This window comes from Pseudomonas peradeniyensis (assembly GCF_014268935.2).
GTDB classification, from domain to species: domain Bacteria; phylum Pseudomonadota; class Gammaproteobacteria; order Pseudomonadales; family Pseudomonadaceae; genus Aquipseudomonas; species Aquipseudomonas peradeniyensis.
In genome coordinates this window covers 457,169-511,496 of record NZ_JABWRJ020000005.1, presented here as the reverse complement: position 1 = coordinate 511,496, position 54,328 = coordinate 457,169, and the positions used below count along the sequence as shown (strand labels likewise).

At 64.7% G+C, this 54,328-nt stretch carries 55 protein-coding genes and 1 pseudogene (2 of these 56 cut by a window edge); 16 read left to right on the top strand and 40 right to left on the bottom strand.

Features of this window, described 5'->3' with window-relative positions:
* Nucleotides 1-909, bottom strand: partial view of an APC family permease gene (locus tag HU751_RS26465; protein ID WP_186733925.1) — the 5' portion only. Its footprint begins 408 nt before the window's first position; the window shows 909 of its 1,317 coding nt (coding positions 1-909); its start codon is at nt 907-909; the stop codon falls past the left edge of the window.
* A 281-nt stretch (nt 910-1,190) separates the two neighbouring features.
* Nucleotides 1,191-2,003, bottom strand: coding sequence for a LuxR C-terminal-related transcriptional regulator (locus HU751_RS26460; protein ID WP_186733924.1), 813 nt, complete (start codon nt 2,001-2,003; stop codon nt 1,191-1,193).
* A gap of 123 nt (nt 2,004-2,126) precedes the next feature.
* On the opposite strand from HU751_RS26460, the gene HU751_RS26455 reads away from it, so the two are divergent.
* The 3 genes from HU751_RS26455 (at nt 2,127) to HU751_RS26445 (ending at nt 4,102) form a co-directional block, all read left to right on the top strand.
* The gene (locus HU751_RS26455; RefSeq protein ID WP_186733923.1) at nt 2,127-2,942 is read left to right on the top strand and encodes a carbon-nitrogen hydrolase family protein; all 816 of its coding nucleotides are present in this window, start codon (nt 2,127-2,129) and stop codon (nt 2,940-2,942) included.
* Nucleotides 2,943-3,066: 124 nt separating this feature from the next.
* Entirely contained in the window at nt 3,067-3,726 is a 660-nt protein-coding gene (locus HU751_RS26450) for a hypothetical protein (RefSeq protein WP_186733922.1), read from the top strand.
* A complete protein-coding gene (locus HU751_RS26445; RefSeq protein WP_186733921.1) occupies nt 3,716-4,102 on the top strand; it encodes a hypothetical protein in 387 nt (128 codons plus the stop codon). Before HU751_RS26450 ends, HU751_RS26445 begins: the two co-directional genes overlap by 11 nt.
* Before the next feature lie 13 nt (nt 4,103-4,115).
* Here the strand turns inward: HU751_RS26445 and HU751_RS26440 are convergent, their stop codons facing one another.
* The 3 genes from HU751_RS26440 to HU751_RS26430 all read right to left on the bottom strand — a co-directional run bounded on the left by HU751_RS26440 (nt 4,116) and on the right by HU751_RS26430 (nt 6,940).
* Nucleotides 4,116-4,658, bottom strand: coding sequence for a hypothetical protein (locus HU751_RS26440; protein ID WP_186733920.1), 543 nt, complete (start codon nt 4,656-4,658; stop codon nt 4,116-4,118).
* Between the two features lie 118 nt (nt 4,659-4,776).
* The gene (locus HU751_RS26435; protein WP_186733919.1) at nt 4,777-5,649 is read right to left on the bottom strand and encodes a contractile injection system protein, VgrG/Pvc8 family; all 873 of its coding nucleotides are present in this window, start codon (nt 5,647-5,649) and stop codon (nt 4,777-4,779) included.
* A gap of 187 nt (nt 5,650-5,836) precedes the next feature.
* On the bottom strand, nt 5,837-6,940 hold the full coding sequence (locus tag HU751_RS26430) for a polyamine ABC transporter substrate-binding protein (protein WP_186733918.1): 1,104 nt from the start codon (nt 6,938-6,940) through the stop codon (nt 5,837-5,839).
* Nucleotides 6,941-7,078: 138 nt separating this feature from the next.
* On the opposite strand from HU751_RS26430, the gene HU751_RS26425 reads away from it, so the two are divergent.
* A complete protein-coding gene (locus tag HU751_RS26425; protein ID WP_186714921.1) occupies nt 7,079-7,870 on the top strand; it encodes a helix-turn-helix transcriptional regulator in 792 nt (263 codons plus the stop codon).
* A 2-nt stretch (nt 7,871-7,872) separates the two neighbouring features.
* On the opposite strand, the gene HU751_RS26420 is transcribed toward HU751_RS26425, so the two are convergent.
* The 3 genes from HU751_RS26420 to HU751_RS26410 are packed head-to-tail and all read right to left on the bottom strand — an operon-like array spanning nt 7,873 to nt 9,169.
* On the bottom strand, nt 7,873-8,328 hold the full coding sequence (locus tag HU751_RS26420) for a hypothetical protein (RefSeq protein WP_186733917.1): 456 nt from the start codon (nt 8,326-8,328) through the stop codon (nt 7,873-7,875).
* Between the two features lie 41 nt (nt 8,329-8,369).
* Nucleotides 8,370-8,858, bottom strand: a complete 489-nt coding sequence (locus HU751_RS26415; RefSeq protein WP_186733916.1) for an MAPEG family protein — start codon at nt 8,856-8,858, stop codon at nt 8,370-8,372.
* Nucleotides 8,855-9,169 carry a DUF2834 domain-containing protein gene (locus HU751_RS26410; RefSeq protein ID WP_186733915.1) on the bottom strand — a complete coding sequence of 105 codons (315 nt, stop codon included), beginning with the start codon at nt 9,167-9,169 and terminating at the stop codon, nt 8,855-8,857. The genes HU751_RS26415 and HU751_RS26410 overlap by 4 nt, the downstream gene beginning before the upstream one ends.
* Before the next feature lie 112 nt (nt 9,170-9,281).
* Between HU751_RS26410 and HU751_RS26405 the strand changes: the two genes are divergently transcribed.
* A complete protein-coding gene (locus tag HU751_RS26405) occupies nt 9,282-10,106 on the top strand; it encodes a helix-turn-helix domain-containing protein (RefSeq protein ID WP_225933419.1) in 825 nt (274 codons plus the stop codon).
* A 45-nt stretch (nt 10,107-10,151) separates the two neighbouring features.
* On the opposite strand, the gene HU751_RS26400 is transcribed toward HU751_RS26405, so the two are convergent.
* Entirely contained in the window at nt 10,152-11,504 is a 1,353-nt protein-coding gene (locus tag HU751_RS26400) for a spinster family MFS transporter (protein WP_186733913.1), read from the bottom strand.
* Between the two features lie 321 nt (nt 11,505-11,825).
* On the opposite strand from HU751_RS26400, the gene HU751_RS26395 reads away from it, so the two are divergent.
* Both HU751_RS26395 and HU751_RS26390 read left to right on the top strand, forming a co-directional pair.
* Nucleotides 11,826-12,020, top strand: a complete 195-nt coding sequence (locus HU751_RS26395) for a hypothetical protein (protein ID WP_186733912.1) — start codon at nt 11,826-11,828, stop codon at nt 12,018-12,020.
* Nucleotides 12,017-12,349, top strand: a complete 333-nt coding sequence (locus HU751_RS26390; protein WP_186733911.1) for a low molecular weight protein tyrosine phosphatase family protein — start codon at nt 12,017-12,019, stop codon at nt 12,347-12,349. Before HU751_RS26395 ends, HU751_RS26390 begins: the two co-directional genes overlap by 4 nt.
* Before the next feature lie 7 nt (nt 12,350-12,356).
* Here HU751_RS26390 and HU751_RS26385 read toward each other — a convergent pair whose 3' ends face one another.
* The 3 genes from HU751_RS26385 to HU751_RS26375 all read right to left on the bottom strand — a co-directional run bounded on the left by HU751_RS26385 (nt 12,357) and on the right by HU751_RS26375 (nt 14,923).
* A complete protein-coding gene (locus HU751_RS26385) occupies nt 12,357-13,580 on the bottom strand; it encodes an amidohydrolase family protein (RefSeq protein ID WP_186733910.1) in 1,224 nt (407 codons plus the stop codon).
* A 184-nt stretch (nt 13,581-13,764) separates the two neighbouring features.
* The gene (gene cynS, locus HU751_RS26380; protein WP_110738727.1) at nt 13,765-14,235 is read right to left on the bottom strand and encodes a cyanase; all 471 of its coding nucleotides are present in this window, start codon (nt 14,233-14,235) and stop codon (nt 13,765-13,767) included.
* A gap of 28 nt (nt 14,236-14,263) precedes the next feature.
* The gene (locus HU751_RS26375; protein ID WP_186733909.1) at nt 14,264-14,923 is read right to left on the bottom strand and encodes a carbonic anhydrase; all 660 of its coding nucleotides are present in this window, start codon (nt 14,921-14,923) and stop codon (nt 14,264-14,266) included.
* A gap of 110 nt (nt 14,924-15,033) precedes the next feature.
* On the opposite strand from HU751_RS26375, the gene cynR reads away from it, so the two are divergent.
* Nucleotides 15,034-15,924 carry a transcriptional regulator CynR gene (gene cynR / locus HU751_RS26370; protein WP_186733908.1) on the top strand — a complete coding sequence of 297 codons (891 nt, stop codon included), beginning with the start codon at nt 15,034-15,036 and terminating at the stop codon, nt 15,922-15,924.
* Nucleotides 15,925-15,927: 3 nt separating this feature from the next.
* Here the strand turns inward: cynR and HU751_RS26365 are convergent, their stop codons facing one another.
* Nucleotides 15,928-16,266, bottom strand: coding sequence for a hypothetical protein (locus tag HU751_RS26365; protein ID WP_186733907.1), 339 nt, complete (start codon nt 16,264-16,266; stop codon nt 15,928-15,930).
* Between the two features lie 80 nt (nt 16,267-16,346).
* Nucleotides 16,347-17,261: a LysR family transcriptional regulator gene (locus HU751_RS26360; protein ID WP_186733906.1), complete on the bottom strand. Its 915-nt coding sequence runs from the start codon at nt 17,259-17,261 to the stop codon at nt 16,347-16,349.
* A 195-nt stretch (nt 17,262-17,456) separates the two neighbouring features.
* Here HU751_RS26360 and lysA point away from each other — a divergent pair, with 195 nt between their 5' ends.
* Nucleotides 17,457-18,686: a diaminopimelate decarboxylase gene (gene lysA / locus HU751_RS26355; protein ID WP_186733905.1), complete on the top strand. Its 1,230-nt coding sequence runs from the start codon at nt 17,457-17,459 to the stop codon at nt 18,684-18,686.
* A gap of 87 nt (nt 18,687-18,773) precedes the next feature.
* On the opposite strand, the gene HU751_RS26350 is transcribed toward lysA, so the two are convergent.
* The 14 genes from HU751_RS26350 to HU751_RS26285 all read right to left on the bottom strand — a co-directional run bounded on the left by HU751_RS26350 (nt 18,774) and on the right by HU751_RS26285 (nt 32,883).
* Nucleotides 18,774-19,469 (bottom strand): response regulator, encoded by a 696-nt coding sequence (locus tag HU751_RS26350; RefSeq protein ID WP_050704943.1) that lies wholly within the window; start codon nt 19,467-19,469, stop codon nt 18,774-18,776.
* The gene (locus HU751_RS26345) at nt 19,466-22,120 is read right to left on the bottom strand and encodes a DUF4118 domain-containing protein (RefSeq protein ID WP_186733904.1); all 2,655 of its coding nucleotides are present in this window, start codon (nt 22,118-22,120) and stop codon (nt 19,466-19,468) included. Before HU751_RS26345 ends, HU751_RS26350 begins: the two co-directional genes overlap by 4 nt.
* 154 nt (nt 22,121-22,274) lie before the next feature.
* A complete protein-coding gene (gene kdpC, locus HU751_RS26340) occupies nt 22,275-22,838 on the bottom strand; it encodes a potassium-transporting ATPase subunit KdpC (protein WP_186733903.1) in 564 nt (187 codons plus the stop codon).
* 12 nt (nt 22,839-22,850) lie between these two features.
* Complete coding sequence (gene kdpB, locus HU751_RS26335) at nt 22,851-24,905, bottom strand: potassium-transporting ATPase subunit KdpB (protein ID WP_186733902.1); 2,055 nt, start codon at nt 24,903-24,905, stop codon at nt 22,851-22,853.
* 10 nt (nt 24,906-24,915) lie between these two features.
* Entirely contained in the window at nt 24,916-26,610 is a 1,695-nt protein-coding gene (kdpA, locus tag HU751_RS26330; RefSeq protein ID WP_186733901.1) for a potassium-transporting ATPase subunit KdpA, read from the bottom strand.
* 9 nt (nt 26,611-26,619) lie between these two features.
* Complete coding sequence (kdpF, locus tag HU751_RS26325) at nt 26,620-26,709, bottom strand: K(+)-transporting ATPase subunit F (RefSeq protein WP_011534724.1); 90 nt, start codon at nt 26,707-26,709, stop codon at nt 26,620-26,622.
* 183 nt (nt 26,710-26,892) lie between these two features.
* On the bottom strand, nt 26,893-27,945 hold the full coding sequence (locus HU751_RS26320) for an AI-2E family transporter (protein ID WP_186733900.1): 1,053 nt from the start codon (nt 27,943-27,945) through the stop codon (nt 26,893-26,895).
* Between the two features lie 12 nt (nt 27,946-27,957).
* Complete coding sequence (locus HU751_RS26315) at nt 27,958-28,752, bottom strand: DUF4892 domain-containing protein (protein WP_186596590.1); 795 nt, start codon at nt 28,750-28,752, stop codon at nt 27,958-27,960.
* A gap of 102 nt (nt 28,753-28,854) precedes the next feature.
* Nucleotides 28,855-29,709, bottom strand: a complete 855-nt coding sequence (locus HU751_RS26310; RefSeq protein ID WP_186733899.1) for an alpha/beta hydrolase — start codon at nt 29,707-29,709, stop codon at nt 28,855-28,857.
* Nucleotides 29,706-30,494, bottom strand: coding sequence for an alpha/beta fold hydrolase (locus tag HU751_RS26305; protein ID WP_186733898.1), 789 nt, complete (start codon nt 30,492-30,494; stop codon nt 29,706-29,708). Before HU751_RS26305 ends, HU751_RS26310 begins: the two co-directional genes overlap by 4 nt.
* Before the next feature lie 89 nt (nt 30,495-30,583).
* Nucleotides 30,584-30,940 (bottom strand): hypothetical protein, encoded by a 357-nt coding sequence (locus HU751_RS26300; RefSeq protein ID WP_186715656.1) that lies wholly within the window; start codon nt 30,938-30,940, stop codon nt 30,584-30,586.
* Between the two features lie 103 nt (nt 30,941-31,043).
* Nucleotides 31,044-31,502: a phosphohistidine phosphatase SixA gene (gene sixA, locus HU751_RS26295; RefSeq protein ID WP_186733897.1), complete on the bottom strand. Its 459-nt coding sequence runs from the start codon at nt 31,500-31,502 to the stop codon at nt 31,044-31,046.
* Complete coding sequence (locus HU751_RS26290) at nt 31,499-31,846, bottom strand: DUF4389 domain-containing protein (RefSeq protein WP_186733896.1); 348 nt, start codon at nt 31,844-31,846, stop codon at nt 31,499-31,501. The genes sixA and HU751_RS26290 overlap by 4 nt, the downstream gene beginning before the upstream one ends.
* Nucleotides 31,847-31,857: 11 nt before the next feature.
* Nucleotides 31,858-32,883 carry an NAD(P)H-dependent glycerol-3-phosphate dehydrogenase gene (locus tag HU751_RS26285; protein WP_186733895.1) on the bottom strand — a complete coding sequence of 342 codons (1,026 nt, stop codon included), beginning with the start codon at nt 32,881-32,883 and terminating at the stop codon, nt 31,858-31,860.
* 192 nt (nt 32,884-33,075) lie between these two features.
* Between HU751_RS26285 and HU751_RS26280 the strand changes: the two genes are divergently transcribed.
* The 5 genes from HU751_RS26280 (at nt 33,076) to fabB (ending at nt 39,992) form a co-directional block, all read left to right on the top strand.
* Entirely contained in the window at nt 33,076-35,223 is a 2,148-nt protein-coding gene (locus HU751_RS26280) for a TonB-dependent receptor plug domain-containing protein (protein ID WP_177330854.1), read from the top strand.
* Nucleotides 35,223-36,113, top strand: a complete 891-nt coding sequence (locus tag HU751_RS26275) for an ABC transporter substrate-binding protein (protein WP_186733894.1) — start codon at nt 35,223-35,225, stop codon at nt 36,111-36,113. The genes HU751_RS26280 and HU751_RS26275 overlap by 1 nt, the downstream gene beginning before the upstream one ends.
* Nucleotides 36,110-38,038 carry a response regulator gene (locus HU751_RS26270; protein ID WP_186733893.1) on the top strand — a complete coding sequence of 643 codons (1,929 nt, stop codon included), beginning with the start codon at nt 36,110-36,112 and terminating at the stop codon, nt 38,036-38,038. The genes HU751_RS26275 and HU751_RS26270 overlap by 4 nt, the downstream gene beginning before the upstream one ends.
* A 206-nt stretch (nt 38,039-38,244) precedes the next feature.
* Nucleotides 38,245-38,760, top strand: a complete 516-nt coding sequence (fabA, locus tag HU751_RS26265; protein ID WP_186733892.1) for a 3-hydroxyacyl-[acyl-carrier-protein] dehydratase FabA — start codon at nt 38,245-38,247, stop codon at nt 38,758-38,760.
* A gap of 11 nt (nt 38,761-38,771) precedes the next feature.
* A complete protein-coding gene (gene fabB, locus HU751_RS26260) occupies nt 38,772-39,992 on the top strand; it encodes a beta-ketoacyl-ACP synthase I (protein WP_028690472.1) in 1,221 nt (406 codons plus the stop codon).
* A 71-nt stretch (nt 39,993-40,063) separates the two neighbouring features.
* On the opposite strand, the gene HU751_RS27405 is transcribed toward fabB, so the two are convergent.
* From HU751_RS27405 to HU751_RS26250, 3 genes and pseudogenes are all read right to left on the bottom strand, one after another.
* Nucleotides 40,064-40,804 (bottom strand): methyl-accepting chemotaxis protein, encoded by a 741-nt coding sequence (locus tag HU751_RS27405; RefSeq protein WP_437181065.1) that lies wholly within the window; start codon nt 40,802-40,804, stop codon nt 40,064-40,066.
* Between the two features lie 114 nt (nt 40,805-40,918).
* Nucleotides 40,919-41,689 (bottom strand): annotated as a pseudogene (locus tag HU751_RS27400) (MCP four helix bundle domain-containing protein); the annotation flags it as partial.
* 114 nt (nt 41,690-41,803) lie between these two features.
* Nucleotides 41,804-42,811, bottom strand: a complete 1,008-nt coding sequence (locus HU751_RS26250; protein ID WP_186733890.1) for an amidohydrolase family protein — start codon at nt 42,809-42,811, stop codon at nt 41,804-41,806.
* 109 nt (nt 42,812-42,920) lie between these two features.
* Between HU751_RS26250 and HU751_RS26245 the strand changes: the two genes are divergently transcribed.
* Nucleotides 42,921-43,784, top strand: a complete 864-nt coding sequence (locus tag HU751_RS26245) for a pirin family protein (RefSeq protein WP_186733889.1) — start codon at nt 42,921-42,923, stop codon at nt 43,782-43,784.
* A gap of 113 nt (nt 43,785-43,897) precedes the next feature.
* On the opposite strand, the gene HU751_RS26240 is transcribed toward HU751_RS26245, so the two are convergent.
* The 4 genes from HU751_RS26240 to HU751_RS26225 all read right to left on the bottom strand — a co-directional run bounded on the left by HU751_RS26240 (nt 43,898) and on the right by HU751_RS26225 (nt 47,712).
* Nucleotides 43,898-44,623, bottom strand: coding sequence for a dienelactone hydrolase family protein (locus tag HU751_RS26240; protein WP_186734733.1), 726 nt, complete (start codon nt 44,621-44,623; stop codon nt 43,898-43,900).
* 158 nt (nt 44,624-44,781) lie between these two features.
* A complete protein-coding gene (gene htpG, locus HU751_RS26235; RefSeq protein ID WP_186734734.1) occupies nt 44,782-46,686 on the bottom strand; it encodes a molecular chaperone HtpG in 1,905 nt (634 codons plus the stop codon).
* Between the two features lie 94 nt (nt 46,687-46,780).
* Nucleotides 46,781-47,239, bottom strand: coding sequence for a PaaI family thioesterase (locus HU751_RS26230; protein ID WP_050706515.1), 459 nt, complete (start codon nt 47,237-47,239; stop codon nt 46,781-46,783).
* Complete coding sequence (locus tag HU751_RS26225; protein WP_186734735.1) at nt 47,236-47,712, bottom strand: PaaI family thioesterase; 477 nt, start codon at nt 47,710-47,712, stop codon at nt 47,236-47,238. The genes HU751_RS26230 and HU751_RS26225 overlap by 4 nt, the downstream gene beginning before the upstream one ends.
* Before the next feature lie 136 nt (nt 47,713-47,848).
* Here HU751_RS26225 and HU751_RS26220 point away from each other — a divergent pair, with 136 nt between their 5' ends.
* Nucleotides 47,849-48,124, top strand: a complete 276-nt coding sequence (locus HU751_RS26220; protein WP_050706517.1) for a hypothetical protein — start codon at nt 47,849-47,851, stop codon at nt 48,122-48,124.
* A gap of 66 nt (nt 48,125-48,190) precedes the next feature.
* Here the strand turns inward: HU751_RS26220 and HU751_RS26215 are convergent, their stop codons facing one another.
* The 5 genes from HU751_RS26215 to lpdA all read right to left on the bottom strand — a co-directional run.
* Nucleotides 48,191-48,940, bottom strand: a complete 750-nt coding sequence (locus tag HU751_RS26215) for a DUF599 domain-containing protein (protein WP_186734736.1) — start codon at nt 48,938-48,940, stop codon at nt 48,191-48,193.
* A 207-nt stretch (nt 48,941-49,147) separates the two neighbouring features.
* On the bottom strand, nt 49,148-50,461 hold the full coding sequence (gene brnQ / locus HU751_RS26210; RefSeq protein ID WP_050706519.1) for a branched-chain amino acid transport system II carrier protein: 1,314 nt from the start codon (nt 50,459-50,461) through the stop codon (nt 49,148-49,150).
* A 385-nt stretch (nt 50,462-50,846) separates the two neighbouring features.
* On the bottom strand, nt 50,847-51,731 hold the full coding sequence (gene sucD / locus HU751_RS26205) for a succinate--CoA ligase subunit alpha (protein WP_004376004.1): 885 nt from the start codon (nt 51,729-51,731) through the stop codon (nt 50,847-50,849).
* Complete coding sequence (gene sucC / locus HU751_RS26200) at nt 51,731-52,897, bottom strand: ADP-forming succinate--CoA ligase subunit beta (protein WP_003254205.1); 1,167 nt, start codon at nt 52,895-52,897, stop codon at nt 51,731-51,733. Before sucC ends, sucD begins: the two co-directional genes overlap by 1 nt.
* Before the next feature lie 172 nt (nt 52,898-53,069).
* Nucleotides 53,070-54,328: the 3' portion of a dihydrolipoyl dehydrogenase gene (lpdA, locus tag HU751_RS26195; RefSeq protein WP_028690460.1), read on the bottom strand. Its footprint extends 178 nt past the window's final position; only the last 1,259 of its 1,437 coding nucleotides appear in the window; its start codon lies off the right edge, out of view — the gene reads right to left on this strand; its stop codon occupies nt 53,070-53,072.

The following is a 54,328-nucleotide window of genomic DNA, read 5'->3' as shown; positions in this document are numbered from 1 at the left end:
GCCCATGAAGTACAGCAAGCGGCTGGCACTGACCTGCACCGCCAGGCACGAGGCGAAGCCGGCGACGATGCCGCCGAGGTTGACGAAGTCGGCGAAGAACTGCCCGCCCACCTCGATCGATAGCGCGTAGGTCGCAGTCTCTGGGTCGGCGAACTGGCCGCCGGGGTGGCTCAGTTGCATCAGGTAGGCCACCGCCGTGAACAACAGCCCGCCCACGCTGATCACCAGCAGCACCGCCCGGGGGATGTCGCGCTTGGGCTGCTCGGCCTCCTCGGCCAGGGTGGTCACGGCGTCGAACCCGAGGAACGAATAGGCGGCGATGGCGGCGGCGGCGGTGAGACCGGTCAAGGTGCTGTGCTCGTTCCATACGGGGTGGGTGAAGCCGACCTGGGGCTGGCCGGCCACATAGCGCAGGCAGTAGCCAATGAACAGCAGCACCAGGGCCACGCTCAGGACCGTGAGCACTTTGTTCAAGCGGTCGGTCAGGGTCATGCCGCTGACGGTCACCGCCGTGGTCAGGCCGATGTTGATCAGCAACCAGCCCCAGGTGGGCACCTGCGGGAACTGGGCGTTGAGGAACACCGACTGCAGCAGCCAGGCGACCATGGGCATGAACAGGTAGGCCAGCAGCACCGCCCAGCCGACCACAAAGCCGCAGCCAGGACCGAGCAGGCGCTTGGCGTAGTAATAGGCCGAGCCGGACACCGGGAACAGGCGCGACAGCTTGGCGTAGCTCAGGGCCGACAGCAGCATGGCGCCGGTGGCCAGCAGGAAGGCGCTGGGGGCGATGCCGTCGCTGCGTTCGGAGATCACGCCGAAGATCACCATGGCCAGGCTCGGGCACATGTAGGCCAGGCCGAAGACGGTCAGGGAGGTCAGGGAGAGTTTTGCGGGGGTGGCGTCAGGCATGGGTGGCCTCCTGGCGCGCAGGGGCGATGCCACGGGCCGGGCCGTGAGCGAAATGAGCCATGGGTCATCCTCTTGTGATTGTTCTAGGAAATTGCCCAGCCGGTCTGGCTGCATAGGGGCGCAGGGACGGCGTGCACAGCAAGTTACTCGGGGGATGGCACCGGCTTTGCCGGTGATCGCGGGGCCAGCCCGCGCCTACAAGGTGCAGGGCCAGTATGCGGATCCCGGTGCGGATTCCTATAACGTCGAAGGATTAACCTGGGGGTAATGGCGCGGGGGAATCACGACGCCGGTTGCAGGCTGGCGAGGTCTTCACCGGCCAGGAACAGCAGCGAAAAAAGCTCGCTCTGGGAGTTCACGTCCAGCTTGCGGTACACGTTGCGGCGATGGACCTTCACCGTCTCGGCCGACAGCTTGAGCTTGATGGCCGTCTCCTTGTTCGAATGCCCCGACAGGATCAACCGCACCACGTCCAGCTCCCGCGCCGTGAGCACCGACTCCAGTTGCCGCCGTGCCTCGTCGCGCCCCTGGGCCAGGCCCAGCGCGGGCTTGGCCGGTGCGCGCTCGGGCAGTTGCTCGAAGTGCAGGCGCTGGCGCAGCAGGCCGATCAGCCAGGGGCGTACCAGCTCCAGCTGGGCGATGGCCTGGGCGTCGAAACGTGAGCGCCCGCCCAGCGACAGGCACAGCGTGCGCCCATCGCCCAGGGCCAGGTTGAACTGCGCCTCATCGGCGACCACGTTGTGGGTGAAGTACAGGCGGTAGTAGTCGGTCTGCTGGAACTGCTCCGGGGCCACGTCGGCCAGGCGCACCAGGCCGGTCAGCGGCCGCTCGCGGCTGCTGATGTAGAACGGGTCGAGCAGGTACAGGCCGTTGGCGTACTCGCTCACCAGCGGGTCGATGCCCTCGCGCTCGTAGGGGCTCTGGTCGAAGATCAACGGCTTGTCGTGGCTGAACAGCAGCGCCACCCAGGTATCCACCTCGACGAAGTCGCCGAGCAGCGTGGCCAGGGTGCGCCAGAAGCTCGGCCGGTCGAGGTGCTCGATGCATTGGCCCACACCCTGGTGCCACGAAAGATCCTGCAGGCTCAAGCTCATGCCCTACCCCCGGGTTAACCCGTCGAAGTGATTGTTTTGCCAGTGATTGTTTTCATACTTGCACCACCCTTCGCAAATGTCACTCGCCCGCGGAAGGGTCGGGCCCAGCGAGACGGATTGCCCATGAAGATCGAAGTGGTACAGACGACAACCCGCGACGGCGACACCGCCCACAACCTGCGCGGCATCCTCGAGGCCCTGGGCCAGTGCGCGCCGGACACCGATATCCTGCTGTTTCCCGAGTCGCACCTGACCGGTTTTCTCACTGAGGACGACGTCGGCATGCTGTCCGAAGCCATTGATGGCGATGCCGTGCAGGCAGTGGTCGCGGCGGCGCGCCAGCACAATGTCGCGGTGGTGCTGGGGCTGTACGAGAACGACGGCGGCACGTTCTACAACACCACCCTGTTCATCGCCCCTGAAGGCATCCTGCTCACCTACCGCAAGACCCACCTGTGGTTGCCGGAGCACGGCATCGTGGTACCGGGCGACCGTTTCGCCACCGTCGAATGGCGCGGCGTGCGCCTGGGCCTGTTGATCTGCTACGACAGCGAGTTCCCCGAGACGGCACGGGCGCTGAAGGCCTTGGGCGCGCAGTTGATGCTGATCACCGATGGCTTGGCCGAACCGGAGGATCATGTGCATCGGGTGTCGGTGATGGCCCGGGCGATGGAGAACCAGGTGTTCGCCGTGGTCGCCAACCGCGTGGGCGATGGGCCGGATGGCTGCGTGTTCGTGGGGGCGAGCCTGGCGGTGGACCCGTATGGCCGGACGTTGTTCGAGGCCGGGCGCGGTGAGTCGCGGCATAGCGTGACACTGGACCTGTCGCTGATCGGCAAGGCCCGCGCCTTCCATGACTACAGCGCCAACCAGCGCATCCGGTTGCCGGGTGAGCGGATCGAGCATGCCAGTGGCGTTTGGGAGCTGGTTATCGATTAAAGGAGAAAACTCCCGCAACCGACAGGAGCGGTCCATTCAACGAGGCCCGAACCCGGCGCTCGTTCCCTGGCGCAACAACCGAAGCGCGATGCACAATGCCCGCGCCCATAACCAAGGAAGCCGAATGGACACCTCCCTGCTGGATGATTGGCGCGCCTTGGTCGAAGGCCGCAGCGATATCGATAAATCCCAGTTCATCGCGCTGTTCAAGGAACATGGCCGGCCCCACGAGGTGGCCACCATCCTCGAAGGCTTCAAGCACGCCTCCGAACTGGCCAGGCGCACGTTGGAAGTGCTGGCTGCCGGCACGCTTCCCCACCTGTACCTGCTCCCCACGCAACGAGGCACGCCAGAACAACTGGCAGCCGCTACCCGGCGATGGTTGGATGTGCAGGCCGACTTTTTCGAGCGGACGGGCGATTCAGAGCTGATGACCCTGACCCGCAATGCGCGGGTGATCTGCAAGCCCATGGCCGACCTCAAGGCTATCGACAACTTCGATATACCGGGCACCTGGGCCAGCGAAGCATTGGGGGATGCGGTTCGCGAAGCCGCCGACTGCCATACCGCCGCCGACTACGCATTGTTCGAGGCCTGGTACGGCATCGCGGCGGACTATGGGCTGGCTTGGTACATCGCCGCCCCGCTCATTGCACTGGACATCGACTTTACCGCCTACTTCGAGCTATGGCGGCTGGGTGGAGCCTTTCTGCACCTGGGGGAAGAATGCTGGGTCGCCCAGCGCTTCGAAGCGTCGACCGAGGGTAACGTCATTGAGCCTTGATCTGTTCCTGGAAGCTGACGCAGCGCTTGACGCAGCGGCACTGGCAAACGCCCTGCAAGCAGCCGGCGCGATTGAAGTCACGCGTACAAGCGACAGCCTGGAAGCCTACTTCGCGTCATGGCTGACGCTGACCGCCGACCTCGTCATCACCGACCACACCCTCTATGCAGAGGACACCAAACAGCTCGACTTCAGTGTCGCCATGCGCGCCAGCATCAGGATCAAAGGACCTGGGCCGCAGGAACATTCACCCATGGCGGATCTGGACAAGATTGCCAATGCCATTGCGCGGACAGGCTCACGCTTCGTGATCAGCTTTCAATTCGAGCGAACCCTGTACTGGCAGGACGCAGAAGGATTGCATCAGGACATATAACCGGTCCCATGCATCAACTGCCTTTCAATGCCTCCCCCGTCACCACATCAAAACGGTAGAGGGTGTCGTAGAAATCCACGACCTCCACATGCTCAGGCGCCAGCTGAAAGCGCCCGGTGAAGATGTCGGCACCCATGGCCTTCCAGATAACGTCGCCCTCAAGAGACAAACCTGTGATTTCCAGCTCGCCGTACGAAATCAGAGCACGCTGCCGCGCTGCCCAATAGAGACCGAAGCACGTCGCCAGATCCACCTTGCGCGACCAAAGCAGGTCATGGGGAGGGGTCAGCGACACGCAGGCAACCTGGTTGCCCACCGCTATTAGCAGCTTATCGTCGATCACCAGTGCCGAACGTGCATGTACTCCTGTCCCGCCCCCGCCGGTACCGAACACCAGCAGGCCGGTGTCGTCCAGCATCACGCCATGAACCGATGACACGCCATCGTCGCCCAGGATGATTTCCCGCGCATAACACCGGATATTGTCTGTGGAGTCGAACGTGTAGGTGGGCTCGTCAACGACGGTAATCACGCCATATCGAGAGTCGATGTTCATCGGTGCGCACCACCGGGGGGCAGGGAATCGTCAGGCATGGGTTTATTCGCAATTATGGGATGCCAATAATTATCGGCCTGGAATAATTTCGGATAAAGCTGCCGTGGCCGGAATGAGGCTATCGGCAACACAGGCACCCACTGACCCGCGGCTGGTCAGGATCGTTTCCGAGAAACGAGACCATCACCTCCATCCCCGTTCGCGGAGGCGTGACAGCACAACACCAATCGGAAGCCACCGACAGCCAGCAACAGCTCTTGTCGTCGAATCTGTCCTCAGGATCCCAGGGAAACTTGACCTGAATCCGGGCAAGGCGCCGATCACACCGGCTCTCGTCATCCTCCACGGCAATGACCACGGCGGTCTGGTTCTCCACCACCCGTGGCTTGGCATGAACCAGAGGCGGACGATAAAGCACGCCCCACGGCAGCACCGCCTGGCCATCAGCAAACACCAGCACGTGGCCTTGGGCACTGTGCTGGAAGTGAAAACGGATGCCCTCCTCTTCACACAAGCGCTGGACGAAGTGCAGATCCGTTTCACCATACTGGGTGCAGTAGTCGCGCTCGGGGTAGCTCGCACTCAGCTCGAAGCGATAGGCGTCCCCCACGATCCCATGCTCTTCCAATATCAAGGCGACGATCCTGGGCACCGAGAACTGTTGAAAGATCCGCTGGTTGATGCGGTGACGCAGGTAGGACAAATGCGGCACCAGGGTCAACCTGTAACGCGACGAACACGGGGCCTGCCCCATCGGCGCGATGTGGTAGATCCGCCCATGGATGCCATTGCCGTTCATGTCGAAGCTGAAGAACGCCTCGTGGTCGAGGAAGCGTTCAAGGTCTAGGTCAGGCCATTCGCTGGCCAGTTCCACGTTGAAAAAGTAAGGCCTGTTGGCCACCGCTTCCCCGGTGTAGCCGAGCACCTGGAAATCGTGCTCCACACCTTCGATCGTCAAGTTCAAGTGTGTCTTCTGGGCTGGGCTGAACATCCGCTGTTCTCCTCCGGCACAAGATGAAATCAGATGCGCAAGACCATCGCCCGCCTCGGCTGGGCAGCCGGATACCGCGAGACGATGGTGTTCGCTGGTGCTTGAAGCAATCGGCCGCAGGCAACCTTGGTCAACGCGCTGTCCGGGACTCCCTTGCACCGGGCAGCGGGCGACACGTCAATTCAGGTCAAACGCCACTCTTCACCTTGGTCCAGACCCGCGTGCGGATCCGCTCCAGTTTCAACGGCAGCGGCTCGAGCGGGATCAACGTGGCAACCGTCTTCTTGTCGGGGTAGATCCACGGGTTGTCCCGCAGCGCCTGTTCGACGAACTGGGTGGCGTCCTTGTTGGCGTTGGGGTACAGAGTGTGGTTCGAGGTCTTGGCGATTACTTCCGGGCGCATCATGTAGTTGATGAACGCCATGCCTGCCTTGGGATGGGGCGCATCCTTGAGCAGCACCAGGTTTTCCGACCACACCAGCGCGCCTTCGCGCGGCAGGCTGTAGCCGATCCGCCGCCCGGTGTTGTTCTTCTCGTTGAGGGCCTGGGCGGCCAGGGCGCCGTTGGCCCAGCCGACCACCGCGCAGATATTGCCGTCGGCCATGTCGGTGTCGATGCGCGACGAGTCGAAATACAGCACGTACGGGCGGATCTTCATCAGCAGGTCTTGCGCCTTCTGGTAGTCCGCCGGGTTGCTGCTGTTGCTGGGCAGGCCCAGGTAGTTCAGGGCAATCGAGATGATCTCGCTGGGCGAGTCGAGCATCGCCACGCCGCAGGATTTGAGCTTGCTGATGTTCTCTTCCTTGAAGATCAGGTCCCAGCTGTCCACCGGCGCCTGGTCGCCCAACGCGGCCTTGACCTTGTCGATGTCGTAGCCGATGCCGGTGGTGCCCCACAGGTAGGGCACCGCGTAGCGATTGCCAGGGTCGTTGACCGCCAGCTGGGCAAGGATATCGGGGTCGATATGCGAAAGATTACCCAGTTGCGCGCGGTCCAGCGGCTGCAACACGCCCGCCGCGATCAGGCTGGGCAGCACGTTGGAAGTCGCCACCACCACGTCATAGCCGGTGCGCCCGGCCATGACCTTGCTCTGCATGATGTCGGCGCTGTCGAACGCGTCCATGTGCACGCGGGTGCCGGTTTCCTGCTCGAACGCCTTCGGCGTCTCCGGTGCGAGCAGCCCGAACCAGTTGTACAGGTGCATCCCGGGCTCGGCGGCCAGCACCGAGGTGCTGATCCCTGCGCAGAGCAGCGAGGCCGAAAAAAGGGTTCGCAAACGTGACCTTCTCATGCAACATCCTTATCGAATCGATGTATCTTCACGGCCATCCTAGGCCCAGTGAGCGACTATACCGGGCAGGACCGGATAGTAAATACCTCGGAATACTTACCTCTAACCCGCGAATGCCTAACCCAAAAGGGGTAGATAATGCCGTTCGACCTGCAAAGCCTGGCCTGGCACCGATCGATCGGCAAGCTGATCATGCAGCTGGACCGTCCGGCGTTCTGGAGTTCGCTGGTTCGGGTGTTGAACGAGTACGTGCAGATCGACAACTGGGTGGTGCTGATCTTCGCCAGCCAGCAAGTGGAAGTGGTGAGCCTGCCCGAGGTGGCGGATGCCGAAGAGGTCAACGCGTTCATCCATCGTTATGTAAAGGGGCTCTACCTGCTGGACCCGTTCTACATCGCCAACCGGGAAAACCCGCAGAGCGGTTTCTTCCACCTGCTGGATATCGCGCCGGAGTACTTTCTCGAAACCGAGTACTACCACCAGTACTTCGCGCACTACATATCGGCCGATGAAGCGCAGTACAACGTTCAGCTCGATGCCGACCGGACGCTGTGCATCTCCATTGGCAGCAAGGCACGCTTCAGCCAGGAACAGATCACCATCCTCGACCTCATCAAGCCCTGGGTGACGGCCTTGATGCACCAGCGCATGGCCTTCGAGGTGGACGTCGAGAAGGACCTTGCCGAGACCCCGCCCTGGCAGGAAACACTGACCCAGCTGGGCGCGCAGATCACCACCCGTGAAAGCGATGTGCTCAGGCTGCTGCTGAGCGGCTTCTCCAACAAAGAGATTGCCGGGAAGCTTTCACTCTCGGCGGAAACGGTGAAAGTGCACCGCCGGAACATTTACGCCAAGTTGAACATCAAGTCACAGTCGGAATTGTTTGCTCGATTCTTTGTGCCGAAACCGGATGTTTTCTGTTCAAGCTGAAGTCAGGCTTTCAGACTGGCACTGGTTTGTGTCCCTCGGGTGCTTTGCAGCAACAACAAGGCAAACACCGCACAGCCCAACAAAGGCCATCCCAGGAACACCATGAACCACGGCGACCCTGGAAACCAGCACATGATCGCCAGGTTCGCCACGGTTCCACAGCCCAGGCCCGCCCAGGCCGAGCCAATCCACTCCGGCGCCCGGTTGCTGCGCAAAAAATGCCGGTACAGCTTTATCCCCGTGTTCACGCCGAAAAGGCCTATGACCACCACGATGGCCAAGCCGACGCGATTCAGCTGATAGTCCCAAGGGTCATTGAACCCGTTATAGATCATCCCCGGGAGCAGGATCACGGCGAACATGGCCCAGTAACCTGTTACCAGTACCACGGGAAGCACCAGGACCAACCCCAGTAGCCGAATGACCAGTTTTCGGATTAGGGAGGGGGTATCGCTCATATCGACTGTCCTTGTCATTCGAGAAACAACGGCGCCCAGCCTCATGGCTGGGCGGCGCACGCTACCACAGTCGGCCTTTGGGCACGAGCGCTTGCCGAACCCTGCGCCGAACACAGGCTGTCGATGACCAGCGCCGCCAGCCCGATCAGGCACAGCAAACCGACCCCATAACTCACCGTCCGCCACGGCTGGATACCCGCCAGGTAAGTCACCGTATGCGACACCCTGGCCACGGTGAATACCCCGCTCAGCCATGCCGTCATGACAGCAGGCGCCTCCAGCACGACCGCCAGGCCGCCCAGCGCGAGGAACATCGGGATGTTCTCCAGATCGTTGCGCCAGGCCTGCATGGCCCGCATGACCTGCGGCAGTTCCGCAGGGCAAGCCGAACGCTTGAACACCGCCGCATCCTCGCTGTTGGTGAAGGCCAGGAAGCGCAGGCGGAAGTAGCCCTGGTAGCAGGAAATCGCCAGCATCTTGAAGCACAGCACCACCACGCAGCAGGCATAGACCGCCAGGGCGGCGCTCATGCCCCGCGCTTCTGCGCAAAGCCCTTGACCACGATGTACAGCAGTGGCCCCAGGGAGACGAAAATCGCCGTCAGCAACAGATAGGGCAAGACCCTGAGCAACGAGCCGCCTCGCTGGCGCTGGTCGCTGACCATCCACACACAGCCCAGCCCGGCCATCACATACAGGTCGATAACGACTTGAGCTGTATCCGGCCGGGACATCAGGTCCAGGCCAAAGGCGATGAGCGACTGATCCGCAATCATCAGGGTCCAACCGGTGTACAAGGTAAACAGCAGCAACACTGGCAGCGCGATCCATCGTGCGTTCATTGTCCGATTCCTACAGGAGCGATGTTGCCGTCACGGTAGTGATAGAGTCGTCCCCGCCTCAATGACCTCACAGGTCATGGACGCATCAGCCAAGGACAGCCAGAGTCGACGCATGAGCCCTTCTCCCTTTCACCCCATGCACACACCTGCCATCACTGATGCCGGAGAGCACCTGCGCCGCCTACGCCGTCAGGCCGGGCTCAGCCAGCTCGACCTGGCGCTGTTGGCGGGCCTGTCGCAACGCCACCTGAGCTGTGTGGAAACCGGCCGCGCCAAGGCCAGCCCCAGTACCCTGCATGCCCTGCTCAGCGCGCTGGAAGTGCCGCTCGAACACTGCAACGAGGTGTTCCTCGCGGCAGGCTACGCACCGCGCTATGCAGCCTCGGCACCGGATGCCCCGGCCATGAAGATGGTGCAGGACGCGTTGGAGCACATCCTGCAGGCCAACAACCCTGCACCGGCCATCGTCATCGCCAGCAACTGGGACATCACCGCGGCCAATGCCAGTGCCGGGCTGTTGTTCACAATGGTCGGTGTACCAACGAACAGCACCTCGGGCCTCAACCTGCTGGACACACTGCTGCGCCCGGGCGGACTGGGGGATCATCTGCTCAATGTCGATGAGATACGGGCGATCGCCTGGCAGCGGGCGGCCAGGGAGGCGGTGGGCAATCCTGACCTGGAGCGGCGGCTGCAAGGCTTGCCCGCACCGCCTACATTGGCAGCGGACACGCCGCAATCACCTGTGGTGTTGACGCGGGTGCGGACTGCCGAAGGTGAATTGAGGTTCCTGTCCACCTTCACCACCTTCGGCATGCCACAGGACATCACGGTGGCTTCACTGCGCATCGAACACCTGGTGCCGGCCGACGGCACCACGTGGCGAACAATGACGACGGCCTATGATCAATGGCTGGCTCAGCATCACCCACGATAAAACCGATAATGATCGAGCCGCAACATCTGGCCAAACTACAAGGACTCAGGCCTGTGCAGCCTGCCCCGCCACCGCTGCGCCATCCAGCACCATGCCCTCGCGCATCCGCTGCGCATCCCGGCTGAAACACCGCGAGGCCGCCAGCAGGAACACCATGGTCAGCAACAGGGCCACAGGGATCAGGTACATCGCGTCATGCAGCCCCTGGGCCTTGAACGCTTCGCTCATCACCACCTCGCCCGCCGCAGCCATGGCCGCTCCGGCAAAGTGGTCCGACAGCCCACCGACCACCACCGGCCCCAGGCCGCCACCCAGCAGGTACAGCCCGGCGAAGAACAGCGCCATGGCCGTGGCCCGCAGGCGCGGCTGCACCACGTCCTGGATGGCGGTGTACACGCAGGTGTAGAAGTTGTACGAGAACAACCAACCGACACCGAACACCGCCACGAACACCCCCAGTTCGATACGCCCGGCATGCAGCGCCCAGGCGGTGCACAAAGTGGCCGCCAGCATGCTCAGCGCGGCGAACACCAGGCGGCCGTTGGCAAAACGCTGGTGCACCTTGTCGGCCACCCAACCGCCAAGGGTCAGGCCCACCAAACCGCTCAGACCGACGATCATCCCGGTGGCCACCGCGGCGTCGTGCAGCTGCAGCGCGAAGTAGCGCTGCAGCATCGGCACCATGAACGAGTTGCAGGCATACGAGGCGAAGTTGAAGGTCAGCCCCGCCAGCACCAGCCAGGCGAAGGTGGGCACGCTCAGCACCCGGCGCAGGGGGCGGTCCAGCGGGGCCTGGGCGGTGGCCACCGTCTCCGCCGCGCCGCGCGCGGGCTCGCGGATCATGAAGATGAACAGCGCCAGCAGCACGCCAGGCACGGCGGCGATGAAGAACGGCGCGCGCCAGCTGTCGAAGGCCTGGACCATCGCACCGATGGTGAAGAATGCCAGCAACAGGCCCAGCGGCAGACCGAGCATGAAGATGCCCATCGCCCGCGCCCGCCGTCCGGCGGGGAACAGGTCGCCGATCAGCGAGTTGGCGGCCGGCGCGTAGCTGGCCTCGCCGATACCTACGCCCATGCGCACCAGCAGGAAGCTCCAGAAACTGCCGACCATGCCGTTGACCGCCGTCAGCCCGCTCCACGCCAGCAGGCCCCAGCCCATCAGCCGGCTGCGCGAGCCGGTGTCGGCGATGCGCGCCAGCGGCAGGCCGGCGATGGCATAGACCAGGGTGAAGGCGGTGCCGATGATGCCGATCTGGAAGTCGCTCAGGTGCCACTCCAGGCGGATCGGCTCGATGACGATGGCGGGGATGGTGCGGTCGAAGAAGTTGAACAGGTTGGCCAGGAACAGCAGGAACAGAATGCGCCAGGCGTTGGACGCTTGGATGGCGGTGGGCATAGTCGGGTCCCTCGTTATCGTTGTTCGGGGTTCCAGCACGCCCTGCGCAAACTAGAGGGAGATGGCAAAGCGCGTCTGCCAACATTGATCGCGTTGATAGCGGACGATAGCCAAACCTTTCACCGCGACCATGACGTGCGCTTCTGTCTCCTTTCACCACTTTCGGCATGCCGCCTGATATCACGGTGGCTTTGCTGCGGATAACCACGATTGGCACTTGGGATTTGTGCACTATCTGGCCACCCTCCCGATTACCGTGTAACCTTCTCCCCACTCGTATTGCCGTGGCTGCTGAACCCGGTTATCCACGAGGAATCTCCCATGAAAAGATCTCGCGCCTGGCGACGCTCTCAGGCCCGTAAACATGCTCACCATCCTGCGGTGTGCCCACAGGTGTTCAAGCCAGAAAAGAACTGGAAGCTGCTCTATACCCGCGCCTCGAAGCTGGCAAGGGCGCGCCAGCTCGGCTTCAGCTACCCCATCCGCAGCACTCGCCAACTATTGGACCAAGCGTGACCAATCTCCTGTTCGTCTGCAGCCGCAACCAGTGGCGCAGCCCCACCGCCGAGATGATCTGGCGCCGTCGCCCGGGCTTTGCCGCCCGGTCGGCGGGCACCAGCCCGAATGCACGCAAGCCTGTCAGCCCGGCGGACATTCGCTGGGCCGACGTCATCTTGGTGATGGAGCGCAAACACCAGCAACGCTTGCTGGCTCAGTTCGCACGCTTGCTTGAACACAAACAGCTGCATGTGCTCGACATCCCCGACGACTTCCAATACATGGATCCTGAGCTTGTGCTCATCCTGGAAGCAGCAGTGGCAGCGCATCTGGCGCAGGAACCGTAGCGACCGCTCAGAACACCACCGACCGGCGATGCTCGGCCGTCGCCACAACCCGCCCACGCTTGAGCACCGCCAATCGCGCCGGCAGGTCGAGGATCACATCGCTGACGCGCTGGGTATCCACCAGTACCAGATCCGCATCCTTGCCCACGGCCAGGCCATGGTCGCGCAAGCCCAAGGCCCTGGCCGGGTTGGTCGTGAGCATCGACAACACCGTGGCCTGGTCGTCCGCCCCGCCGAGGTGACAGGCGGGGATGGCCAGTTGCGCGATGTTCAGCAGGTCGCCCGTGCCATAAGGGGTGAAGGCGTTGCGAATATTGTTGGTGGCCAGGCACACGTTCACCCCGCCATCGCGCAAGGCTCGCACCGGTGTCAGGGTACGGCGCACGTTGTGGCTGTCGCCACGGGCGCCCAGGTGCAGGTCGGTGGCCGGCAGGCACATCACGCTGATACCGGCTTCGCGCAGCAGCGCGACGATACGCGCCTGCCGCTCGGGCTCGACGGCCGCGAGGCTGGTGAGGTGGCCGACGCACACCCGCCCCTGGTAACCCTCGGCGATGGTCCGGCGGGCCACGTATTCGATGGTCATCTGCTCGGCGTCATCGGCGAAATCCTGATGCAGGTCGATGTCCTTGTCGTAGCGCCTGGCCAGGTCGAAGACGAAATCAATGTGCTCGTGGGGCGATACGTCGTTGTAGGGAATGCCGCCGACCACATCGGCGCCCTTCTCCATCGCCTCGACCATCATCGCTTTCATGCCGGGCACCTTGAGGATGCCTTCCTGGGGAAAGGCGACCACCTGGATATCGATGACATCGCGCAATGTTTCCCGTAGCTCCAGCACCACATCCAGGCCCGTGAAACCCTGGGCGGGGTCGAACTCGGCGTGGGCACGGACATGGGTGGTGCCGGCCTGCACCAGCGCGCGCAACACCTGGGTCGAGCGCTCGCGGATGTCTTCGCGGGTGAGCGTGGGCTTGAGCTCGGCGGTGACGGTGATCGCTTCCTTCAAGGTGCCGGAGCGGTTGGCCTTGCGTTGCATGACATTGGCTTTTTCCAGGTGCAGGTGGCCTTCGACGAAGCCTGGGATCAGGGCATTGCCATTGCCTTGGATTTCCTGGGTTGCCGTTGCAGTGATCGTCGGGGCGATTTCAGTGATCTTGCCGTTGTGCACGGCCACATCCATCAAGGGTTTTGCATCGTCGATGCGGACATTTCTGATGATCAGGTCCATGCCATCGTTTCTCGTGATCAGTCATTACGGTCGACACCCTGTGCTCGCGATGTCGGACAACGCGGTGGATGGCACCGGCCTTGCCGATGTTCGCGGGGCAAGCCCGTTCCTACAGGGGGCCAATATCGTCTGTGGAAATGGCCCGGCCACCCTGTGGCGACCGGGCCATGTCCCTATGAGCGAATCAGAACGGTTTGGTCGGCAGGTACTTGCCGTCCAGGGTGATCACGGCGCGGGAACCGCCTTCCGGATCATCGACCTTCTTCACATCCAGCTTAAAGTTGATGGCGCTGATGATGCCGTCGCCGAACTTCTCGTGGACCAGCGCCTTGAGCGTGGTGCCGTACACCTGGAGCATCTCGTAGAAGCGGTAGATGGTCGGATCGGTCGGCACGCCGCCCGCGATGCTGCCGCGCAAAGGAATGGTCTGCAGCAGGGCGATGCCGTCGGCGTCCAGGCCGAGCTTGTCACCCACCACCTGGGCCGCGCTGGCCGGCAGCGGGTGCTGGCCCAGCAGCGCGGCGGTGACGAAGGCTTCGGACAGGCCAGTGCCGTCGGTGATCTGGGCGAACGACAGGTCCTTGCGGGCCTTGGCCAGGAGGATGACCTCGCTCAAGGCAAGACGGGCGTTCTGGCTGATTTGCGACTGGATCATGGGAGTATCTCCTTGGGTTGAAAAAGGTTCAGGCAACGTGTCGGGAAGCATGGGAAACAGCGCGGACGTCTGGGTTGTCCGCCAGGGATACGAACTGGCCGGTGCGTCCGTCGAAGGCGTCGATACGACCGCTCTCGATGTCGTAGATCCAGCCATGCAGGGCCACGCGGCCCTCTTCCAGGGCCAGACGCACCGAGGGATGGGTCTGGATGTTGGCCAGCTGGGCGATCACGTTCTCTCGCACCATGGCCTCAACCTTGGCGTGAGGGGTTTGATGCGGGCGGGCTTCATTCACCACCCGGGCCGAGTCGGCGTAGCGCAACCAGCCGGCCACGGCGGGCATGTGGTCCAAGCACTTGCAAGTGGCGATGGCAGTCATGGCACCGCAGTCGGAGTGGCCGCAGATGACGATATCGGCCACTTGCAGGGCGGCGACGGCATACTCGACCGAAGCCGACACCCCGCCGGGTTCAGGGCCGTAGGACGGCACGATGTTGCCGGCGTTGCGGATGACGAACAGGTCGCCCGGCTCGCGCTGGGTGACCAGTTCGGGCACCAGGCGGCTGTCGGAGCAGGAGATGAACAGCGCCCGTGGGCTTTGCTGGGTGGCCAGGTCCTTGAACAGCTTGACCCGCTCGGGGAAGGCGTCGCGCTGGAACTTCAGGAAGCCGTCGATGATGTCTTGCATGGCTGATGCCTCAGTGTCGCGGTGTGTGAGGCAAAGGTTAGGCTTCGCGTTACATAAGGTAAAAGTCTCATTTATGATGCACAGCATCAGATTATCTTATGGAGCGTAAAATGCTCGCCCGGCACATCCAGTACTTTCTCGCGGTCGCACAACACCACAGCTTCACTCGGGCGGCGGCAGCCCTGCACGTCTCCCAGCCCGCGCTTTCGCAGCAGGTCAGGCAACTGGAGGAAAGCCTGGGGGCGCAGTTGTTCGATCGCTCGGGGCGCACGACTCGGCTGACCGATGCCGGCGAGGTCTATCTGCGCTATGCGAAACGGGCGTCGCAGGAACTGCAGGAGGCCAGGCGCGCGATCCATGATGTGAGCGACCTCAGCCGAGGGTCATTGCGGGTGGCGGTGACGCCGACCTTTACCAGCTATCTGGTCGGCCCCTTGGTCGAGGCCTTCCACAGCCGGTACCCAAACATCACCCTGAACTTGCGCGAAATCGCCCAGGAGCACATGGAGGAACTGCTGCTGGCGGACGAACTGGATGTCGGTATCGCCTTCGATGAACCCCACGCCCAAGACATCGACACCTACCCATTGCTGGTCGAGACCCTGGCGCTGGTGGTCGGCAGCCAGCACCCATTGGCCCGCGCAAGCGCCATCGGGCTACAGGCGCTGAACGACGAGTCGATGATCCTGCTCAGTGCCGAATTCGCCACCCGAGAGCAAATCGAGCGCTACTGCCGGCAGCACGGTATCCGCCCGCAGGTAAGAATGGAGGCCAACGCCATCGGCGCGGTGATCGAGGTGGTGCGCAGGACAACGCTGTCGACCTTGCTGCCCGCCACCCTCGCCCTGGCGCATGACGACCTGGCCGCCATCGCCCTCGACCCCTTGCGCCTGCAACGCACGGCCGTGCTCATGCAGCGCAGGGGTGTCTATCAGACAGCGGCGGCGCAGGCCTTCCTGAGGCTGGCCAAGGAGGTGGCCGCACAGCTGGAGCGCAGCTGAGGCTCAGCTCAATTGCGCAATCAACACCGCGTTGGTGTAGATCAGGCTGCCGTCGCTGGCCCGATGCCCGACCAGGTGGAACTGGCCCCGCTCGTCGTCGCTCAGGTAGACGCGCAGGCGGCAGTCGGACAGCGGGCCGTAGCCTTCAGGCAAGACCAGGTTCAGCGTGTCCATGTCGACATCCACCATCGCCTCGGGCTCGTGGCTTTGCTGCAGGCGCTCCTCGGCCTGCTCCAGCGCCGTGTGGGCCGGGCCCTGGATGTCGAAATGAATGTCGCCCACCGGGGTGGACCGGCGGTCACCGTTGCTTTTGCACCAGCCTTCGATTGTCAGGGTACTCATGGGCAATCCTCATGCTGCGGACCATTTTTGATCACTCCTGCAGCGGTTGACTCCGGCCTTGTCCGAAACGTTCCAACGGGTCAGACACCTCTGGCCAGTGCGCGCTCCATCGCCCTGGCCTGTACCCGCAGCGCCTGGCAGAAGGGTTCCAGCACCGCCGATGCCGGTCTCAGCTCCGGTCTGATCAGCATGACCTGATAGGGTATGGAGAGACTCAACCGCCGGATCGGCAAGCCACCCTGCCCCGCTTCCAGCCCGCTCATCGGGTTGATGATCGCAACGCCCAAGCCCTGCCGGACCATCGCGCACACCGACGCCGCGCTGGTGGTTTCGATGATCGTGCGGCGGTTCACCCCGGCTTCGCGGAAGTGCCGGTCCAACTCTTGCCGGTAGATGTCCAGGCTGGCCAGGTTGATGAAGTCGATCTCATGGAAGTCGTGCAGCTCAAGCACCGGCTTGGCCAACAACGGATGCTGCTCGGGCAACACGCAGACCATGTCGGCACTGAACATCAGCTCTCCGACCGCCCCCCTGGGCACCTGCCCGGTTTCGGTCAGGCCGAGGTCGTGCTGCTGGGCCACCAGCGACTCCTCCAGCAGCGGCGACTCCTGGGCGGTGATGCTCACGCTGACGCCCGGGTGTTGCTGGTGGAACGCCTTGCAGGCCTTGGGCAGCAGGGTTTGCGAGAACAGCGGCAGGCAGGTGATGGCCAGCCGGCCCTGCTCGAAGTTGCGGATGGCCTGGGCGAAGCGGTCGATGCGCTCCAGGCCGACGAAGGCGCGTTCGACTTCCTCGATCAGCAGCAAGGCCTGGGCCGTGGGCACCAGGCGCCCGCCTTCGCGTTCGAACAGGTTCAGACCGGTGACCTGCTCCATGCGCGCCAGCTCGCGGCTGACAGTGGGCTGCGAGGTGAACAGCAGGCGGGCGGCGCCGGTGACGCTGCCGGCGGCCATGATGGCGCGGAACACTTCGATGTGGCGGATGGAGAGTTTCATGTTTGAACCCGCACCTGTGGAATGAACGCGTGGGAGCGGGCTTGCCCCGCGAGGCTTGGCATTGATTGCGGGACAAGCGCGCTCCCACAAGGTTTTCACTGCATATCAGATATGAATAACTAATCGAATAAAAGATATTTTTATGGATCACTAATCTCCCTCACCATCGGTGTATCCATTACAAGGAACACCACCATGACCACCACCCTCCTGGCCCAGGCCGTCCGACAGCATGGCTCCCCACTGTGGGCCTACGACGCCCAGACCATCCGCCAGCGCATCGACCAGCTGCAGCAGCACTTCGACACGGTCCGCTTCGCGCAGAAGGCCAACCCCAACCTGCATGTCCTGCGCCTGATGCGCGAACGTGGGCTGGTGCTCGACGCCGTGTCGCTGGGGGAAATGGAGCGGGCCTTCGCGGCCGGGGCGACGGTGGACGGCGATCCGGCCGGCGTGGTGCTGACCTGCGACGTGCTCGACCAGCCCACCCTGGCCCGAGTGGTCGAGACGAAGATCGAAGTAAACGCCGGTTCCATCGACATGCTCCGCCAACTGGGCGAGCACTCCCGTGGGCACCGGGTATGGCTGCGCATCAACCCAGGCTTCGGCCATGGCCACAGCCGCAAGACCAACACCGGTGGCGAGAACAGCAAGCACGGCATCTGGCACGAGCAGTTGCCCGAGGCGCTGGCCAGCGTGAAACAGCACGGATTGCACCTGGTGGGCGTGCACATGCATATCGGCTCTGGGGTGGACTACGAACACCTGGAACAGGTGGCCGGTGCCATGGTCGGGCTGGTCGGCAAGCTGGGCATGGATATAGAGGCCTTCTCCATCGGTGGCGGACTGTCCACGCCGTACCGCAGCGATGACCTGCCGGTAGACCTGCAACGCTACGCCCGCACCTGGGCGGTGGCGCGGGCGGAGATCGAAGCCATGCTCGGCCACCCCGTGCGCATGGAGATCGAACCGGGTCGCTTCCTGGTGGCGGAGTCGGGTTGCCTGGTGACCGAGGTGCGCGCCGTCAAGCAGATGGGCGACCGGCACTACATCCTGGTCGATGCCGGTTTCAACGACCTGATGCGCCCGGCGATGTACGGTGCCTACCACCGCATGAGCCTGTTCGATGCGGTAGGCCGGCCAGTGAGCCGCCCGCTGCAGCCGACCGTGGTGGCCGGGCCGCTGTGCGAGTCGGGTGATGTATTCACCCAGAACGACGAGGAACTGACTCCGCAGCAACTGCCCCAGGCCAAGGTGGGCGATCTGCTGGTGATTCACGATGCGGGGGCTTACGGGGCTTCGATGTCGTCGAACTACAACAGCCGTCCCCTGCTGCCTGAGTTTCTGATCGAACAGGGCAACCTGCGCATGATCCGTCGGCGCCAGACCGTGCAGGAGCTCTTGGCCCTGGAACTGGGGGTTTAACGCCCAGCTCTACCTGTGGGAGCGGGCTTGCCCCGCGATGCGATGTATGGCGCCGGCTTCGCCGGTGGTCGCGGGGCAAGCCCGCTTCTACAGGGTCGGCGTCACCAACCGATAACCCACCCCCGCCTCGGTAACGATGAACCGCGGCGCCGTGGGGTCATCCCCCAGCTTCTGCCGCAGGTGCCCCACCACGATGCGCAGGTAGTGGGTGTCGTCCACATGGGTCGGCCCCCAGATGTCCTTCAGCAGTTGCTGCTGGGTGATCACCCGCCCCGGATGCCCGGCCAGCTGCGCCAGCAGCGCGTACTCCTTGCGCGTCAGCGCCACCTCGACGCCCTCAAGCGTCACCTTGCGAAAGGCGAAGTCCACCACCAGCGGCCCGAAGCTCGCCGCCGACGACACGGTGCCCACCTGGGGCGCCTGACGCAGCAACGCCCGCACCCGGGCGAGAAATTCCTGGATGCCGAACGGCTTGGTCACGTAGTCGTTGGCCCCGCCATCCAGTGCATCGACCTTCTGCACCTCGCTGGCGCGCACCGACAGCACCATCACCGGTACCGCGCTCCACTCACGCAGCTCGCGCAGCACCTGCTGGCCGTCCATGTCCGGCAGTCCCAGGTCGAGCACCACCAGGTCGGGCTTGTTCAGCGCGGCCTGGGCCAGGCCCTCGCTGCCGGTGGCGGCTTCGAGCACCTTGTAGCCCTGGGACGCCAGGCTGATACGCAGGAACTTGCGGATCTGTGGCTCGTCGTCGATAACCAGCAGGGTGGCGGCTTGGCTCATGGGGCTTCACTTTCAGTATCGGGTTGGGTCGGCAGCGGCAAGCATAGAGTGATGCAGGTGCCGTGGCCATCGATGCCGTCATCGACCAGGATGCGCCCACCATGGGCGCCGATCATGCCCTGGCAGATCGCCAGGCCCAGGCCGGTGCCCTGCCCGCCCCGGTCGCCGCGAGCGGCGGTGTAGAACATGTCGAAGATCTTTTCGCGCTCGTCCGGGGGGATGCCGGGACCTTCGTCGGCGACGGCGAAGCACAGCTGTTCGTCGCGCACCGAAATCTGCAGCTCCAGACGGCCCTGCGGCGGGGAGAAACGGGCGGCGTTCTCCAGTACGTTGATCAGCGCCTGCTCGATCAACGCCGCATGCACGAACAGCAGCGGCAGCTCGGGCGGCACTTCGGTGTGCACGCGCAGGGGCGCCAGCACCACGCGCAGGCGATTGAGGGCACTGCCGACGATGTCGGCCGGGGCCACCCAGTCGCGGGCCAGCTTGAGGGTGCCGTGGCCCAAGCGGGTCATGTCCAGCAGGTTCTGGATGTAGCGGTCCAGGCGTTCGGCTTCGTTGCGGGTGCCTTCGAGCAGTTCGCGGCGGTCGTCCGGGGGAATCGCATCGCCCAGGGCCAGCAGGCTGTCGATGCTGCCGCGCATGGACGTCAGCGGGGTGCGCAGGTCGTGGGATACCGAGGCGAGCAAGGCGCTGCGCAGCTGCTCGGTTTCGCCATGCAGGCGCGCGGCTTCCAGTTGCTCGCCAAGGCGTGCGCGGGCCAGGGCCTGGGCCAGGGGTTGTGCCAGGGCCTTCAGCAGGCGGCGGCGCTGGGCGCTCAGCGGCTCGCCATCGCGAGGACGAATGCCAAGCAACGCCAGGGGCTGCTCTTCCACGGCCAACGGCCACCACCACCAACGACCGTGAGGCAAGGTGTCGCTGCCAAAGCCTGCGGCCTGGCCATGCTGCCAGGCCCACTCGGCGGCGGCGCGTTCGTTGTCGGTGAAGGCATGGTTACCACCGCTGGCGACCTGCAGCAAGCCATCGGCGCTGCGTTCGAGCAGGCATACCTGCACGTCCTGCCAGCCATCCATATGCTGGCCGGCTGCACTGAACACGGCCTGGCGGTCGGTGGCCACGGTCAGGCGGCGCGACAGGTCGAGCAGCTGGTTGGTTTGCGCCTGGGTCTCGCGCAGGGCCTGCAGCTGACGGCGCTGGCGAGCGGCAAGATTGCCGGTAAGCGCGGCCATCAGCAGGAAGAACACCAGGGTCAGCACGTCCTCCTCGCGCTGAATGGCGAAGGAGAAGTTCGGCGGAATGAACAGGAAGTCGTAGGTCAGGAACGACAACGCCGCGCAGGCCAACGCCGGGCCCAGACTGCTGCGCACCGCCACCAGCAGCACGGCGGCTAGGAATACCAGGGAGATGTTGGGCAGCGCCAGCATGCTCGACACGGCCCAGGCCAGGCCGGTGGCCAGCACCGTGGCGAACAGCGCCAGCAGGTAGTGACGCCATACCCAGACGCGCTTGACCGCCGCCCGCGCCGGTTGCGGCTGGGTGTCGCGATCAAGGACGTTGATCTCCAGGCCGTGGCTCTCGCGCAACAGGCGCGCGGCGACGCCAGCGCCGAAGAAGCGCCGACGCAGCAGATCGCGGGACTGGCCCACCAGCACCAGGCTGGCGCGGCGCTCGGCGGCGTGCTGGATCAGCGTGCGCGCCACCTCGCCGGCGCGCAGCAGCACCACTTCGCCGCCCAGGCGCTCGGCCAGTTGCTGGGCGGCCTGCAGGCGATGGCGAGCGGTCTCGTCGCGCAGGCGGCCGTTGTCCACATGCACCACGCTCCACGGCAGGTGGCGCCGCTGGGCCACGCGGCAGGCATGGCGCACCAGACGCTCGGCCTGGTCATCGCCGTCGATGCCCACCAGCAAGCGACCGCGCAGGGCCGGGGCTTCCTGGCCGCGCTGGCGGTAGCCGCTGGCCAGGTCCGCGTCGACCTGGGCGGCGGCGGTCTGCATGGCCAGCTCGCGCAGGGCGGTGAGGTTGGTCTGGGAAAAATAAGCTTCGATGGCCGCCCGTGCCTGTTCGGGGACGTAGACCTTGCCCTCGCGCAGGCGCTCAAGCAGTTCACGGGGCGGCAGGTCGATCAACACCAGCTCGAAAGCTTCCTGCAGTACCCAGTCGGGCAGGGTCTCGCGCACCTGCACGCCGGTGATGTCGCGGACCTTGTCGTTGAGGCTTTCCAGGTGCTGGACGTTGACCGTGGTGTATACGTCGATGCCGGCGGCGAGCAGTTCCTGCACGTCCTGCCAGCGCTTGGCGTGACGGCTGCCGGGGGCGTTGGTGTGGGCCAGTTCGTCGACCAGCACCAAGGGGGGCGTGGCCTTGAGCAGGCCATCGAGGTCCATTTCCTCGAGCATCACGCCACGGTACTCGCTGCGCAGCAGCGGCTGCTGGGTCAGGCCACCGAGCAGGGCCTCGGTCTCGGCGCGGCCGTGGGTCTCGACCACGCCGGCCACCACGCGCACACCCTGGCGTTGCTGGGCGTGGGCGGCCTGCAGCATGGAAAAGGTCTTGCCGACCCCGGGCGCGGCGCCGAGAAATACCTTGAGCCTGCCCCGGCCTTCCCGGGGCAGGCCCGCCAACAGCGCGTCGGCGCGGGCGGAGTCACTCATGTTTTATCCTTTTTTGCCTCATTACGCGGTCGATGTAGGAGCGGCCTTGTGTCGCGAAAGGGCCGCACAGCGGCCCCAGGATTTAAGTGTTGACACAAAGATCGCCGGGGCCGCTTTGCGACCCTTTCGCGACACAAGGCCGCTCCTACAGGGGTCAATTCACGGCGAGCGGCGCCAGGCGCTCAAGCGCCTGGTTCAGCGCCAGCACATTCACCACCGGTGGCCCGACCAGTGGACGCAGGGTGGCCTCATTCACCAGCGCTTGCAAGCGTTCCACCGGCACCTGCCGCGCCGCCGCCACGCGCGGCAGCTGGTAGGCGATCGCCGCGGGCGGCAGGTGCGGGTCCAGCCCGCTGCCCGAGGTGGTCAGCAGCGCCTGCGGCACCGGCCCCTGCTGTGCCTGATATTGCGCAGCGGCATCAGTCTTCACGCGCTCGGCCAGCGCCGGATTGCTCGGCGCCAGGTTGCTCGCGCCACTGGCCACGGTGGCGTAGGCGCCCGCCGAAGGCCGCGACTGGAACCAGGCATCACCCTTGAACTCCTGGGCGATCAGCGCCGAGCCGCGCACCTCGCCACGGTCATCGCGCACCAGGCTGCCATTGGCCTGGTCGGGGAAGGCGACCTGGGCGATGCCGGTCACCGCCAAGGGATACAGCGCGCCGGTGATCACGGTCATCAGCAGGACCAGGCTCAGGGCCGGGCGTACATAAGCAGTCATGTCAGTCTCTCCTCAGACCAGGTGCAGCGCAGTGAGCAGCATGTCGATCAGCTTGATCCCGGCGAACGGCACGATGATGCCGCCCAGGCCGTAGATCAGCAGGTTGCGCCGCAGCAGGTGGGCGGCGCTGGCGGCCTGCACCCGCACCCCGCGCAGGGCCAGGGGGATCAACACGATGATGATCAGCGCGTTGAACACGATGGCCGAAAGAATCGCGCTCTGCGGGCTGGCCAGGTGCATCAGGTTGAGCACGCCCAGCTGCGGGTAGATGGCGGCGAACAGCGCCGGCAGGATGGCGAAGTACTTGGCCACGTCGTTGGCGATGGAGAAGGTGGTCAGCGCGCCGCGGGTGACCAGCAGTTCCTTGCCCACCTGCACCACATCCAGCAGCTTGGTCGGGTCGCTGTCCAGGTCGACCATGTTGGCGGCCTCGCGGGCGGCCTGGGTGCCGTCGTTCATGGCCATGCCCACGTCAGCCTGGGCCAGGGCCGGGGCGTCGTTGGCGCCGTCGCCGCACATGGCCACCAGGCGGCCGTCGTTCTGCTCCTGGCGGATGCGCGCCAGCTTCTTCTCGGGGGTAGCTTCGGCGAGCACGTCGTCCACGCCGGCCTCGGCGGCGATGGCGGCGGCAGTCAGCGGGTTGTCGCCGGTGACCATCACCGTGCGGATACCGAGCTTGCGCAGTTCGGCGAAGCGCTCGCGGATGCCGGGCTTGACCACGTCCTTGAGGTGGATCACGCCGAGCAGGTGCTTGTCGACGCACACCAGCAGCGGAGTGCCGCCGCTCTGGGCGATGCGCTCCACTTCACGGGCCAGGGCGGCGGGCAGTTCCAGGCGTTGCAGGCCACAGAAGGCCAGCACCGCGTCGACGGCACCCTTGCGGTAGCGGCGCTGCTGGAAATCGATGCCCGACAGGCGGGTCTCGGCGCTGAAGGCGATGGCTGTGTACTGCTCGGCCGAAGGCTCGGCGAAATCGTGCAGCTGGCGCAGGTACTCGACGATCGACTTGCCCTCGGCGGTGTCGTCGGCCAGCGAGGCGAGCAAGGCGCCCTCCCCCAGTTCCTTGGCGGTCACCCCGGAGGCCGCGTGCAGGGCGCTGCAACGGCGGTTGCCGAAGGTGATGGTACCGGTCTTGTCGAGCATCAGGGTATGCACGTCGCCGGCTGCTTCCACCGCACGGCCGGAGCGGGCGATCACGTTCAGGCGCACCAGGCGGTCCATGCCGGCGATGCCGATGGCCGACAGCAGGCCACCGATGGTGGTGGGGATCAGGGTCACCAGCAACGCGGCGAGGAAGATCAGCGGCAGCTCGCCACCGGCGAAGCGGGCAAATGGCTGCAGGGTCACCACCACGATCAGGAAGATCAGGGTCAGGCCGATCAGCAGGATGTCCAGGGCGATCTCGTTGGGGGTTTTCTGGCGCTTGGCGCCTTCGACCAGGGCGATCATGCGGTCCAGGGTCGACTCGCCCGGGTTGCTGGTGATGCGGATCAGCAGCCAGTCGGAGACCAGGCGGGTGTTGCCGGTGACCGCCGAGCGGTCGCCGCCGGACTCGCGGATCACCGGGGCGGATTCGCCGGTGATCGCCGACTCGTTGACCGCGGCGATGCCTTCGAGCACCTCGCCGTCGCCGGGGATCATCTCGCCGGCCACGACGCGCACCACATCGTCCTTGCGCAGCTGGGTGGCGGCAACGCTCTCGAAACTGCCATCGCTCTTGCGGCGCTTGGCGGTCAGGCCTTGGCTGCCGGCCTTGAGGCTGTCGGCGCGGGCCTTGCCACGGCCTTCGGCCAGGGCTTCGGCGAAGTTGGCGAAGAGCACGGTGAACCACAGCCAGACGGCGATCTGCACCGCCACGCCGGTGCTCACGCCGCTGCCGGGCACCAAGCACAGCACGGTGGTGAGCACGGCGGTGAGGGCCACCACCAGCATCACCGGGGCGCGCTTGAGCTGGCGCGGATCAAGCTTGACGAAAGCCTGGACCAGCGCCGGGCGCCACAACGCGCTGAAGCGGGTCTGGTCCTTGGCGCCTTGACGCGCCTTCACTTCGGGAATGGGCATGTTCATTGTGTATTCCTCAGAAACCCAGGCTCAGGTGTTCGGCAATCGGCCCCAGTGCCAGGGTCGGCAGGAAGGTCAGGCCACCGACCAGCAGGATGGTCACCAGCAGCAGCGTGGTGAACAGCGGGCCGTGGGTGGGGAAGCTGTTGATGCCTTGCGGCGCGCTCTTCTTCGCCGCCAGGCTGCCGGCCAGGGCCAGCACCGGCAGGATGTAGCCGAAGCGGCCGATCAGCATGGCCAGGCCGATCATCACGTTGTGGAACACCGTGTTGGCGCCGAAACCGGCGAAGGCCGAGCCGTTGTTGGCGGTGCCGGAGGTGTAGGCGTACAGCAGCTGGCTGAAACCGTGGGCGCCGGGGTTGGTCACCGCGCCGGCCGGCCCGGGCAGGCTGGCGGCGATGGCGCCGAGGATCAGCACGCCCACCGGCATCACCAGCAGGCTCGCCACCAGCAGTTGCACCTCACGGGCCTGCAGCTTCTTGCCCAGGTACTCCGGGGTGCGGCCGATCATCAGGCCGGCCAGGAATACCGCGATCAACACGAACAGCAGCATGCCGTAGAGGCCCGCGCCAACGCCGCCGAAGATCACTTCGCCAAGCATCATGTTGACCATCGCCACCATGCCGGTAATCGGGTTGAGGCTGTCATGCATGGCGTTGACCGAGCCGTTGGAGGCGGAGGTGGTGGTCACCGTCCACAACACGGAACCGGTGGTGCCGAAGCGGCTCTCCTTGCCTTCCAGCGGCGCGCTCTGCTGTACCTGGGCGCTTTCCAGGGCCGGGTTGGGCTGATGCTCCGACCACAGCGCGGTGCTGCCGCCGATCAGGAACAGCGCCAGCATGCAGGCGATGATCGCGCGGCTCTGGCGCAGGTCCTTGACGTAATGGCCGAAGGTGAACACCAGGGCCACCGGGATCAGGATGATCGAAGCCACCTCGAACAGGTTGCTCCAGGCCGTCGGGTTCTCGAACGGGTGCGCCGAGTTGACGCCGAAGAAGCCGCCGCCGTTGGTGCCCAGCTGCTTGATGGCGATCTGGCTGGCGGCCGGGCCCAGCGGGATGGTCTGGTCGGTGCCTTGCAGGGTCACGGCGTGGACGTAGTCGGCGAAGGTCTGCGGCACGCCCTGCCAGACCAGCAGCAGCGCCAGCACCAGGCACAGCGGCAGCAGGCCGTAGAGGGTGGCGCGGGTCAGGTCGACCCAGAAGTTGCCCAGGGTGCTGGCCGAGCGACGGGCGATACCCCGGCACAGGGCGACCAGCACGGCAAGGCCGGTGGCGGCGCTGACGAAGTTCTGCACGGTCAGGCCGATCATCTGGCTCAGGTAGCTGACCGAGGCTTCACCGCTGTAGGCCTGCCAGTTGGTGTTGGTCATGAAGCTGACTGCGGTGTTGAACGCCAGCGACCATTCCTGGCCCGGCAGGTGCTGCGGGTTGAGCGGCAGGCTGCCCTGCAGTTGCAGGACGCCGAACACCATCAGAAAGCCGACCAGGTTGAAGGCCAGCAGGGCCAAGGTGTACTGCTTCCAGCTCTGCTCCTGGTCGGCGCGCACGCCGGCCACGCGGTAGCAGCCCTGCTCCACCGGGCCGAGGATCGGCGTCAGCCAGGTGCGCTGGCCTTCCATCACCTTGTAGTAGAAACGCCCGAGCCAGGGCGCCGGCAGCAGCACGATGGCGAAGAACGCCAGCAGCAGCAGGTAATCGTAACTGTGCATGGTCGCCCCTTAGCCGCGATCGGCGCGCAGCAGCGCCACCAGCAGGTAAACCGCCAACGCCACTGCAAGAAGCAGTGACAGCCCGTCGAGCATGTACATGAGTGAATCTCCCCTGGTTGCGGCGTGAGGGCCGCTTTGGGGAAATTGTCCGAGGGAGGGGCGTAAAGGGGCGAGATCAGGGGTGGGGTCGGGGCATAAAGAATGCGTAAAGATCACTGACGCATCGCGGGCAAGCCCGCTCCACGATAGTTTCGTGGGAGCGGGCTTGCCCCGCGATGGCGATCAGCGTTGTGGCGTGTGCTGCGCGGTATTGCGGCTCCAGTCCAGCAGCAGGCTGTACCCCACCGCCAGCAGGGTCGGCCCGATGAACAGGCCGATGAAACCGAACGCGATCAAACCACCGAACACCCCCAGCAGCACGATCACCAGCGGCAGGTTGCCGCCCCGGCTGATCAGGTACGGCTTGAGCACGTTATCCACGCCACTGATGATGAACGTGCCCCATACACCCAGGAACACCGCCATGCCATAGTCGCCCTTCGACACCAGCCAGGCGGTGGCCGGTATCCAGGCCAGCGGCGGGCCCATGGGGATCAGGCTGAGCATGAAGGTCACCAGGCCGAGCACGATGGCCCCCGGCACGCCGGCGATCAGGAAACCGATCAGCGCCAACAGGGCCTGGGCCGCGGCGGTACCGATCACGCCGTTGACCACCCGTTGCACGGTGCCGGCCACCAGGTCGACGTAGTACTCGGCGCGCTCGCCCACCAGCCGTTGCAGCAGACGATGGACGAAAGCTGCCAGGCGTGGCCCGTCGCGGTAGAAGAAGAACACGAACACCAGGCTCAGGGTCAGCTCCAGCACCCCGCCGCCGATCTGCGCGCTGCGCGCCAGCAACCAGTTGCCGACCTGGCCCAGGTACGGTTTGGCCGAGGCCAGCAAGGCCGCGCCCTGCTGGTCGAACGACTCCCACCAGCTCACCAGGCGCTCGCCCACGAACGGAATACCCGCCACCCAGGCGGGCGCGTCCGGCAGGCCATCGACCTGCACGTCGCGAATGAACGCGGTGGCATCACGCACATGGTCGGCCAGGTTGAAACCCAGCCATACCAGCGGCAGGGCCACCAGCAGGATCCACACTGTGGTCAGCAGGCTCGCGGCGAGGGTTTCGCGCCCGCCCAGCACACGGGTCAGCAGGCGCATCAAAGGCCAGCTGGCAAAGGCCAGGATCGCGCCCCACAGCAGCGCCGAGATGAACGGTGCCATCACCCACAGCGCGGCGCCCAGCAGGGTCAGCAGCAGGATCTGGATCAACAGGCGGTCATTGTTGGCCATGGTGGCGCTCACTCAACGGATCAGTTCCAGGTGCAGGCCCTCGGTCGGGGCGTCGCCGACCTCCAGCCGCGCGCTGCGCACGCCGGCCTTGACCAGCTGCTCGCGCCAGGCCTCGGCGCCCTTGCCGCTGAGGCTGACGCGCAGGGTGCTGTCGAGGTTCAGGCTGCGCGCCAGCAACGTTGCCCAGGTAGCCTGGGGCTCGGCCAGATCAGGGTAGTCGAGCTTGCCGGTATCGCGCAGTTCGCGCAGCACCGTGGCGGCGGTAGGCAGCAGCTCGCCCAACGGGCTGCCGGCGACGAACTCCTCGACATGCAGGTAGGCGCGGCGATTGCCGCGGGTCACGCTGTACAGCGCCACCAGGGTGTCGGCTTCCTCGGCGGAACGGCGCAACAGGATGAACGCCTGCTGCTCGTCACCGCCATTGAGCCGGGCATTGGCGAACACGTCGTTGGCCCACAGGCTGGCCTCGCCACAGTCACGGCCCTGGCACCAGAACAACGGATAGCCGCCCTCCTGCTGCAGGGCCTCGCGGGCGCTGGTGAAGGCTTCGCGGGCGCTGCGCTCGACCGGCAGTTCGTAGGTCACGGAACTGACCTGGCCACGGCTCTCGACCTTGTCGTCGACCCGCAGGCGGCCGCTGATCTTGCGCAGCGGGCCCATGGGGTAGACCCGCTCCTGCTCCACCGCCGGGCGCTGGTCGACCACCTTGGCGTCAGGCGGTACCGGCAGGCTGCCGGCCCACAGCAGGGGGCTGGCGATGGCGAGGCAGGCGGCGATGGCGCCGCGAACGAAAACAGGTGCGCTCATCGACCGCCCTCGCAGGTGGCGGGGCAAGACGCGTGGATGTCTGGCATGTACATGGTTGTCTCCCTTTCAACCCGCCAAGCCTCGACACTTGTCCGGTGCAAGTCAAGGAATGCCAAAAAAGCGATTGAAACAGTCTGCGACAAGGGCCGCGCCCTCGGCGTCGTTCAGGTGCAGGTGGTGGCCGCCCGGCAAGGTCACCTGCTCGAAGGGTAGCTGCTCCAGCAGTTGCGTGTGACGCGCCAGCATGCCGTCGGCGGCCACCACCAGGCAGGTCGGGCAGGCGATGCGCTTGACGAAGGCCATCGCCTGGTCCTGGTTCAGGCGCGTTGGCGAGGGCAAGGTCAGGCGGCTGTCGCTGCGCCAGCTGTAGCCGCCGGGCACCGGCATCAGGCCGCGCTGGGCCAGCAGTTCGGCGGCTTCACGGCTGACCGCGACCATGCCCTTCATGCGCGCCTCGACGCCCTCCTCCAGGGTGGCGTACACCGATTTGCGCTTGCCTTCCAGGCGCAGTTGCGCCTGCAGCGCCAGCCCCAAGCGCTCGGCGGCGTCCTGTTCGCTGAGCGTCGGCGGGATCACCCCGTCGATCAGCGCCAGGTGGCTGACCCGTTCGGGCAAGGCCCCGGCCAGTTGCACCGAGATGATCGCACCCAGCGAATGCCCGAGCAGGCCGAAGCGCTCCCAGCCCAGTTGCTCGGCAACCCGCAGCACGTCATGGGCGTAGTCGGCCAGGGCGTAGCCAGCACCGACCGGGCGATGTTCGGAATAGCCATGCCCGGCCAGGTCCAGGGCGACGATGCGCAGCCCCTGCAGTTGCGGCGCCAGGCGGGCGAAGCTGTTGGCGTTGTCCAGCCAGCCGTGCAGGGCGATCACCGGCAGGCCGTCGGCCGGGCCAAACAGGTGCGCGGCCAGCTCGATATGGCCGAGCGTCAGGCGGATCTCCTCGACCTGGGCGCTCATGCCTGGCTCCAGCGGTCGAACAGGCCCTTGATCAGGCCGGCGGTGTCGGTGGGCCGCTCCAGCGGGAACATGTGCCCGCCCGGCAGGCTGTGGTACTCGCCCTTGGCCATGGCGCGCACGGCCAGGGCATGGTGCTTGCGGATCACCCGGCTCTGGGCGCCGCGCACCATCGCCAGCGGCACCTGCAACTGGCGCGGCCGCGCCGGGCTGACATGGGGAATGCTGCGGTAGATGCTGATCTCGGTGGCCGGGTCGAAGCGCAGGCGCAGGCCTTCCTCGCCCTGCTCCAGGCCATGTTCCAGGTAGGCTTCAAGGCAGTCCGGGTCGAAGTGGCGGAACAGGGTCTTGCCGGCAAAATAGTTGCGCGCGCTGTCGCGGTCGGGAAATGCCTCGCGCCGGCCCAGGGTGCGCCCGGCCGGGGTAATTCGGTCGATGAAGCCCAGGCGCTTGGCGGCCTGGATCAGCCACTCGTCCGCGCGGGTCAGCACCGGCGAGTCGAGCATCACCACCCCGCGGTAGAACTCCGGACGGCGCAGCGCCGCATGCAGGTGCAGCACGCCGCCCAGCGAGTGGCCGACACCCCACACCGGCGCGTCCTGCTGTTCGAGGTGATGCAGCAGTTCGTCCACCAGGTTCTGCCAGTTGTCGTTGACCGGAAAACGCGGATCGTGGGCGTGCTGCGCCAGGTGGCGGACCTCGTAGTCCGGCCCCAGGGCGGCGAACAGCTTGCCGTAGGTGGCCGAAGGGAAGCCGTTGGCGTGGGCGAAGAAGATCTGCTGCGACATGGCCGCCTGCTCTGCACGGGGATGGATGGCCCATTGTCGGCAAGCCGAACCTCGGCGGCAACGTTCGGATAGGTCATCGCCAGTGGCGATCAGGTCATCGAGCAGCGCTCGAGGCTGGCCAGCGAACGGTGCAGGCAGGCCTGCATGTAGCCCAGTTGCCACTCCAGGGCCTGACGGCCCAGGCTGCAGTCGCCCTCATTGTCAGCCAGCCGGCGCAGGGCCAGGCAGCTGGTCTGCAGCAGGTGGGCCATGCGAATGCTGGCCTGGCGCAGTTGCTCGAACTCATGCTGGCCTTCGAAACGGCGAATCAACTGGTCGAGCTTGGCATCGGCGATGTCCTGCATCAGGCGGTACTCGGCGAAATCCAGCCGGTGATCCTCCGTCAGCTTGTCGAGCAGCCATTGCGGGTCGACCGAGCGCACCAGCGCCATGCGATAACGGCTCACTCTTCACTCCCTGTGCCAGTACGGGCCCATGAATCATTCACCGCGCCACGCTACTTGGGCCGTCTCCCGGCTGGCAACTGACAGAAATGCCAGTTGCCAGGGCTCAGCCGGAATGACGCAGGCTACACAGGGTCATCAGCCCGGCCAGCGGCCAATCCCCCTCCAGCTCCGCCAGGCTAGCCGTACTCAGCGGCGCCGGTTGCTGGCCGTGGCCGTGCTCGAGCAGACCGACCAGGCTGCCCACCAGCGGCTGGTGACTGACCAGCAGCACATGCTCGAGCCCCAGGCGTTCGACTTCGCCGATCACCTGCTGCACGTCGCTGTCTGGCGTCAGCCAGGGCACCGTGCGCACCGGTTCGGCAAAGCCCAGTGCGCCGTGCACCAGGGCGGCGGTCTGCTGGGCGCGCACGTAGGGGCTGGCGATGATCGCCTGCAACGGCTGGCCGAGCAGATGCGCGGCGCTGCGCAGCACCTGCTCGCGACCGTGGCCGGTCAGGCGGCGCTCGGCATCGCTGTTGGCCCGGGGTTCCGCCTCGCCGTGGCGCAGCACCCAGAGCTTCACAGCTTGGGCTCCTCGTCACGCACCGGATGCGCTGCCGGGGCGACGGCGTGCGGCGCCTCGCCTTCCGGGGCGCGTGGCGTCGGCCAGTCGGCGAACGGCCAGGGCTTCTGGTCGGAGTGGAAAGTGCCGAAGCGGCCGATCTGCGCCAGGTACTGGCTGAGGCTGTCGCCGAAGTTCATCAGGCTGGCGCTGGGCGCGCCGTAGATCAGCCGGTAGATCAGCTGCACCAGCACCAGGCCGCCGAGCAGCAGCTCGGCCAGTTGCCAGGCCACCAGGAACACCAGCATCCACAGCACCCGCAGGATGATCGACTCGCGCTGGGCGCGCTCGGGAGTATCGTTCATGGGTCGCTCCTTCAGTTGAAACCGCTGGTGGAAATGAAATCGACATCGGTCTTGGGTTCGGCACGCATCAGGTGCTCGATCACCTGGTTGAGCGTGCGCCCTTCGAACAGGATCGCGTGCAGGCCCGCCACCAGCGGCATGTACACGCCCACTTCCTGGGCCTTGGCCTTGAGCACCTTGAGCGTGTTGACGCCCTCGGCCACCTCGCCCAGGCGGCTGACCGCCTGTTCCAGGCTCAGGCCCTGGCCCAGGGCATGGCCGACCTGGTAGTTGCGGCTCTTGGGCGAAGAGCAGGTGACGATCAGGTCACCCACCCCGGCCAGACCCAGGAAGGTCATGGGGTTGGCGCCCTGGCTCACGGCGAAGCGAGTCATCTCGGCCAGGGCGCGGGTGATCAGCATGCTCTTGGTGTTCTCGCCCATCCCCAGGGCCACGGCCATGCCGGCGATGATGGCGTAGACGTTCTTCAGCGCGCCGCCCAGTTCGACGCCGAAGCGGTCGGCACTGGCGTAGACGCGGAAGGTACGGCCATGCAGCACGGCCTGTACCTGCTGGCACAGCGCCTCGTCCTCGCTGGCGACCACGGTGGCGGTCAGCGCATGCTCGGCGATCTCGCGGGCCAGGTTGGGGCCTGACAGCACACCGATGCGCGCCTGGGGGGCGATCTCTTCGAGGATCTGGCTCATCAGCTTGAAGGTGTGCGCCTCGATGCCCTTGGTCAGGCTGACCAGGCCCTTGCCGCGCAGCAGCTCGGCATGGGGGGCGAGCACGCTGCGCAAGGCGCTGGAGGGCAAGGCGACGAAGATCAGCGCGCTGCCCTGCAGGGTAGCGAGCAGATCGTTGACCGGTTCGACACCGTCGTGCAGGCGGATGCCCTTGAGGTAGCGCGGATTCTCGCGATCGACGCGCATCGCCTCGGCCTGCGCCGGGTCGCGCATCCACTGCCGCACCGGATGGCCGTTCTCGGCCAGGAGGTTCGCCACGGCGGTGCCGAAGCTGCCGCCTCCAAGAACCGCAACAGGTTGCTGTTCAGTCATATCCAATCCGTTAACCAATAAAGTAAGTGGCGACCGGGGCATTATACGGTGCCGTTGCGACAGAACCAGTGCGTATGCATCGCGGGGCAAGCCCGCTCCCACGCACCCGAACACAATAGAGAAAGTTCAGGGGGTGCGATGCGGCAATAGGCCATCCGCCAATCACTGGCAAAAGCCGTACGGTCGGTTAACATGCCTGATTCATTTCTGAAACAAGGCCGTTTCGTGTTCCCTGGCACGCCTCCCTATCCACGCCTGATTTTGTTGACTGCCTTGCTGGGCGGCCCGGCCGTGGCCGACGACCTGTTCATCGACAACCAGGACCTGCCGCAGGTTCTGACCGCCACGCGCCTGAAACAATCCCCGGCGGCGGTCCCGGGCAGCATGACCGTGCTCGACAACGAGCTGATCCGGGCCAGCGGCGCCCGCGACATCCCCGAACTGCTGCGCCTGGTGCCGGGGATGATGATCGGCTACGGCGCCGGCAACCAGCCGACGGTCAACTACCACGGCAGCAATGTCAGCGACGCCCGGCGCATGCAGGTGCTGATCGACGGCCGCTCGGTGTACCGCGCGGGCCTGGCCACGGTGGACTGGAGCGATATCCCGGTGGCGATCGAGGACATCGAGCGCATCGAGGTGTTCCGCGGCCCCAACACCGTCAGCTACGGCGCCAACGCGCTGATGGCGGTGGTCAACATCCTCACCCGCAACCCGGCCGACAGCCATGGCACGCGGGTCAAGCTGACCCGCGGCCAGGATGGTATCAACGATTACTACGCAAGCCAGGGCTTTGGCTGGGACAGCGGCGACCTGCGCCTGTCGCTCTCCGGCCAGCAGGACGATGGCTTCGACCACGACCAGTTCGGCCGCGACTACCGCGACAGCCGCCGGCTCAACCGCGTCAACCTCAACGCCAGCCACACCCTGGCGCCGAACCAGACCCTGGAATGGCAACTGGCGGCCAAGGAAGGCAGCAACCAGCGGCCCTATACCTACCAGCCGGTGTTCGGCAACTACCGCGCCGGCGACAACGCCGATGTCAACGCCAAGGACTACGCAGGTTCGGTGCGTTGGAACCTCGACCTGAACCCCGAGCACAGCCTGTATGTGCAGGGTTCGGCCCAACACTTCGACCGTCAGCAGGTGTGGCGCGCCTGTGATGCGGCGATCGCCTTCAGCCCTGAGCTTACCCGCCTGTGGCAGCTCGATCCGAACTTCGCCGAGAAAGTCGCCCGCAATTTGTTTACCGGCAACCTGCCCAGCAGCACCAACCCCGAACTCAACTCGCTGATGGGCCAGGTGCAGGACCAATGGGCCAACGGTGGCCGCAACACGATCTGCGGCGACGTCGACCAGAGCACCCGCGAGACCCGCTACGACCTGGAAATCCAGGACACCCTGAGCCTGACCGACAGTCTGCGCCTGGTCACCGGCATGAACTACCGCTACGACAAGGCCGACTCGCAGACCTACTTCAACGGCAGCATCGACGACCAGACCTGGCGTCTGTTCGGCCAGCTCGAATGGCGTATCGACGAACACTGGATCGTCCAGGGCGGGGCGATGCACGAGCACTCGCAGCTGTCGGGCAACTCGCTCACGCCACGGGTGGCGGTGAACTACCTGATCACCCCGCGCCACGGCCTGCGCGCAGTGTATTCCGAGGCGATCCGCTCGCCGGACATGTTCGAGAACAACGTCAACTGGAGCTACACGGTCAAGAACCTCACGCCCAACCGCTACGGCCTGCAGAACGGCGAATACTTCGTCAAGACCCGCGGCCCGGGCAACCTCGACCAGGAACGCATGCGCTCGCGTGAACTCGGCTACAACGGCTATTTCACCGACCTCGACCTGAGCATGGACGTGAAACTGTTCTACGACGAGATCACCGGGATGATCAGCGAGCCGTTGAAGAACAACCAGTACATCGCCAGCAACGCCAACAAGGCGCGCTTCAGCGGCAGCGAGGCGCAGTTCGACTGGCGCGCCACCCAGCGCGACCGCCTGCGCCTGACCTACGCCTACGTCGACGCCTGGGCCAGCAACCCCAACGACCGGCGCCTGAGCGCCCGCAACAGCGGTTCGGCCGGCTGGCTGCGCGACTGGGGCGAAGGTTGGTCCAGCGCCCTCTTCTACTACGGTGACGACGCCCTCAATGGTTACCGTTACGAACGGGTCGACCTGCGCCTGGCCAAGCGTTTCAAGGTGCAGGGCAGCAACCTGGAGCTGGCTGCGCTATGGCAGCAGCGCCTGGATGACGAGCCGGTCACCCTGGAACAGAACCGTTACGACAGCCGCCACCGCCTGAGCGTCAGCGCGGAGCTGGAATTCTGATGGTCCGTCTGCTGCGCCTGTTGCTGCTGTGCCTCTGGCCCCTGGGATCGCTGTCCGCCAGCGAAATCCTGTTGGTCGGCGCCGAGGACCAGCCCGGCATCCGCAGCTTCGTCACGGCCCTGGAAAAACGTCGTCCCAACGACCAGGTGCGGTTCCAGACCGTCGAGCAGCTGCCAAGCCCGGCCAAGCTCAAGGCCGACACCCGCCTGATCCTCCTCGACACCCCGGCCCTGGAGTGGCGCCTGGCTGAATCCGCAGGGCCGGCGGCGCTGGCATTGCGGGTCAGCCGGGTCCAGATCGAACAGCGCCTGGGTACCTCGCGCCCCGCCTACCTGACCCTGCTGTGGAGCGATCCGCCCCTGGCCCGGCAGCTGCGCCTGGCGCGTTACCTGTTGCCGCAGGCGCGACGCATCGGCGTGCTCTACGGCGAACACAGCCGTTTCCTGCTCGAAGAGCTGCGCCAGGCCGCCAGTGCACTGGGTCTGGAGATCGTCGCCCAGGACTGGCCCGACCTGCGCGACAGCCGTCCCCTGCAAGACCTGCTCGGCAACAGCGACGTACTGCTCGGCCTGGACGATCCTGACCTGTACAACTCCAAGTCGGCCAAGAACGTGCTGCTCAGCAGCTATGGCCGGCAGATGGCGCTGATCGGGCCTAACGTCGGCTTTGTCCGCGCCGGCGCCCTGGCCAGCACCTACAGCGACCAGGACGACTGGCTGGCGGTGCTCGGGCAACTGCTCGACCTGTCGCCGGCCCGCTGGCCGCGCAGCCTCTACCCCGCGCACTTCGGTGTCAGCGGCAACCAGCAGGTGGCCCGCGCCCTGGGCCTGGAGGCGATCGACCCGATCGCCGCCGCCCTGGCCCTTGCCGAAGGAACCTCCACCCCATGAGCAAGCGCCTGAGCTGGGACATCCACACCCGCACCCAGATCATCAGCCTGGGCCCCGCCCTGTTGCTGACCCTGCTGCTGATCAGCTTCTTCACCTTCGTGCGGATCCAGGACCTGCGCCAGGAACTCAACCACACCGGGCAACTGATCGCCAACCAGTTGGCGCCAGCCTCGGAGTATGGGGTGATCTCGGGCAACAACGAGGTGCTCGAGAGTCTGATGCGCGCCACCCTGAGCATTCCCCACGTGCGCTTCCTCGAGGTGCAGGACAGCCGCAACCATATCCTGGTGTATGTCGAGCAACCCGACGAAAGCCACAGCCGCGCCCAACGCGTCGAGGTGTTCCAGGCGCCGATCCGCCTGCAGCAGATCCGCCTGGACAATGACTTCCTGCAGGGCAAGGCGCCGGCGCCGAACATCGGCGACGACTACCTCGGTCGGGTGATCGTCGGCATGTCCGACGACGCCTTCAGCCAGCGCCAGCAGGAGATCGTGATCAAGGCCGCGATCCTCGCCCTGTTCGCCCTGCTGTTCACCTTCCTGCTGGCGCGGCGCCTGGCCACCAGCCTGTCCAAGCCGATCAGCGACATGGGCCACGCGGTCCGGGCGATCCAGCAGGGCGACTTCAACGCGCCGCTGCCGGTGGTCGACGACAGCGAGCTGGGCCACCTGGCCCGGCACATCAACAACCTGGCCAGTGCCCTCGACCAGGCCGCCCATGAACAGCAACAGGCCATGGGCCAGCTGATCCAGGCCCGTGAAGAAGCCGAGCAGGCCAACCGCGCCAAGTCGGACTTCCTGGCAATGATGAGCCACGAGCTGCGCACGCCCATGAACGGCGTGCTGGGCATGCTGCAACTGCTGGAGACCACCGAGCTGACCAGCGAGCAGGCCGACTACACCGCCGTGGCCAGCGAGTCCACCGGCCACCTGCTCAAGGTGATCAACGACATCCTCGACTTCTCGCGGATCGAGCGCACCACCCTGGAGCTGGAGCACATCGACTTCAACCTCGGCGAGCTGATCACCAGCAGCGTGCTGTCGTTCCAGCACAGCGCCCAGCAGCGCAACCTGGACCTGCGCCTGCAGTTGCCGCCGGGCATGAACCAGCTGCAAGTGGTGGGCGATCCGACGCGCATCCGCCAGATCCTGCTGAACCTGGTGGGCAATGCGCTGAAATTCACCGAGCGTGGCGAGGTGGCCATCGAGGCCCGCTGGCAGGTGCTCGACCGCCAGCTGATCTGGCTGACCTGCACCGTGCGCGACACCGGCATCGGCATCGACAGCAACCGCCTGGAGATGATGTTCGTGGCCTTCCAACAGGCCGACAACACCATTTCCCGGCGCTACGGCGGCACCGGCCTGGGCCTGTCGATCGCCCGCACCCTGGCCGAGCGCATGGGCGGCCAGTTGCGCGGCGAGAGTCGCGAGGGGCTGGGCTCGACCTTCACCCTGGAAATGCCGCTGGCCCTGGCCAGCGCGCCTGCCGCCCTGCCCGGCGCCGCGCCCCAGGCCGGCACGATGGGCGAAGGCGGTGGGCGCGTCCTGCTGGTGGAGGACAACCCGGTCAACCAAAGCGTCATCGAGGCGATGCTGCGCAGCCTCGGTTTCGAGGTTAGCCTGGCCATGGACGGTGCCCAAGCGGTCGACCTGGTCGGCCAGCAACGCTTTGCCGCCGTGCTGATGGACTGCCGCCTGCCGAATGTCGACGGCTACGAGGCCACCCGCCGCATCCGCCAGTTGCCGCGCACCGAGGGCCTGCCGATCATCGCCCTGACCGCCAGCGCATTGCAGGGCGACCGCGAGCGCTGCCTGGCCGCCGGAATGAACGATTACCTGAGCAAACCGTTCAAACGCACTGATCTGCAACGCATCCTGCAGCGCTGGTTGCCGGGCCGGACAGCCGCGACTGGCGATAAATGCTAAATTGCGGCAGTCTTAAGGACTGGACAGGACCGCCTCAGGGCCGGAAAATAACATTTCAGTGCACACCTGTACTTCTTTTGCCAGGTGCGCTGTGACTTTCACCACAACGCAATAGTCTACCTGTAGGCTGCCGCCTCGAATGCCACGCGCTTCGGGCCGGCCGGGAAGATTCATCCCCTGCCGCAGGGGGTTATTGAGGAGCTCGCATGACCAAACAAAACGCCTTTACTCGGGAAGACCTGCTGCGCTGCAGTCGCGGTGAGCTGTTCGGCCCCGGTAATGCGCAACTGCCCGCCCCGAACATGCTGATGGTCGATCGCATCACCCATATCAGCGAGGAAGGCGGCAAGTTCGGCAAAGGTGAATTGGTCGCCGAGCTGGATATCAATCCGGACCTGTGGTTCTTCGCCTGCCACTTCGAAGGCGATCCGGTGATGCCGGGCTGCCTGGGCCTGGACGCCATGTGGCAGCTGGTCGGTTTCTTCCTCGGCTGGCAGGGCCTGCCGGGCCGTGGCCGTGCCCTGGGTTCGGGCGAAGTGAAATTCTTCGGCCAGGTCCTGCCGGAAGCGAAGAAAGTCACCTACAACATTCATATCAAGCGCGTCCTGAAGGGCAAGCTGAACATGGCCATCGCCGATGGCTCGGTCAGCGTCGACGGTCGCGAGATCTACACCGCCGAAGGCCTGCGGGTCGGCGTGTTCACCTCCACTGACAATTTCTAAGGGTTATTCGCATGCGCCGCGTCGTGATCACTGGTCTGGGCATCGTATCGTGCCTGGGCAATGACAAAGCTACCGTCACCGAAAACCTGCGCAACAGCCGTCCGGGTATCCGTTACAACCCGGAATACAAGGAAATGGGGCTGCGTAGCCAGGTTTCCGGTTCCATCGACCTCAACCTCGAAGAGCTGATCGACCGCAAGGTCTATCGCTTCGTCGGCCACGCCGCCGCCTATGCCTACCTGGCAATGCAGGACGCGATCAAGGACGCCGGCCTGACCGAAGAACAGGTTTCCAACCCGCGTACCGGCCTGGTTGCCGGCTCCGGCGGCGCTTCCACCCTGAACCAGATGGAAGCCCTGGACACCCTGCGCGAAAAAGGCGTCAAGCGCGTCGGCCCCTACCGTGTCACCCGCACCATGGGCAGCACCGTGTCGGCGTGCCTGGCCACCCCGTTCAAGATCAAGGGCATCAACTACTCGATCTCGTCGGCCTGCGCCACCTCCGCGCACTGCATCGGCACCGCCCTGGAGCAGATCCAGTGGGGCAAGCAGGACATCGTCTTCGCCGGTGGCGGTGAAGAAGAGCACTGGAGCCAGTCGTTCCTGTTCGACGCCATGGGCGCCCTGTCGACCAAGCGCAACGAAACCCCGGAACTGGCCTCGCGCGCCTACGACGCCGACCGTGACGGTTTCGTCATCGCCGGCGGCGGCGGCATGGTGGTGGTCGAGGAGCTGGAACATGCCCTGGCCCGTGGCGCCAAGATCTACGCCGAGATCGTCGGCTACGGCGCGACTTCCGACGGCTACGACATGGTCGCCCCAAGTGGCGAAGGCGCGATCCGCTGCATGCAGCAGGCGCTGTCCACCGTCGACACCCCGATCGACTACCTGAACACCCACGGCACCTCCACCCCGGTCGGCGACGTCGCCGAGATGAAGGGCGTGCGTGAAGTGTTCGGCGACAAGGCACCGAAGATCAGCTCGACCAAGAGCCTGTCGGGCCACTCGCTGGGCGCCGCGGGCGTGCACGAGGCGATCTACTGCCTGCTGATGATGGAGAACAACTTCATCGCCGGCTCCGCCAACATCGACGAGCTGGACCCGGAGGTCGCCGACCTGCCGGTACTGCGCAAGACCGAAGAGAACGCCAAGATCGACACGGTCATGAGCAACAGCTTCGGCTTCGGCGGCACCAACGCCACCCTGGTGCTCAAGCGCTGGACTGGCAAGTGATCGCTTGATCTGCTGAACGAGAACGCCCGGCCCCTGGTCCGGGCGTTTTTGTTTGTACCCCGCGATGGCCCTTATACCGAAAACCGCTGCACCAGGGTGTTCAGGTCCACCGCCAACCGCGACAGCGCCTGGCTTGCGGCGGACGTTTCCTCGGCCCCGGCCGAGGACTGGTGCGCCAAATCGCGGATGGTGGTCAGGTTGCGATCCACCTCCCGCGCCACCTGGGCCTGCTGCTCCGAGGCACTGGCGATCACCAGGTTGCGCTCGTTGATCTGGCCGATGGCCGCTGCGATCGCTTCCAGCGCCTGGCCGGCGGCATGAGCGCCGTCCAAGGTCGAACGGGCCTGGGCGTCGCTGTGCTGCATACCCTGCACGGCCCGCTCGGCCCCACTGCGAATAGCCACGATCATCTGCTCGATTTCCTGGGTCGAGGACTGCGTGCGATGGGCCAGCGCCCGCACCTCGTCGGCAACCACGGCGAACCCGCGCCCGGCCTCGCCGGCCCGCGCCGCCTCGATGGCGGCATTGAGCGCCAGCAGATTGGTCTGCTCGGCGATCGAGCCAATTACATCCAGCACCTTGCTGATGTCGTGCACCTGCTGGGCCAGCTGCCCTACCTCTTCGGCGTTACCCGCCACGCCATTGGCCAGCGCCTCGATGGCGGTGACCGTGGCCTGCACCTGCTCACGCCCACGGCGGGCGATCTGGTCGGACTCGCGGGAAGCCTCCGAAGTGGCGACCGCATTGCTCGCCACCTCCTCCACCGCCGCCGTCATCTGGTTGACCGCGGTCGCGGCCTGCTCGATTTCCATGCTCTGCTGCTGCAGGCCGCGGGTAGCGTCCTCGGTGACTGCGCTCAGCTCCTCGGACGCCGAGGCCAGCTGACTGGCCGAATCGGAAATCCGCCCGATGGTTTCGCGCAGGCTCTGCTGCATGCTCTTGAGCGCCGCCAGCAGGCGCGCCGGCTCATCGTCGCCCTGCACGGTGATCTGCGGCGTGAGGTCACCCGTGGCGACCGTCTCGGCCACCTTCAGCGACTGCCCGAGCGGCCGCACGATGCTGCGGGTCAGGGCCAGGGCGAGCACCACGGTGAGGCTCAGGGCGATCACCAGCAGCACGCCGACCCACACCTTCGCACCGTTGTACACGGCCTCGGCCAGGTCGGTGGCGGAGTTGGCCTGGTGGTTGTTCAGTTCGATCAGCTCGTTGAGCGTGGCGGTCATCTGGTCGGCCAGCTGGTTCATCTCGCCGTTGACCAGCGCCGCCGCCGCCTGGACATGCCCATCGGTGGCCAGCTGTACCACCTGCCCCTGCAAGATCATGTACTGGCGCTCGAGGACCTGGTAGCGGTCGAACAAGGTCCGCTCCTCAGGCAGCACGATCAACCCATCGTAATGGTTCTGGGCCTTGCTCAGGCCGCCCTTGATCTCTTCGATGCGGGCACGGTTCTGCTGCTGGGCCGCCGGGTCGGTGTTGACCAGCAGGCGCAGGGTCAAGGCGCGGATGCGCAGCATGTCCTGGGTCATGCGGCCCACCGAGATCACGCTCGGCAACCAGTTGTTGTCGACCTGCTCGGACTGCTGGCGCATGCTGGTCATCTGCTGCAGCGCGAAGCCGCCCAGCGCCACCACCAGCAGCGCCATGATGCCGAAGCCCAGTCCCGCGCGCGGGGCGATATTCAAGCGTCTCAGGCTCATTTCCAGGATCCCTCCCAAAAGCGTTGTTCCGTCGCTTAATGAAGGTATCGGGCCGCCTGGAAATTGCGTAAGACGAAAAGGCGATATCAAAAAGCTATCTGCTGCTAAAACGCGCTACTTCGCCGCTTTTGGCAGCAGATTGAGAAAATTTGTCCGACTCACCTGCTCCGCCACCGCTGCCGGCAAGGCATCGAGGAAGGGGTCGAAACCGTGCATCTGCTCACCCAGGCTGTCGAACCGCCCCACAAGATCGGAGCCGAGCACGAAGCGCTGTGGGAAGCGCTCGACCAACGCCACCCAGTCCTGGCGCGGTGCACCCTGCGGGTCGAGCAGGTAGGGCTCGAGGACGCTCCAGGACAGGTCGACATACAGGTTCGGGTAGTCCTCCAGCAGCCGGGTCAGCACCGGCAGGAGAAAATCCATCTGCTCCTGGTGCCGGTGAATCTCCAGGCTGCTGCCAGCATGCGCCCAGATGAAGCGGGTATGCGGGTGGTTACGCAGCGGTTCCTCGATCTCGGCCAGGTACAGCGGGTTGCGCTCGCGCTTGGAGGTGAGGTTCGAATGCACCAGCACCGGCAGGTCGCGCTCGGCGGCCAGGTGGTAGATACGGGTCATGGCTTCATTGTTGGCCCGCGGCGTGTCGCCGCTGGTCAGGGCGGTGAGGTCGTCGTGGCGGGTGAAGACCTCGCCGATGCCCTGCCACAACCCCGGGTAGAGCTCGAGCATGCGCTCGATATGGCTGACGGCGTTCTTGTCCACCGGATTGAAGCCGGTGAGGAACGGGTGGAAGCGACGGCGCTGCTCTGCTGGCAGCTTCTGCAACGCGGCAGCGACATACAGGTCGGTGGCGCTGTACCAGTAGGCGTCGGCGTCGTCGCCGGCGTAATAGCGCGGGCGCTTGGGCTCGTCCTCATGCCACTTCTTGGCCACCGGGATGCCGGAGATCATCGACTGCTCGACCCCAGCTGCGTCCATGGCCTTGAGCAATGCCGGCATGCCCTCGGTTTCCTGGAAGAAGTCCACATAGTGCAGGTGCGCGTCGCTGTAGCGGTAGTCGCGGGCCTGCGCGGCGTCGAACAGGCCTGTGCTCAGCAGCAGGCAAGCCAGTGTGCGGGCGATCATCGGAGCCTCCTTTGCCGGTCCCGCAAGAGTAGACCGGGCAGCGTCCGCGACGGTTCAGCCACGGACGGCGAAACGCTATGCTTGCAGGCATCCCACAAGGAGTTTCGCCATGAGCAGTCCCCTGGTCATCCGCCCACGTGCCGAATCGGTCGAGGGCCAGCCGATCCTGCGCCCGCTGCCCTCGGCGCAGTGCCGCAGCGTCGGCCCCTTCGTGTTCTTCGACCATATGCTGGAAACCGACTACGCGCCGGGGCATGGCATGGACATTCGCCAGCATCCGCATATCGGCCTGTCCACCCTCACCTACCTTTTCGAGGGTGAAATCCAGCACAAGGACAGCCTGGGTTCGGACCAGCATGTACAGCCGGGCGATGTCAGTTGGATGACCGCCGGCGCAGGCGTGGCGCATGTCGAGCGCACGCCGGCCGATCTGCTGGCCAAGGGTTCAAGACTGCACGGGCTGCAGGTCTGGCTGGCGTCGCCCCGCGAGCACGAGCAGGGTAAGCCGAGCTACAGCCATCATCCGGCGGCGAGCCTGCCGTTAAGTGACAGCCTGGGTGTGCAGATCCGCATGATTGCCGGCAATGGTTTTTGCCTGGAGTCGCCAGTGCCGGTGCTCTCCCCCACGCTCTATGCCCATGTGCGCATGCAGCCGGCCACCACACTGATCGTGCCGCCGGAACATGCACAGCGCGCCCTGTATCTGCTCGAAGGCGAGTTGATGCTGGATAACGAGGAAGTCGAGCCATGCAGCCTGGTCGTGCTGCCTGAGGGCGAAGCCGTGAGCTTGTATGCCGAGGATGAGTGCCAACTGGTGCTGATCGGCGGCGCGCCGCTGGATGGGCCGCGGCGGATGAACTGGAATTTTGTGGCCAGTGACCCGGCATTGATAGAGTCGGCGCGGGCGCGCTGGGCGGCCGGGGATTGGCCGGGGGTGCCGGGAGAAAGCGGGCGGATCGAATTGCCGCGCTGACCGGGGCCGCTTTGCGGCCCATCGCCGGCAAGCCGGCTCCCACAGGGAGTTGCGTTGCTTCTTGTGGGAGCCGGCTTGCCGGCGATGGGCCTGCGCAGCAGGCCCCTGAGCGTTCAGCCTGCGAACACTTCCTTGAGCAGGTTATGCATCGAGCGGAACGCCCGCTCGGACGTACGCCGGTCATACTGCATCTTGCCCGGCACATTGGCGTTCGGATCGGTGAACGAATGCACCGCCCCGCCGTAGCTGAGCAACTGCCAGTCGACTTTAGCGGCGTTCATCTCCTCCTCGAAGGCCGGTAGCTGCTCTTTGGGCACCAGCGGGTCAGAGGCGCCATGAAGGACCAACACCGAGCCTTTGATACGCTTGGCATCCTCAGGGTTTGGCGTGTCCAGGGTGCCATGGAATGACACTGCCGCCTTCAGGTCAGCGCCGGTACGGGCCAACTCCAGGGCGCAGCAGCCGCCGAAGCAGAAGCCGAAGGTGGCCACCTTGCCGGGCTCCAGCAAGGCCTTCGATTGCCCCACCAACTGCGCCAGCGCCTCCTGCATGCGCTTGCGCAGCTCGGCGCGATCGTTCTTCAGCGGCATCATCGCCGCGCCCGCCTCGTCAGCATTGGACGGGCGCACCGACTGGCCGTACAGGTCGGCGATCAACACCACATAGCCTTGCTCGGCCACTTCCTTGGCGATACGTTCGGCGCCCTCACCGATACCCATCCAGTTCGGCGCCATCACCAGCCCCGGCTGCGGCAGCGCGCCCTGGGTGTAGACCAGACGGCTCTCGTAGGCTTTGCCTGACAGGTGATAGACCAGCGATTCGACGATGACCTTGCTCATTCAGCTCTCCTTGGGCTTCACGGGTCAGCACATGATAGATGTATTCGTGGGAGCGGGCTTGCCCCGCGAAGGGGACATCGCGGGGCAGGCCCGCTTCCACAGGTGACTCCCCGCCAGAAATGAAAAAGCCCGCCGAAGCGGGCTTTGTCTGCGTCAGATCAAGCGGACAGCTCGACCAGCAGCTTGTTGAGGCGACGCACATAGGCCGCCGGGTCCTTCAGGCTGTCGCCGGCCGCCAGGGCCGCCTGGTCGAACAGGATGTGCGAAAGCTCGGCGAAGCGGTCTTCGCTCTGCTCGCCATCGAGCTTCTCGATCAGTGGGTGGGTCGGGTTGAACTCGAAGATCGGCTTGGACTCCGGCACCTTCTGCCCGCTGGCTTCGAGGATCTGGCGCATCTGCAGGCCCAGGTCCTGTTCGCCGATGGCCAGGATCGCCGGCGAGTCGGTCAGACGGTGCGAGACACGCACTTCGGCCACGCTGTCACCCAGCGCGCCCTTCAGGCGCTCGACCAGGCCTTCCTTGTCCTTGGCGACTTCTTCCTGGGCCTTCTTGTCCTCTTCGGAGTCCAGCTTGCCCAGGTCCAGGTCGCCACGGGCGACGTCGACGAAGGCCTTGCCATCGAACTCGCTGAGGTAGCTCATCAGCCACTCGTCGATGCGGTCGGTCAGCAGCAGCACTTCGATGCCTTTCTTGCGGAAGACTTCAAGGTGCGGGCTGTTCTTGACCTGGGCGTAGGATTCGCCGGTCAGGAAGTAGATCTTGTCCTGGCCTTCCTTGGCGCGGGCCAGGTAGTCGGCCAGGGCGACGCTCTGCTCGCCGCTGTCGTCATGGGTGGAGGCAAAGCGCAGCAGGCTGGCGATCTTCTCCTTGTTGGCGAAGTCCTCGGCTGGGCCTTCCTTCAGCACCTGGCCAAAGTTCTTCCAGAAGCCCTTGTACTGCTCGGGCTCGTTCTTCGCCAGCTTCTCCAGCATGTCCAGCACGCGCTTGGTCAGCGCGGTCTTCATCGAATCGATGATCGGATCCTTCTGCAGGATCTCGCGGGAAACGTTCAGCGACAGGTCGTTGGAGTCGACCACGCCCTTGATGAAGCGCAGGTACAACGGCAGGAACGACTCGGCCTGGTCCATGATGAACACGCGCTGCACGTACAGCTTCAGGCCGCGTGGCGCTTCGCGCTGGTACAGGTCGAATGGTGCGCGGGCCGGCACGTACAGCAGCGAGTTGTACTCCAGCTTGCCTTCGACCTTGTTGTGGCTCCAGGCCAGCGGATTCTCGAAGTCATGACCGATGTGCTTGTAGAACTCCTGGTATTCCTCGTCCTTGACCTCGGTACGCGAACGGGTCCACAGGGCGCTGGCGCGGTTGACGGTTTCCCACTCCTGCGCCGGCTGCTCCTCACCCTCGGCGGCGGATTGCTCCTTCGGCAGCTCGATCGGCAAGGCGATGTGATCGGAGTATTTCTTGATGATGTTGCGCAGGCGCCAGCCATCGGCGAACTCGTCCTCGCCCTTCTTCAGGTGCAGGACAATACGGGTGCCGCGCTCTGGCTTGTCGACCGTGGCAACTTCGAAGTCGCCCTCGCCCTTGGACGACCAGTGCACGCCTTCGGCGGCCGGCAGCCCGGCACGACGGCTGAACACATCGACCTTGTCGGCAACGATGAACGCGGAGTAGAAGCCCACGCCGAACTGACCGATCAGGTGCGAGTCCTTCTTCTGGTCACCGGTAAGGTTCTTCATGAAGTCGGCGGTGCCGGACTTGGCAATGGTGCCCAGGTGGGCGATGACGTCTTCACGGCTCATGCCGATACCGTTGTCCTCGAGGGTCACGGTATTGGCGGCCTTGTCGAAGCTCACGCGGATCTTCAGTTCGGCGCCACCTTCGAGCAGCTCGGGCTTGGCCAGGGCCTCGAAACGCAGCTTGTCGACGGCGTCGGAGGCGTTGGAGACCAGCTCGCGCAGGAAGATCTCCTTGTTCGAATACAGGGAATGGATCATGAGGTGCAGCAGCTGCTTTACCTCGGTCTGGAAGCCCAGGGTTTCTTTTTGAGTCTCCACACTCATGGTCTTCAAAACTCCAATCTGTTGGTTGTTGGCGCCTGGCGGCCGTCTGGCCTGCTTTTGATGGCGGATGTCCAACAGATGGGGGCAGCCCTGACTATTTCAAGGGCTTTTCCGGTTCGATCTTGAAATGCGCGCGCGCCGTGGCGATCGGCGTGTCGCGATCGCCCTGCCAGGCAGTGATGGCTACGTTGGTCACCCGCCGCCCCTGGCGCCATAGCTGGCATTGGGCGTAGGTGTCGCGAAAATGCCCGGCGCGCAGATAGTCGATGGAGAAATCGATGATCTTCGGAATACTCGCGCTCTCGCTGTAGATCAGCAGGTAGAGCGCGGCCGACAGTTCCATGAAGCCGGCGATCACGCCACCATGAATCGCCGGCAGCAACGGGTTGCCGATGTTGTCGGGATTGGCCGGCAGACGGAACAGCAGGTCGTCGCCCTGGCGCTCGCATTCGATGCCGATCAGCCCGGCATACGGGATCAACGCCAGCAGGGGCTGGTAGTCGCCCCGGGCATGGGCCTGGTTCAGCTGTTGACGGATGTCGGCGGGAATCACGCGCGGCCCTCCTTGAGGCTGTTGCCGAAGCGGATGCCACCCTTGACGTCCTGCCCCAGGCGCATGAAGGTGCCGACCACCTGGCAGATTGGTTGCGAGGGGTCGTCCTGGTAGGCCGTGCCGCGGGTGAAGATGACATCGCGGGTCACCCGGTAGCACTGGGCGTGGCCGTAGATGTCCTTGCCGGCCTCGGCCGTGTGCATGTAGTCGATGCGCAGGTCCAGGGTCGGGCAAACCTCGAAACGCGGCAGCGCGCAGAGCGTGGCCATGCCGCAGGTGGTGTCCATCAACGTGGTCAGCACGCCGCCGTGCACCGCGCCGTTCTGCGGATTGCCGACAATGGCCGGCGACCAGGGCAGCACCAGCGTCATGCCGTCGGCATCGGCGTGGTGCACGCGCATCTGCAATACCTGGCAATGTTTCAGCGCCGAGAGAAAACGCTGGGCCATCGCCATCAATGGCGTCTCGTTCATTGTCCCTCGCTTCATAAAATGGATAAAAAGTCCATATAGGTCGGGCAGTTATATATCTGTAACCTTTGTGGAACTTATTCGTACCCGGTGAACTCGAAGGTACAAGTAAAGTTATTCCACCCAGGAGAAACACCCCATGCGTAAACCTTTTGCTTTTGCTCTGATGCTGGCCGCTGCCATGGGCCTGGCTGCTTGCGATAAAGCGAGCGAAGACAAAGCCCAGGACGCACAGCAACACGCCGAGCAAGCCCAGGAGAAGATGGGCGAAGCTCAGGATAAGATGAACGAAGCCGCCAAGGAAAACGCCGAAGCCGCCAAAGATCAGGCCGAAGCGCAGCAGAAGGCCGCCGAGGAAGCCGCGCCGACCACTCCAGCGCCGACCACTGCGCCTGCCGAGCCTGCCAAACAGTAATCGCGCAGTACAAAAAACCCGACAATGTCGGGTTTTTTTGTACCTGGCATTTATCGCTGAAAGGCTTCAGCTGGTTATACCGGAAGTATCCTTGCCCGGCTCGACCGAAACACTTTCCGTCGGCGTGAACACCATCACTTCCAGTACATGGGAATGAAACTCGCGGCGATACAAGATGAATACCACGCCCACGCTCATGACCATGAACAACCAGGGGCTGATGAACCAGCTCAGCATGGCCATGCCGAAGTAATACGAACGCAACCCCAGGTTGAACTGGTTGGCGGCCAGCGACAGTACTCGCGCGGCCCGAGAGGCGAAAGCCTTACGCTCGAGCTCGTTGACCAGGCGCTCGCCGATCATCGGCGCCGAACCCACCAGCACCGCGGCGAAGTTGTATTGGCGCATGCACCAGCTGAAGGTGAAGAAGGCATAGACGAACACCATCGCCAGGCACAGCAGCTTGATTTCCGACATGCCTTGGGAGGCCTGCTGCACCAGCGGCAGGTCGGCCAGCAGCGACAAGGCGCGGTCGGACGCACCGAGCACGGTGAGAATGCCGGCCAGGATGATCAGCGTGCTGGACGCGAAGAACGAGGCATTGCGTTCGAGGTTGCCGATTACGCTGGCATCGGCGATGCGGTTGTCGCGCAGCAGCATGCGCCGCATCCAGTCCTCGCGGTACAGGTGCAGCACGCTGGCCAGGCAGGCCGTGTCGCGCCCCTTCCAGATGGCGTAGCGGGTGTAGCCACCCCAGCAGATCGCGAACCATAGCGCGGCCAGCAGGTTGCCCAGGTTGTTTTGGATGAAGGTCATGCAGTTATCCCGCAAAAGAGAAACAGACCGGTTTTCGACGCCCGGGCTCATTAAAAGACACGCCATCCAGTAAAAATCGCGGGACAAGTCGCATCGGCACAGGCAACAAAAAACCCCGCTCCTCAAGGGAAGCGGGGTTTCGATATCCACCGTGGCTGGGCGCCCTTCGGCTTGTGGCCGGCGCCCTGCCCTTCAGGTTTCAATCCATCAGGCCAGCGCCTCGCGCGGCTTGCCCAGCATGCGGTCGAAGACCACGGCGGCGGCCAGGGTAACCACCGAAGGCACCAGCCAGGCCATGCCTTCGTTGCTGAACGGCAGGTGAGCCAGGGCGTCAGGCAGTACGTGGGCAAAGCTGCTGCCCTTGATTGCGTCGACAACACCGAACACCAGCGACACCAGCATGACCGGGGCCAGGATGCGGGTCGGCGAATTCCACAGGTCCTTCACGAAGCTCAGGCCCACGACCACGATGCACGGCGGGTAGATCGCGGTCAGCACGGGAATCGAGAACATGATGAGCTTGGTCAGGCCCAGGTTGGAGATCACCAGCGAGAAGCCGGCCAGGATCACCACCAGGGTGCGGTACGACAGCGGCAGGATCTGGCTGAAGTACTCGGCGCAGGCGCAGGTCAGGCCAACGGCGGTCACCAGGCAGGCCAAGGCGATCAGCACGGCGAGGAAGCCGCTGCCCAGGGAACCGAAGGTGTGCTGCACATAGGCATGCAGGACCATCGCGCCGTTGGTGGCATCGGCGGCGATGTCATGACTGCCCGCGCCGAGGCGGAACAGGCTGACATACACCAGCACCAGGCCGACACCGGCAATCAGGCCGGCGATGATGGCGTAGCGGGTGATCAGCTTCGGCGACTCGACGCCACGCGAGCGGATGGCGTTGACGATGACGATACCGAAGACCAGGGCGCCCAGGGTGTCCATGGTCAGGTAGCCATCGGAGAAGCCTTTGGAGAACGCGGCGGCGGCGTAGGCAGGCTGGGCCTCGCCAATGGTACCGGCCGGCAGGGCGAAGGCGGCGATGCCCAGCACCGCCAGGGCGATGATCTTCAACGGCGCGAGGAAACGGCCCACGGTGTCGAGCAACTTGCCTGGGTACATGGATACGGCCAGGACCACGGCGAAGTACACGATGCTGTAGATGAGCAGCGCGGTCGGGCTCTCGCCGGTCAACGGTGCAACGCCCACTTCGAACGACACGGTGGCGGTTCGCGGGGTGGCGAACAGCGGGCCGACCGAGAGGTAGCACACAGCCGCCAGCAAGCCACCGAAGAACTTGCCGATCGGGCTGCTCAGGGCGTCCATGCCGCCACCGACCTTGGCCAGGGCGACCACGGTGATGACCGGCAGGCCCACGGCGGTGACCAGGAAGCCGAGTGCGGCCATCCACACGTGCGGACCGGACTGCAGGCCGACGATGGGCGGGAAGATGATGTTGCCGGCGCCGACGAACAGCGCGAACGTCATAAAGCCAAGCGCCAGGATATCCTGGCCTTTTAACACTTTCATTTAAGGAAATACCACACTGCTGAAATCGGGAGTCGGAGGGGATTTCCCATAGGATGAAGGGAAATGCTGCCCGGCTTGGTGAGCCAGACCCGTTTAGCGTGTCGTTCCCTTTTGGGGTACGGGCACAGAGTGAACGCGTAGCCTACCTGTTTTGCCCGACAAACGCACTGGCACAGTGCTGCTTGTCCGATGTGCGTATGTGTTTGTCGTCTGGTTGAACGTGTTAGGCGACAATTTATTGCTCATTTGGGTAGATGTCTGGTTGAAAATCCTGATTGAGGTGATCGAATTTTCCCAGGTGTGGGAGCGACCGCCGATCGCCAGGAAAAACGACAAAGGCCACCCGAAGGTGGCCTTTGTGCGCGTGGGGGGTACTGCGTGTTACTTACTTCTTGACTTCCCAGCCAGTCAGCTCGGCCAGGGCCTTGCCGATGTCAGCCAGGGAACGCACGGTTTTCACACCGGCGTCCTGCAGGGCGGCGAACTTCTCGTCCGCAGTACCCTTGCCACCGGAGATGATGGCGCCAGCGTGGCCCATGCGCTTGCCCGCAGGTGCGGTAACACCGGCGATGTAGGAAACGACAGGCTTGGTCACGTTGGCCTTGATGTAGGCCGCGGCTTCTTCTTCAGCGGAACCGCCGATCTCACCGATCATGACGATCGCTTCGGTCTTCGGGTCTTCCTGGAACAGCTTCAGGATGTCGATGAAGTTGGAGCCCGGGATCGGGTCACCGCCGATGCCGACGCAGGTCGACTGGCCGAAGCCGGCGTCGGTGGTCTGCTTCACAGCTTCGTAGGTCAGGGTACCAGAACGCGAAACGATACCGACCTTGCCTGGCAGGTGGATGTGACCCGGCATGATGCCGATCTTGCACTCGCCCGGAGTGATCACGCCTGGGCAGTTCGGGCCGATCAGGGTCACGCCCAGCTCGTCGCACTTGACCTTGGCGTCCAGCATGTCGAGGGTAGGAATACCCTCGGTGATGCAGACGATCAGCTTGATGCCACCGAAGGCGGCTTCCAGGATCGAGTCCTTGCAGAAAGGAGCCGGTACGTAGATGACCGACGCGTCAGCGCCGGTGGCTTCCACGGCTTCTTTCACGGTGTTGAACACCGGCAGGCCCAGGTGGGTGGTGCCACCCTTGCCCGGGGTGACGCCGCCGACCATCTTGGTGCCGTAGGCGATGGCTTGTTCGGAGTGGAAAGTACCCTGCGAGCCGGTGAAGCCCTGGCAGATGACTTTGGTGTCTTTATTGATCAGGACGCTCATTACTTGCCCTCCGCAGCTTTGACAACTTGTTGAGCAGCGTCGGTCAGGCTGGTTGCCGCAATGATGTTCAAACCGCTTTCTGCCAGTACTTTAGCACCCAGTTCGGCGTTGTTGCCTTCGAGGCGAACGACAACCGGAACCTTGACGCCGACTTCTTTCACAGCGCCGATGATGCCTTCGGCAATCATGTCGCAGCGAACGATGCCGCCGAAGATGTTGACCAGGACGGCCGCGACATTGCTGTCGGACAGAATGATCTTGAACGCTTCGGTAACGCGCTCTTTGGTAGCGCCGCCGCCCACGTCGAGGAAGTTGGCTGGCTTGCCGCCGTGCAGGTTGACGATGTCCATGGTACCCATGGCCAGGCCGGCACCGTTGACCATGCAGCCGATGTTGCCTTCGAGGGCGACGTAGTTCAGTTCGAACTTGGCGGCGTGGGCTTCACGGGCGTCGTCCTGCGACGGGTCGTGGAAGGTCTTCAGCTTCGGCTGACGGTACATGGCGTTGGCGTCGATGTTGATCTTGGCATCGAGGCAGTGCAGATCGCCATCGGCCTTGATCACCAGCGGGTTCACTTCCAGCAGGGCCAGATCGTGATCCTTGAACAGCTTGGCCAGGCCTACGAAGATCTTGGCGAACTGTTGAACCTGCTTGCCTTCCAGACCCAGCTGGAACGCCAGTTCACGACCCTGGAACGGCTGAGCGCCGACCAGCGGATCGATGGTGGCCTTGAGGATCTTCTCAGGAGTCTCGTGAGCAACCTTCTCGATGTCCACGCCACCTTCGGTGGAGGCCATGAACACGATGCGACGGCTCGAACGATCGACTACAGCGCCCAGGTACAGCTCTTTGGCGATGTCAGTGCAGGATTCGACCAGGATCTTGGAAACTGGCTGACCGTTGGCGTCGGTCTGGTAGGTGACCAGGTTCTTGCCCAGCCACTGAGCAGCGAACGCCTTGGCGTCTTCCTTGCTGCGAACCAGCTTGACGCCGCCCGCCTTGCCGCGACCACCGGCGTGGACCTGGGCTTTGACGACCCACTCGTTCCCGCCGATCTTGTCGCAGGCTTCTGCAGCTTGCTCAGGGGTATCGACAGCGAAACCCTTGGAAACTGGCAGGCCGTACTCAGCGAACAGCTGCTTACCCTGATACTCGTGAAGATTCATGCTTTTTACCGTCTTCGTTAGGTACTGCGCTTCGGCGCTGCGCCATTACTGGCGCCGCACCACCTGTGACCGTTGACCCCGGGTTTTCCCGTGTGATCCGGTCCGGCGGACGTTCCGCGGTGAGTCTTGCACGCAAGACCCACGACGGGCAGCCCGCCGTGGTTTCTTATAATTAACGCTTCTTACGGTTGGCGACGTGAATGGCACCGCCATTCACCGCCAGCGCTGCTTCATGCAACGCTTCGGACAGGGTCGGATGGCTGAAGACCATCATGCCCAGGTCCTCGGCACTGGTGCCGAATTCCATTGCGATCGCGCCTTGCTGAACCAGCTCGGCAGCCGATGGGCCGATCACGTGAACGCCCAGTACGCGGTCGGTCTTGGCATCGGCGATGACCTTGACGAAACCACCGGTGTCGTTGGCCGCCATCGCACGGCCGCTGGCCGCGAACGGGAAGGTGCCCACGTTAACCTCAACGCCCTCGGCTTTCAACGCCTGTTCGGTCTTGCCGACCCACGCGATTTCCGGGTGGGTGTAGATGACCGACGGGATCAGGTCGTAGTTCATCTGGGCCTTGTGGCCCTTGATGCGCTCGACGACCATGATGCCCTCTTCCGAGGCCTTGTGCGCCAGCATCATGCCGCGTACCACGTCACCGATGGCGTAGACGCCCGGAACGCTGGTGGCGCAGTGATCGTCGACGAAGATGTAGCCACGCTCATCGATGGTCACGCCGCTGTCGGCGGCCAGCAGGTCGGTGGTCACAGGACGACGGCCGACCGCGACGATCAGCTTGTCGAAGGTGATCTTCTGCTCGCCTTCGGCGTTGGTGTAGGTGACTTCGACTTCGTTGCCGTTGACTTTCGAGCCGGTGACGCGAGCGCCCAGCTTGATGTCCAGGCCTTGCTTGGTCAGGGTCTTCTGGGCTTCTTTCGACACGGCGGTGTCGGCAGCCATCAGGAAGGTGTCCAGGGCTTCCAGGACGGTGACTTCGGCACCCAGGCGAGCCCATACCGAGCCCAGCTCCAGGCCGATCACGCCGGCACCGATGACGCCCAGGCGCTTCGGTACGCTCTGGAATTCCAAGGCACCGGTGGAGTCGACGATGACGTTCTGGTCGACCGGGGCCGGCGGAATGTCGATCGGACGCGAACCCGAAGCCAGGATCACGTTCTCGGCTTCGATGACTTCGGTGGTGCCGTCAGCCTTGGTGACTTCGACTTTCTTGCCGGCCAGCAGCTTGCCGTGGCCCTGGATCGAAGTGACGCCGTTGGCCTTGAACAGGGTGGCGACGCCACCGGTCAGGTTCTTGACGATACCGGCCTTGCGGCCAACCATCGCGGCCACGTCCATCTTCACTTCGCCAGTGGAGATGCCGTGCACGTTGAAGCTCTCTTTGGCTTCCTTGTACTTCCAGGAGCTGTCCAGCA

What these genes read in the sequence shown, in the direction of transcription:
- HU751_RS26460 (WP_186733924.1), bottom strand. Translation starts at nt 2,003, where the DNA reads ATGAGCTTGAGCCTGCAGGATCTTTCGTGGCACCAGGGTGTGGGCCAA.
- HU751_RS26455 (WP_186733923.1), top strand. Translation starts at nt 2,127, where the DNA reads ATGAAGATCGAAGTGGTACAGACGACAACCCGCGACGGCGACACCGCC.
- HU751_RS26450 (WP_186733922.1), top strand. Translation starts at nt 3,067, where the DNA reads ATGGACACCTCCCTGCTGGATGATTGGCGCGCCTTGGTCGAAGGCCGC.
- HU751_RS26440 (WP_186733920.1), bottom strand. Translation starts at nt 4,658, where the DNA reads ATGAACATCGACTCTCGATATGGCGTGATTACCGTCGTTGACGAGCCC.
- HU751_RS26435 (WP_186733919.1), bottom strand. Translation starts at nt 5,649, where the DNA reads ATGTTCAGCCCAGCCCAGAAGACACACTTGAACTTGACGATCGAAGGT.
- HU751_RS26430 (WP_186733918.1), bottom strand. Translation starts at nt 6,940, where the DNA reads ATGAGAAGGTCACGTTTGCGAACCCTTTTTTCGGCCTCGCTGCTCTGC.
- HU751_RS26425 (WP_186714921.1), top strand. Translation starts at nt 7,079, where the DNA reads ATGCCGTTCGACCTGCAAAGCCTGGCCTGGCACCGATCGATCGGCAAG.
- HU751_RS26420 (WP_186733917.1), bottom strand. Translation starts at nt 8,328, where the DNA reads ATGAGCGATACCCCCTCCCTAATCCGAAAACTGGTCATTCGGCTACTG.
- HU751_RS26415 (WP_186733916.1), bottom strand. Translation starts at nt 8,858, where the DNA reads ATGAGCGCCGCCCTGGCGGTCTATGCCTGCTGCGTGGTGGTGCTGTGC.
- HU751_RS26410 (WP_186733915.1), bottom strand. Translation starts at nt 9,169, where the DNA reads ATGAACGCACGATGGATCGCGCTGCCAGTGTTGCTGCTGTTTACCTTG.
- HU751_RS26405 (WP_225933419.1), top strand. Translation starts at nt 9,282, where the DNA reads ATGAGCCCTTCTCCCTTTCACCCCATGCACACACCTGCCATCACTGAT.
- HU751_RS26400 (WP_186733913.1), bottom strand. Translation starts at nt 11,504, where the DNA reads ATGCCCACCGCCATCCAAGCGTCCAACGCCTGGCGCATTCTGTTCCTG.
- HU751_RS26395 (WP_186733912.1), top strand. Translation starts at nt 11,826, where the DNA reads ATGAAAAGATCTCGCGCCTGGCGACGCTCTCAGGCCCGTAAACATGCT.
- HU751_RS26385 (WP_186733910.1), bottom strand. Translation starts at nt 13,580, where the DNA reads ATGGACCTGATCATCAGAAATGTCCGCATCGACGATGCAAAACCCTTG.
- cynS (WP_110738727.1), bottom strand. Translation starts at nt 14,235, where the DNA reads ATGATCCAGTCGCAAATCAGCCAGAACGCCCGTCTTGCCTTGAGCGAG.
- HU751_RS26375 (WP_186733909.1), bottom strand. Translation starts at nt 14,923, where the DNA reads ATGCAAGACATCATCGACGGCTTCCTGAAGTTCCAGCGCGACGCCTTC.
- cynR (WP_186733908.1), top strand. Translation starts at nt 15,034, where the DNA reads ATGCTCGCCCGGCACATCCAGTACTTTCTCGCGGTCGCACAACACCAC.
- HU751_RS26365 (WP_186733907.1), bottom strand. Translation starts at nt 16,266, where the DNA reads ATGAGTACCCTGACAATCGAAGGCTGGTGCAAAAGCAACGGTGACCGC.
- HU751_RS26360 (WP_186733906.1), bottom strand. Translation starts at nt 17,261, where the DNA reads ATGAAACTCTCCATCCGCCACATCGAAGTGTTCCGCGCCATCATGGCC.
- lysA (WP_186733905.1), top strand. Translation starts at nt 17,457, where the DNA reads ATGACCACCACCCTCCTGGCCCAGGCCGTCCGACAGCATGGCTCCCCA.
- HU751_RS26350 (WP_050704943.1), bottom strand. Translation starts at nt 19,469, where the DNA reads ATGAGCCAAGCCGCCACCCTGCTGGTTATCGACGACGAGCCACAGATC.
- HU751_RS26345 (WP_186733904.1), bottom strand. Translation starts at nt 22,120, where the DNA reads ATGAGTGACTCCGCCCGCGCCGACGCGCTGTTGGCGGGCCTGCCCCGG.
- kdpC (WP_186733903.1), bottom strand. Translation starts at nt 22,838, where the DNA reads ATGACTGCTTATGTACGCCCGGCCCTGAGCCTGGTCCTGCTGATGACC.
- kdpB (WP_186733902.1), bottom strand. Translation starts at nt 24,905, where the DNA reads ATGAACATGCCCATTCCCGAAGTGAAGGCGCGTCAAGGCGCCAAGGAC.
- kdpA (WP_186733901.1), bottom strand. Translation starts at nt 26,610, where the DNA reads ATGCACAGTTACGATTACCTGCTGCTGCTGGCGTTCTTCGCCATCGTG.
- kdpF (WP_011534724.1), bottom strand. Translation starts at nt 26,709, where the DNA reads ATGTACATGCTCGACGGGCTGTCACTGCTTCTTGCAGTGGCGTTGGCG.
- HU751_RS26320 (WP_186733900.1), bottom strand. Translation starts at nt 27,945, where the DNA reads ATGGCCAACAATGACCGCCTGTTGATCCAGATCCTGCTGCTGACCCTG.
- HU751_RS26315 (WP_186596590.1), bottom strand. Translation starts at nt 28,752, where the DNA reads ATGAGCGCACCTGTTTTCGTTCGCGGCGCCATCGCCGCCTGCCTCGCC.
- HU751_RS26310 (WP_186733899.1), bottom strand. Translation starts at nt 29,709, where the DNA reads ATGAGCGCCCAGGTCGAGGAGATCCGCCTGACGCTCGGCCATATCGAG.
- HU751_RS26305 (WP_186733898.1), bottom strand. Translation starts at nt 30,494, where the DNA reads ATGTCGCAGCAGATCTTCTTCGCCCACGCCAACGGCTTCCCTTCGGCC.
- HU751_RS26290 (WP_186733896.1), bottom strand. Translation starts at nt 31,846, where the DNA reads ATGAACGATACTCCCGAGCGCGCCCAGCGCGAGTCGATCATCCTGCGG.
- HU751_RS26285 (WP_186733895.1), bottom strand. Translation starts at nt 32,883, where the DNA reads ATGACTGAACAGCAACCTGTTGCGGTTCTTGGAGGCGGCAGCTTCGGC.
- HU751_RS26280 (WP_177330854.1), top strand. Translation starts at nt 33,076, where the DNA reads ATGCCTGATTCATTTCTGAAACAAGGCCGTTTCGTGTTCCCTGGCACG.
- HU751_RS26275 (WP_186733894.1), top strand. Translation starts at nt 35,223, where the DNA reads ATGGTCCGTCTGCTGCGCCTGTTGCTGCTGTGCCTCTGGCCCCTGGGA.
- HU751_RS26270 (WP_186733893.1), top strand. Translation starts at nt 36,110, where the DNA reads ATGAGCAAGCGCCTGAGCTGGGACATCCACACCCGCACCCAGATCATC.
- fabA (WP_186733892.1), top strand. Translation starts at nt 38,245, where the DNA reads ATGACCAAACAAAACGCCTTTACTCGGGAAGACCTGCTGCGCTGCAGT.
- fabB (WP_028690472.1), top strand. Translation starts at nt 38,772, where the DNA reads ATGCGCCGCGTCGTGATCACTGGTCTGGGCATCGTATCGTGCCTGGGC.
- HU751_RS27405 (WP_437181065.1), bottom strand. Translation starts at nt 40,804, where the DNA reads ATGGAAATCGAGCAGGCCGCGACCGCGGTCAACCAGATGACGGCGGCG.
- HU751_RS26250 (WP_186733890.1), bottom strand. Translation starts at nt 42,811, where the DNA reads ATGATCGCCCGCACACTGGCTTGCCTGCTGCTGAGCACAGGCCTGTTC.
- HU751_RS26245 (WP_186733889.1), top strand. Translation starts at nt 42,921, where the DNA reads ATGAGCAGTCCCCTGGTCATCCGCCCACGTGCCGAATCGGTCGAGGGC.
- HU751_RS26240 (WP_186734733.1), bottom strand. Translation starts at nt 44,623, where the DNA reads ATGAGCAAGGTCATCGTCGAATCGCTGGTCTATCACCTGTCAGGCAAA.
- htpG (WP_186734734.1), bottom strand. Translation starts at nt 46,686, where the DNA reads ATGAGTGTGGAGACTCAAAAAGAAACCCTGGGCTTCCAGACCGAGGTA.
- HU751_RS26225 (WP_186734735.1), bottom strand. Translation starts at nt 47,712, where the DNA reads ATGAACGAGACGCCATTGATGGCGATGGCCCAGCGTTTTCTCTCGGCG.
- HU751_RS26220 (WP_050706517.1), top strand. Translation starts at nt 47,849, where the DNA reads ATGCGTAAACCTTTTGCTTTTGCTCTGATGCTGGCCGCTGCCATGGGC.
- HU751_RS26215 (WP_186734736.1), bottom strand. Translation starts at nt 48,940, where the DNA reads ATGACCTTCATCCAAAACAACCTGGGCAACCTGCTGGCCGCGCTATGG.
- brnQ (WP_050706519.1), bottom strand. Translation starts at nt 50,461, where the DNA reads ATGAAAGTGTTAAAAGGCCAGGATATCCTGGCGCTTGGCTTTATGACG.
- sucD (WP_004376004.1), bottom strand. Translation starts at nt 51,731, where the DNA reads ATGAGCGTCCTGATCAATAAAGACACCAAAGTCATCTGCCAGGGCTTC.
- sucC (WP_003254205.1), bottom strand. Translation starts at nt 52,897, where the DNA reads ATGAATCTTCACGAGTATCAGGGTAAGCAGCTGTTCGCTGAGTACGGC.